This is a genomic window from Sphingobacterium cavernae (assembly GCF_008520265.1).
Lineage (GTDB): Bacteria > Bacteroidota > Bacteroidia > Sphingobacteriales > Sphingobacteriaceae > Sphingobacterium > Sphingobacterium cavernae.
Window position 1 is genome coordinate 1 of sequence record NZ_VIQM01000030.1, and the last position, 56,489, is coordinate 56,489.

The following is a 56,489-nucleotide window of genomic DNA, read 5'->3' on the forward strand; positions in this document are numbered from 1 at the left end:
GCTTTATACTCCCGACGGAACGTCTTCTCCACGATATAGTTCTGTGACGTGGTGGGAGTTTGAGCATAACTATAGACACAAAAACTCAAAAAATGTATTAAGGTTAGTAATTTTCTCATAATATTATAGTTTAATTACATGGACCAATCCAATTAACATTTACATTAATAAATGACTGATCATTACCATTATACCCATTTCTTAAACCAATATAATTATTAGTTCCTCCGACACATAAATAGAATGTAATTCTTCCCTGGGGATCAGGTGTATAATCATGCTCAAATGAATTTAATGGTTCAATTTTATTCTGCAAAGTATTACAATCAGTATACCTTACATATAGGGTATTTATAAGAGAAATAGGTACTATTAGTTCTACTTTTTTGCAGTTTTCTTGTACACAAGACCCATTAATATTAGCAAACGCTTGCCCATTAATTATTATATCCATATTAGCTTTTTCATCAGCATCGTATTGAGAAATGAAAGATTTGTATTTGCCTGCTGCTACAGTATAATTAACAATACTGCCACGATATCCTGAAGGACAAACTTGTTTTGTAAAACTACGACTTTTAGAAACATTGCTGTATGTAATTATTGGATGAGCAGATTCACAATCAATTATTTGATTTTTATAATTATAACAAAATGTTTTAAGTATATTTCCTTCATAATCCAATATTGCAAATAATCTCCCAAAGCTATCATATTTGTAGTATTCAGTAACACCTCTTGCATTCGTTTTACTAGACAATCCCAAAAGAGGTTTATACGTAAGACTAGTTATTTCTGCATGAGGCAAAGAAAATCTCAGTAGCTTAGCTAGTTTATCGATCTCGGCGTCAATTAAATAAGAACTTTTTGACAAATTATTTAATTCATCAATTGCAAATTCACCAACAATAGAAACTAATTCTTGATACGAGGAATTTTTAATAATAAGCACAGGATATTTACCACTATATCCCCAAATAGTTATTTGTTGTGGATTGTAATTATTTTTATACACTACATTATTTCCATAATGATCATACTTAATAAAGGATTCTTCTGATGCCAACTGGTTATTTTTAAAATGTTCAATCTTTGAAATATTATACCATCCAAATATATTATTCTTAAGAAATTCATTTTGAACTCTTTGAAACGAACTATTTTTTCTAGTAGTACTTATTATGGGATATTTAATAAATCGATTTAAAAACATATCACTATAAATTCCTGATGGATCAAGATTTTCGTTAATTAAATCCCAACTATATTTGAAAGAATTTATTGTAGTATCTCCTTTACTGTCAATAAATTCATTTTTGGAGACATACTTTCCAAAATGATTATTGTAATAGTACTTTTTATTAGTTACAATATTTGTAGAAGTATTTTTTATTAATAATTCCTCTTCTTGATACTTTAATCTAAACCATTTTGGACGTTGCGACTGCATCTTAATGAGTCCTGGATAAAAGTTAATACACGCTACCATATTACCATTAATGATCTCATTAGAATAATAAGGGCTTAAAAGTTCGTATTTAAAAATTGGAATAGAAGGTATATACATCGTTTCATAGACATACTTTTCTCTTTTTACAATATCATTTAAATCGAGACTACCATTATAATATTCTTTCTCTATTAACTGAGGCTTTAATATGTAACCATTAAGGGCGTCTGTTTCAGTATCTATATTTGGTTCACTATAACGTTCAATAGTAGTCTGGACCTTCTCTTGATATTGTTCTTTTATTATTATTTCTTTATAATAGAAGTTTGAAGGAAGAAATTGATTTTGCATTCTATTTTCAGAATTAAAATTAAAACAATTTACACTTTGCCATAGTAATGTATTTACAGGATTATTATTAATAATAACATCTGAATGACGATTAATATTACCAAATAAATTTTTATATATAAAACTAGTTGTTTTTTGTAAAGTATTGTCTGAATCTATTAATTCGACTTTATTAACGCGTATGCCTGGTGAGTACTTATTGTTTTCAACATTGAGTGAGTAATCAATACTCATACTTCCACCTGTTGGATAAGTTATTTTGTTCAAAGAATTAACTTTTGCCCCATTGATATTTGGCTCTCTATTTGCATTGTAATAGCTTACACTAACATGGCCAAGTGCTTCACCTAAGTTTCCCTGCTCTAATTTTAAAAGGGTAGTATTATTTGCAAAGTTATAATAATTGAATAAGTCTTTATTTAATGTGTTAGTAAACGGGGAACTATCCAACTCATTGTATTGTAATTGGTATTTGTACTCTAGATTTGAATCTATTGATTTAAAGTTTACTTCGTATAGTAAAAGCCTTTTATCTCCCTTGGCAATTTTGTATTTTAATTCTATTTTCTTGATCAACTCATTGTCTCTGTTGTATATTTCAATGTAGTCTAATTTCCTCCGCCAATCAACTGCATTTAGATTATCAGAATATTTAAATATTATAGTTTGATCATCCGATTGAATTTTATCAATTAAAAGATTTCCATTGTTAATTTGAGAATATACGTTTTGGAAATTATCTTTATCATTTAAACAAACGTCAGCTCCATTTGATTGTTCAGGTAAAACCTTTATTCTATATAGAAAACTATGCGTAGCGTTTAAAAAACTTGAGTTGTATTTAGAGTATTCAAACTTAATTCTATTATTTTTATTAGTTTTAATTTCATTCAATTTCCATGAAGTTTTATTAGTAGAGCTGAATGCACTGCTTGAATATTCATTTTCTTTAAAAAGATATGTTGAACCTATATCATCATAAACAGTGAAACTTTCTAATTTATTAGAGCTATATGAAAAATCTAAAGCTTCAGAATTATCATTCTTAAATACTTTATTATTATCAAAGTATAGACCCCCTGAAAAGTTTAAAAAACTATAAGAATAATTATCTGGGTTAAGATCAGAAGAACCTGAAGATATAGACTGTAGTTTAGCTTGATTATTAAAAGTATAAACACTTCCATTACCAGGAATAAGTTCTTCTAAATTATAAATGGAGGAAAGATATGTATGATGATTATCACTATATTTTTCATCAGCCATATTATTAATACTTCTATATATCCCTCCTCCAGCATTTAAAGACCATCCTAACCCTACTGAACCGGATAAATCGTTGACTTTGATTCCTCCTGTATGGTAATTAAGTTCGATAGGCAATTTTATGTCATCAATAATTATTTCGTGGATTGGAATTTTTATATTCATTGTACCTGTAGCTGATACTGCAGGAGTAATGTAATAGTTAATAAATTTTGAAGCCTCGGGTGTAGGAGCAATAGTAATAGGTTTTTGTATCATATCTTGCCCACACAAAACTTTAAAGAAGATGAAAGTTAGTAATAAGATATTTTTTTTCACATTAGGATATTTAAGTTATATGATATTTTTTTTGATTAATTTTACATTAACACTTAAAATTGACGTATGCCTCTGTGTAGCCTTACCCTTTTGTAGCCTTACCCTTTTTCAAACAGTGAATAAATGTAAAAATACGCATTAAGACACCAAAGCGTCATTCGCGTATAGCCACGGACTTAATCCATTTAGAGCTTTGTGTGGATGATTACTGTTATAATCAATTTGACACTCATAAGCCACGGCATTGACCTGATTAATGGATTCAAATAAATAAGCATCTAAAAAATCTTCTCTAAATGTTCGGTTGAAACGTTCAATATATGCATTTTGCGCAGGCTTTCTGGGTTGGATATACTGTATTTCTATCTGGTGATCATTACAAAAATCTTTAAAAACTTTAGCAATAAATTCTGGACCATTATCTGTTCTGATGCGCTTTGGTTTTGTTCTGTGTAACAATACTTCTTGTATTTTTTGCACCAACCTTGTGGCAGGAATAGAATAATAAGCTTCGTTTAGTAACGATTCTCGATTATAATCATCGATAATATTAATGACGCGAAATCTTCGTCCATTCGCCAGAGAATCACTCATGAAGTCAATTGACCATGTATCATTAATTGTCCCAGGAACAAATAGCTTCTCTTTAATCCTTGCCGGTAGACGTCGTTTACGCTTCACTCGAAGCTTTAAATTAATATTCCGATATACACGAAGTACTCTTTTTCGATTCCACACAAGACCTTCCATTCGGATCTTGCCAAAATAAGTTTCAAATCCTCGTGTAGGATATTTTGTGGAGAGATCCATAAGTTTATCAATAATGATTTGGTCATCTTTTTTATGGGCATAGTAATACATACTACGGCTCATACAAACAATTTTACAAGCTCTATGAATACTGATTCCTTCCGCTTCAATGGCCCCCTCTACCAGTTCTGTACGTTCACAGAGCCTTAAAGCTTTTTTTCAATCATGTCTTTCAAAATACGATGATCTAAACTCAAATCGGCAAACATCCGCTTCAACCGGCTATTTTCTTCTTGTAATGCCTTGAGTTCTTTCAGATGCTGAGCATCCATACCACCATACTTTTGCTTCCATTGATAGAAAGTGGAGGCTGTAATACCATGCTTGCGACAGATGCCGCGTGTCGACTTACCTGATTCATATTCCTTTAGAATATTGGCAATCTGATGTTCTGAAAATTTGCTCTTCTTCATAATGTTTAACAAACTAATTTAACATTTTTAATTGGTCTGAAAAACAGGGAAGTCTACCATAAAGGTAAAATAAAAAATCGATTTTCACAAACAATTAAGTCAGGGGCGAAAGAAACTCATTATAGAAAGTGGAGAGGCATCAAAGCTTCGGGAAAACTGGAGCATAAACCGGGTGAAAAACTTTTCGTAAACTTTAAGGAAAGAAGCTTTACAATAGGCTATTCAAATGGGCGCGAACAAGTTATTTTTCCAGAAGTGCATACATTTGTACTACCGGAAGCTTCTCAAATTGTGTTTGATCGAAAAGTCGTACATCCAAATACTAAATTTACAGTTATTGGATATGAATTTGAATATTTTAAATCGGAAAGTCACTTTTTAGGTTCGCATAAACTGCACAATTATTCTAAATACTTTAATACCTATACATTTGAAGTTAAAGATATTCCTGATGGTAATTATCCTTATAGATATCAATCGGAAGTAAATGAAATTCAAACACCTAGAACAATAGAAGTTAGGGAATTAAATGTTGACAAAGCCGATAAAACTGATTATTATATTGGAGAAAGAATAATATTAAATGGTAATTTCATCAAAGATGAAAAATATTTTGTGGGATTCAATGACAGTCACCTTTATCAATCATTTGTATGCACAATGAAAGGAGAGCTCTTCGCTGAGAATTTATCGTTGGGCAAAGTAAACAAAACATTGAGAATTGGCTATGAAGCAAATACTACTGTATATTTTCCGCTTAATTTTGATATTTTGAACTTAGGGTATACCATAGAAAATTTCTCTCCAAAGAAAGGTTATCGCGGACAACTGATAACCATAAAGGTAAAGGGATTCATCATGCAATAAACATAAAATTCGGTTCCTCGACCGTTGAATACATCATATAGCGCAATAAAAATGAAATTAAATTTATAGTACCTAATAGTGTCGAAAAAAACGGAAATGTCAAAATAGGTATTAACATAGGTCATGAATATTTAGAATTTACCGATAATTTTGAAGTGCTTTAAACTATTTTGCTTGACTTATTAACCTCGTCAATAATTAAAGTAAAGCTTTATTTCTTATTAGATTGAATTCTTCGGCAAGCTCTCTATTCTATCCAAATCCTCAATAAAGTAGTTCGAGAATTGTTTGGCGCTGGGTACTAATCCTTCTCAAATGAGAAGGATTTTTTTTTAACAAATAAATTGTTAAATAAAATCACTAAGATTAAGATGAATTCTTTACAGACCATCCTCATAAGTTGTGTTTATGCAAAAATATTGACTAATCAATATAAGAAAAATTTGGTATCTTCTGCACCTCTAAACTGAGCTCTGAACGATTTAATTTTCGCATTAAAAGACTCCTCAGAAGCATTTGTTGACTTATTGATAAAGTAATTTAAGAAAGATCTTTAAATAATTGATATTATATTGACAATAGTTTTGAAGGATTTAAATCCAGCCAATTAAACATTTTTATACCAATGCGCTAGCTTCGTGTGAGCAATATGGATTGATTTTAAAGTGCTGAATATATTCCTTAATCTTTGTACTAAGCGATAGGCTATTTTTATATCTGGATATTCATTAAAAAACATTCATCCTATTTCCTTTTGGCTTTCAATCTAATTATTAGGTGATTTTTAAAGTAAATATCTACTTTAAAAAAGTAATAGCTTTCGAGTATCACCATTTTTAAACTCTTCTAGTTTAAAGCGGTTACTCTTTAATTTAGATTAGTTGATTTGATTATTTTCTAAGTCTATAGTTTCCGATATATGTTTTTTATGGATTTCTTGAAAAGCTTCTATCGCTAATCTTTGCACATGAAAACGATTCGTAACTTGTATCACCCCTAGAAAACATTTACCTGCGATAGTTTTCATTGAATTAGCCATATCTAGAGTAATTTCCTTTAACCTTAAGTCATTCCCTACGAGGTAATAAACCCAGTAAGATCAGCTTTATTAATTCTAGATACTGGCTCAAAATAATCATTTTAATTTAACACACAACTTATGGGTGGGATTCTTCCATCTTCATCCATATAAATACAAATACTAATATGTCACTTAAACCAAGCATAAAAATATAAAATAACAAAATTTTAAGTGTAATATTTTTCTTTTAAAATAAATTAACCTATTTTAGCGAGTTAAATAAACTATAATTTTAATATAAATTAACCATTTGTAATTTAATGAGATTAAATCACCTAAAACCAGTATGCTTTTTGTTTGTGTCTTTTTTATTTATTCATAACGTAAATGCACAAGAACTATACAAAAATGCTAAAGCTCCTGTTCAAAAACGTGTAGATGATCTATTGAAACGTATGACGCTCAAAGAGAAAATCATGCAACTAAATCAGTATACCGAAGGAGACAACGACAACCCAAATAATATTGAAAAATCTGTGAACGAGCTCTCACCAGAAATAGGTTCTTTGATTTTTTCAAGTTCAGATCCTGTATTTAGAAATAAAATACAGAAAAAAGCAGTGCAAGAATCCAGATTAGGTATTCCAATTTTATTCGCTTTCGATGTTATCCATGGTTACAAAACCATTTATCCTATTCCACTTGGTCAAGCAGCCTCGTGGAATCTAGAATTAGCGAAAAAAGCTTCAGCGATTGCTGCGAAAGAATCAAGATTAGGTGGTATAGAATGGACATTCTCACCGATGATTGATGTTGCTTACGATCCTCGTTGGGGTCGTGTGTCAGAAGGGTATGGTGAAGACCCTTATACAAATGCGCAATTCGGCGTAGCAACAATTTTAGATTATCAAGGAACACAACCTTACGACAGTCTTCATGTAGCTGCTTGTTTAAAACATTATATAGGCTACAGTCGAAGTGAAGGTGGACGCGATTATGTATATACAGACATCTCAGACCAAGCAATCTGGGAAACATATATGCCACCCTACATTGCAACTGTCAATGCAGGAGCTGCTACAGTCATGAGTTCATTTAATGATATTAACGGTATACCTTTGACGGCCAACGTGCACTGGTTAAAAGATGTATTACGTACACAACTCGGTTTTAGTGGATTAATTGTTTCGGACTGGTACGGTATCGACCAATTGAAAAGTCAAGGAGTTGCAAAAGATGATAAAGAAGCCGCTTATAAAGCTTTTGCGGCAGGAACAGATGTCGATATGTAGACAATTTGTATGGCCGACATTTGGAAGACCTAATTAAAGAAAAGAAAATTACTATTGCACAAGTTGATGAGGCAGTACGTCGCATTGTGAAATTAAAATTTGAATTAGGATTATTTGAAAAACCATTTATTAATATTCTTCCTGACGAAAAAAGATTCTTATTGCCAGAAGATATCAAGACCGTTGAAAAATATGCCGAAGAAACTATGGTTCTATTAAAGAATAAGAATCAAATTTTACCGTTAGTGAATACAAAAAAAATTGCCTTAATAGGTCCATTTGCTAAAGATAATGATCATGTAATGGGTTCTTGGAGAGCATTTGGAAAGACCAAAGATGTTACGCCATTCTATGATGGTATTCTAAAAGAGTTTGGTGATAAAGTTAAGTTTGAATACGTTCGTGGTTGTGATTTTGAAGGTAATGACAAATCAGAATTTGATGCGGCATACCAAGCAGCAATCAGTTCAGATGTAGTTGTTTTGTATTTAGGTGAAAAATCAGGGTGGAGTGGAGAAAACGCCTCACGCTCTAACCTTGCATTACCTAGAATTCAAGAGGATTTAGTGAAACATTTGGCTACTGCTGGAAAAAAAATTGTGCTGGTATTATCAAGTGGAAGACCCGTCGAATTAGCCCGTATCGAACCATTTGTAGATGGTATTATTGCTGTATGGCAACCTGGTACTGCTGGTAGTGCTCCATTGGCGGGAATTATTTCAGGTAGAATAAATCCTTCTGGTAAATTACCAATTACTTTCCCCTATTCTACTGGACAAATCCCAATTTACTATAATCATAGACAATCTGCACGCGTATATCAGGGGCAGTATCAAGATGTTCAACAAGGTCCATTATACCCATTTGCACATGGCTTAAGTTATACGAAATATGAATACAGTGACATTAAATTATCTAAAGATGTCATAAACAAAACAGACAAGCTGATCGCATCTGTAACTGTAAAAAATTCAGGTTTACGCAATGGATTAGAAACAGTACATTGGTTTATCAGAGATCCACATGCATCTATTTCAAGACCAGTTAAAGAACTTAAATATTTTGAGAAAAAAGAAGTAAAATCAGGAGAAACAGATACGTTCACTTTTGAAATAGACCCTATGCGCGATTTATCTTTTCCCGACTCAAAAGGAAAACGTATTTTAGAGTCTGGTGAATTCCAATTAAAGGTGGCAGACAAAGAAGTAAAATTTGTTCTTAACTAGGAAAATAATCTAAATAGAAATCCCTTTCAAACGAGAATACGAAGGATTTCTATTTAAATCCTTCGTATTCTCCATAAAATTTATAACATTTTTATTTTTTTAAGCTTGAATTGTATCTTTATGCTCGTAAAACACATATTGAAAACGAAATAAATGCTAGATTCAATTATAACTTATTTAGAAAGCATTAATCCGATTACCGCAGCTTTGTATGCTACGCTATTCACTTGGCTTGTTACTGCCTTAGGATCTTCATTTGTTTTCTTCTTCAAAGGTTACAATAAAAATATAATGGACACTATGCTTGGATTTACAGGCGGTGTGATGGTTGCAGCGAGTGTTTGGAGTTTGCTAATTCCTGCCATAGATATGAGTGAAGGTACGGGGTTTACGCAAGTGATTCCATCAGTAATAGGTTTTCTTCTTGGTGCGGCGTTCTTATACAGTATTGATAAAGTTTTACCTCATTTGCACGTTAATTTCCAAAAAGTGGAAGGTGTGAAAACACCATGGCAAAAAACCACACTTATGATACTTGCAATAACCCTACATAATATTCCCGAAGGGTTGGCTGTAGGTGTACTTTTTGGAGGGGTTGCCGCGGGAATTCCTGAAGCGAGTATTGCTGGTGCTGTAGCCTTAGCTGTAGGAATAGGATTACAGAACTTCCCAGAAGGTATAGCTGTTGCGATGCCCTTGCGTAGAATGGGATTATCAAGACGTAAAAGTTTCTTTTATGGACAAGCTTCGGCAATTGTCGAACCAATTGCGGGTGTGGTAGGTGCTTTAGCCGTCACTTTCTTTTCTCCAATTCTACCATATGCATTATCCTTTGCTGCGGGTGCAATGATTTTTGTTGTTATTGAAGAAGTTATCCCTGAGTCGCAACAAAATAAAAGTTCTGATCTCGCAACAATAGGATTTATTGGAGGTTTTATTGTGATGATGACATTGGATGTTGCCTTAGGTTAGAATGTGATGTTTATTGAAAATAGTTTGTTTAAAATATCACCTCCTACAAAAGAAGATTTAATTTCAATAAGAGATTTATATACTAATTTATTAGTGATGAAATTTATTCCGAATTCTTCACAAATTTGGAATATTCAATCTGTTGAAGCTAAAATAAAAAAGTTTCAGAATGATACTATAGGTATACATGTTGTCAAAACACATGAAAATGAATTTATAGGAGAAGACTCAATTTTTAGTTCTACACAAGCAGATGTATATGAAATTGGATTTATACTTCATAATAGTTTTTGGGGAAAAGGTTTTGGAACAGCAATATGTTTGATGCTTATCAAATACTGTATTAATTTCCTAAATGCGCGAAAGGTAATTGCTAGAATGTATAAAGAAAATATAGCTTCGCAGAAAGTTTGTCTTAATGCAGGTATGCATCTTTGTCCGGCAAGCACAGAAGATATTAGATTAAGTAGACTAACTTATGTTTTCAGCAAATAAAAAGGGATGTTTCGCAACATCCCTTTTCTATTTTAAAAGAAAATAATCCTAAAACTCTTCTTCTTCTGAAAGAAGCTCTTTGTGATTACTTACTGCTGTACGTGTCTTCGTTTTATGTTTATTTATCTGTCTACGTAAGGATTCTACGGCAACATCGGTTGCCTCTTCGAAGCTTTTCGCTTGAGCTTTAGCGAATAATTGAGATCCTGGAATATTAAATTTTAATTCCACAACTTTGTTAGCTTCATCTTCTACATTTTCTAGTCGTAAGTAACATACCCCTTCGATAATATTATCCAAAAATTGTTCTAGTTTACTAGTTTTTCTTTTGATAAAATCGATCAATTTTTGATCCGCATCGAATTTAATTGATTGCACAGTTACGTTCATGTTTTCCTCCTTTTTTTAAGCTTTTGGATGTGCTTGTTTATAAATGTTTTTTAATCGCTCTACAGAATTGTGTGTATATATCTGCGTCGCAGACAATCCTGCATGTCCTAATAATTCTTTGATCGCGTTCAGATCAGCACCATTATCTAGCAGTGATGTAGCAAAACTGTGTCTAAGTATATGAGGACTTCTCTTTTTTTGCGATGTTATCATAGTTAGATATTTATTTACTACACGATATACTAGTTTAGGATACGCTTTCTTGCCTTCTTTAGTAACGATCAAATGCTCAGAATTATTTTGTAATTTACTTTCTCTTTTTTTGTCTAAATACAGTTTAAGTTCATGAATCAATGAAGAATACATAGGAACAAACCTTAATTTGTTCCTTTTACCTAATATAAGGATTTTTTTATTAAAAAAATCAATATCTCTTTCTTTTATTTCTAATAATTCTGCCAGACGAATACCTGTTCCGAACAGCAGTTCTACAATGATGAAATCTCGATTATTCTCAAATGAATCATCCATTTCTTCCATCTGCTCCAATAATAATGTCATTTTCTCCTTTTCAACTACTACAGGTAATTTCTTTCCAACTTTCAGAGCTTTAATTAAATGAACAGGGTTTGTTGGTGACAATGATTCACGTTGCAAGTATTTGTAATATGATTTAATAACAGAAATAGCACGATTAACTGAGGAGGCTGTTTTGCCATTCTCACGCATTGAAGCAAAATAGTAGCGACAAAATTTGTAATCAACATCAGCAAATGAGATGTTTTCAGCTTCCAAAAAATCTAAATACGATTGTACTTCGGTATCATAGGCCGTAATGGTATGTGCTGAATAACGCTTCTCGTACTTTAAAAAATTAATGAAACTGCTTTTATACATAGATATTGTCTTACTTCAATCAATATAAATAATATCTAGGAATATAACTAGCTTAACGATTAGAATGTTTCCGAAAACTCAAATAAAATTTTTCTATGAGAAAAAGTGCAATAAGATGAGCAAAATACAAGAATATCGATGTGATTTTTAATATCAAAAAGCTTTAACCTATATTTAGATAAATATTTGAGATATGAAATTCGGACAAGTACCTGATCCATCGATCATAGATTTTACAATTACGCCAACACCTCCAGAGACAATTCAATTATTAAACGAAAATAAGGATAATAATCCTATGGAAGTGTATGTAGGATGTGCCAAATGGAATAAAACCGATTTAAAGGGTTTCTATCCGAGAGGCACAAAAGATGAATTGGCTTATTATTCTACGCAATTTAATTCAATCGAATTAAATGCTACTTTCTATAATTCACCAAGCAAACAGCAAGTGGAAACTTGGCGAGATAAGACGCCTAAAGATTTCAAGTTTTTTCCAAAAATCCCACAATCTATTAGCCATTTTTCGAGATTGCTCAATACCAACGAAAAAGTCAAAGAATTTGTCGATTCTACAGCTTTATTTGAAGATAAATTCGGGATGGCTTTTCTTCAGCTGATTGATAACTTTAAGCCAAAGGATTTTGATAGACTTGAAAAGTTTTTAAAAGATTTTCCAAAAGGTTATCCGCTAGCAGTTGAAGTGCGCAATGAAGAATGGTTTAAACCAGAAGTAGCAGAAAAATTCTACAAATTATTAGAAGAGACCAATAAAACAAATGTTTTGGTGGATACAGCAGGTCGACGTGATATGATGCATATGCGATTGACTACCCCTACTGCATTTGTTCGTTATGTTGGCGCGAATCACCCTTCGGATTACACGCGATTAGATGAATGGATTGATACCATTGTGATATGGAAAGAAGCTGGTTTGAAACAATTATATTTCTTCATACACCAAAATGTGGAAGTAGAATCTCCTCTTTTAGCGGCTCATTTTATTGAAAAATTAAATAAAGCTATCGGTACAAATCTACCCATACCTAAAAAACCAGATGACCCCAAAAAAGGTGGAAATGGAACATTATTCTAAGATATATGAAGCTCAATAAAGTACACCATATCGCTCTTATAGTAAGTGATTACGAAAAATCTAAATATTTCTACACCGAAATATTGGGACTAGAAATCTTAAAAGAAACCTTTCGAGCGTCTCGTAATTCCTATAAATTAGATTTAGCACTAAATGGTCAATACATTATTGAGCTTTTTTCCTTTCCTGATTATGTGACACGTCCAAGCTATCCCGAAGCTTTAGGTTTGCGTCACCTCGCATTTGAAGTAAAGGATATCGAGCAAGCAGCCAATGAACTACAGCTAAACAATATCCCCACAGAAGCTATACGCACGGATGAAATCACCAGAAAAAGATTTCTTTTCTTCGCCGATCCTGATGGATTGCCGTTGGAGTTTTATGAATGTTAAAACAATTAAATACCTATCTCACGACAGCTAAAACTTCCGTAGCCATTTTAAGATTATATTCTTCAGTCATGGATTTATGGTTGATCAGATCCACTATAGTTCCAATAAGACAAAATCCTCCAGTAAAAAAGTAAAGTATTCCCATAGCAATCTGTCCCAATACAAAACGTTGTACCCCAGCAATAATGACTAATCCTAATAAAGTAAATAATAAGATATCTTGTGCTTTCTTTCTTCTGGTAGCATAGATTTGAACAAAAGTCCTGAGTTTTGATTCGTCGAGACCTGCTGTGATGTGATTTAAATTCATCAATTCCTCATTGGTAATCCCATCAAGGTGTATAAAAGGGTTAGTTGCCATTTTTATATTTAAGTTTATATCTAATCAATTGATTAATTCGGTAAAATAAGACTATACATACAGGAATCCCAAGCCAATGCATCTCAAAGGAATTCCGAAATTCGCCATGTAAAACTAAATGTATAGACTTCCCTAATCCACAACCAGGACACCATTTGAATCCAAGATTATGTACTGGACATATTGTAGAGTCATTCTCTTCTAAGTTCAGGTTATAAAGAATAATAAACGCAGTAACCCATATCAGGAGTTCTAATGGAATATTCTTTAATGCCTTAACCATATGTCTCAGAAAGTTAGATAAATTATGGAATTAAAGCAAATGATTAATATTGTATTCTAATCCTTCCAAATACCTAATTTATGATTACGAGCAAAGACTTGAGCTTCGTAAAATAATTTATCATGCTTAACGTTCGGACTAATGGTCATTACGGTAGCATAACCATTTTTAACTAGATCTTCATTGAGAAATGTACCATCATTTAAATATACATAAGCTAAAGTCCTGCCGTAACGATCGATTGAGTCCACATCAAATGATAACTTCAGGTAAGAATGTTTGGTTAAGATACTATCTGTATATGCTTTAGCGTGGACTCCAAAAGGATGTTTCTTCTTATTAAAAACATTTTTGTTCTCTGGAGCGTCAATACCAATAAGGCGAATTTTTACGCGCTGACTATCTGCATTTAACACCCAAAATGTATCGCCATCTACAAAACCATCAACTTTAAAAATAGTTGGATCTATAAACATTTTCTCTTCGAATTTTTCATCAAATGAAATCGTAGAATGAGTATTAATCTGGGATTGGCAATAGGTAAGCAAGGTCGTTATGAACAGTAAATTAAGTCTCAGCATATTTTTCATTTGGGTACAAATATACCTTAACTTACAATTTTTCCATATAACTTTTTACTAACTCAAACCCCTTTTCTTTCTACTTTACAACCAACAGCTTTCCTTACGGTTTCCCGTAAACAATACATTTATATAAAATAAAAAAAGTAGACCTTTCGATCTACTTTCTTATTGATATTTAAGTTAATAAGGGATTAGTAAAATTTTTAGTAGCTATATAAAACCTTTGTCTTTACAATAAGCTACTAGCTGTTCGTTGTTAGTAAATGAGAGTACTTCACGCATGGTGTTAAGGCGTTTTTCTATACTACTTAGCCCAGACGGTTTTACATTCATTTGTTTTAAATAATGAGGGATATCCATTTGTTTTACACCATCAGCAAGGTATTTTACAATTAGAATATCTACTGTACTAAATTCAAATGTATTTTTTTCTTTAAGAATTTGTTTAATATCTTGCGAGGCATACGTTTTATCGTTGCTTAATGCTTTTAACGCTTCATTCAAATATTGTGCGTCACGTCTCGCTTTACGTACATAAGCATCAATTCCATAATTATTAAATAATTTATTGATTATAACTGGACGGTTCTCTCCAGAAAAAACTAATATTTTGATTGTTGGTTGTATCACTTTTACCGCTTGAATTAAATCGATTCCGCTTGTAATACGTTGCTTATTGTTATCTTCTTCAAAAGATAAATCAGTTATAAGTACATCATACGGGGCTTGATCTTGCAATGCTTTGCTAATCCAAGCTAAGGCATCATCACAATAGTATACATATTTAGCTTCCTGCACGCCCAAATCATTCAATGTACGTTGTACTGAAATATTGGCGACCTCGTGATCTTCTGCAATTAAGACTTTTTTAAACATACAACCTTGTAAAGTTTAGTAGAAAGGAATTTCCACGTTAATTTGCGTTCCGTTTTTCCTTTCTAAATCAAAGTTAATCGTACCGCCTAACTTTTCAATACGGTTTCCCGTATTAACCAATCCATTTCCTTTATTAAAATTATTTAAAAGACCAACACCATTGTCAGAGTAGTGAATATGCAGTTTATCAGAAATCAATTCAAACCTAATAATCAACTCGTTAGCACCACTGTGTTTTCGCATATTTACAAGCAACTCTTGTAGGATTGATAATAACTCTTCTTTAATATTTTTTGAAATTTTATTCCAAAGTACGTCATCATTACCTATGATAAATAATTTTAATTTTTCATGTGTAAACGATTTTATCAGATTAGCTATCTCATTCTCAAAAGACCTATTTGATTCCATATCATCTGTATCGTAAGAAATATCTCTTGACTTTTCGTACATATATTCTAACCTATCCAATAGCTCATTACGATCGAGGTGTACCCCATATTCAATCTCAGACATGACACGATATATACCATTTGCGACTACATCATGCACTTTTTTCGAAGTTTTTAGTTGATTTTCTTTGATTTTGGCTTCAGTTTCTAATTTAAGCTGCTGCCTACGTTTATTATATCGATAAATAAAAAATCCAAAACTGATTAAGAAAATCGCAATTATACTAATTGCAATAGATCTATGCCTTATCATTTTGATATCTTTATCCAATATTTCTTTTTGCAATTGAAAGTTTTCTGTCTTATTCTTTTCGGCTTCATAGCGAATCATCGCATATTGATTGCTCGCTTTGAGACGTGAAATCCGCACACTGTCACTTAAATTCTTATAAATAGCAAAATAATACTTAGCCGAATCCGCTTTACTTAATTGTACTAACCTTTCTGCTGCATTAATCTTATCCTTTGCGCTTTTTAATTTTGTAGCAATTTGAAATGTTCTTTGCGCATAGAATAAAGCCGAGTCTAGATTTTTATTTGAATAATACTGATACAAATGTGCATAAGACGCATTCATACCGTATAAATCATCCTCTTTAATACGAATATTTAATGCTTTATGAAAATCTTGAGTAGGGTTATATGTAGCATCTATGTGCCATTTTGTATTTGCATAATTGGATAGTACACGTGCATATTCATTCTTCGAAGAAAAATTTGAGCTTACAATGGTATCAAAAATTGCATAAGCCTCTTTAAATTTTTTCGCATAGGATAAGGTGACTGCCTTATTATTAGAATATGTTGCGGTATTCAAACTATCAGTTGCAAATTCAATTGCCAAATCATAATATTTAATTGCCTCAATATGATCACCATAACCCGATATTGCATTCCCCAAATTATTATAATTATAAGCCAAGAGTGCATAATGGTCCTTATTTCTCTTATTTATAAGCCTATCTGCTTCAATAGATGTCTCTTGTGAACCGTAAAAATCACCCTCCAAAAAGAGTGTAATAGCCATCTGAATAAGACATGTAGCAGCAGTAAGACTATCCCCCTTTTCCAAAAATTCATCCGATGCCAAGTCGAAATAAAGAAATGAACTATCTAATTTATTTTCTTGAAGTAAGGTATTGGCTCTTGTGTAATTCGTATTTATCTCAGTTTTATGAGGAGAATTACGAATTGATTTAGTTGGATTCTCACCACAAGAAACTGTAATCAAAAGGATAAAGGCAAATAATATAATTACTGATTTTAACACTAGATTTCTTAGATGTTTGGATCAACAATATAGCTAAAAAAAATAAGGCAGGTAAAATTACCTGCCTTATTTTTTTAGCTAATTATAGGATTCCCTATCGGTAATATAGGTGGTACTGGTGGAATCGGAGGTCTGACAGCACCCTTGTCTCCTGTATTTTCATTGTTATCAGTCAGAATTACATTATTTTCATTTTGTAAATTGCATACTGGTCCCGTGCTCCATAGTAAGGCTATGAACAAAATCATTTTCATGGTATTAAAAATTAAAGGTCAAAAACTAGTCTCAGTCGTTTCCTCACGACTATGACTTTGTAATTCAGAAGGCCTTCTGATTTTGCGGGAAGTAGTAAGTGCAAAGGGAACCATTTATACTTCCCTTTTCGTAAATAATTACCTTTGCAATTACCGTTTGAAAACCATTTTATATCTTTATGTCTTACTGATCAATAGATGTATCTTGATTTCCTTGAAGCAAATATATTCAGCTACAAAACGCTGTAATGCACACATTTCTGAGATTTCTGCTATTTCCGATTTTTCCGATGCAATAAAATAGTTAGTTTGAATTTAAAATCGCCAAAACGGCTAGACCCAAATATCTAATATTTTTATAAAACGAGTTGTGCTATTTTTATTTTAATTTTAGGCAAATTTTACATGCGATGAATGAGGATAAAATACTTCCATTTTTACACCTATATAACAAGTATAAAAGACTTGAGAAACTTGAGCAAAACATCAAAGAAAAGGAAAGATTTCGGGATTTAGCTCAAGAAATATTGGACGCATACAATCAAGTATTGAGAAATATTAAAGCCCTTTAAAAACTAATTTAAAGGGCTTTAAAATAGTTCTATGTACGGCTTGAATACTTATAATACATCATGTCTGTATAAGTACTATTATAATTCATTTGAACATTGACAGTCTTTAAATAGGCACCATCAAAAGGATTTGCATCAGGCACTTTAGTAGCAATCCACTCGCATAATTCTACTATACTAGATTTATTAGAAGTGAAATAAACGTAAGGATGCTTCTCTAATACTTTCAAAACATCCAAATAATCATGAAGTTTCCAATATCCATTTGAATTATAAGAACTACTGTCAGTTGATAAGTATGGAGGATCAATTAGCCAAACTACATTTATATTATTTTTATATATATCATACAACTTTTTATAGTCCAGTTGAACTCTATCTACATTAAGAAGATAATCATCAGCATTATAATCGTTTTGTTTGACGACATTGTAAAATGTCGCTTTTGCAAAATCATTATAGTTAATTGCATAATTAGCCGAAAATAACAATGAAGATGACAAGGTGATATAGTCAACATAACCTTTATGATCCTCTTCTTGAATGAACTGCAATATTTTTGACTTAATGTCTTCTGGAATCTTTTTATTTTTTGGTAATGCATCAACTAGCTTTCTAATTTTACTAATTAAGGCATTAGTTTGATTTATGTGCAATAGTCTTTTGTAATAATTATCAAAATCATTATAAACTACTCTAGAATTTGGTTTTATCTGTCTAACTGTATGAGCTAGTAGACCGCTGCCTCCAAATAAATCTATATAAATCGCATCTTCAGGATAGTCTTTTAAAATGTCTTTTAAATCCCTTATAAAGCGTCTTTTCTGTCCCTGAAATGGCAATGGTGCTTGTGTGTAATTTTTCATATGTATAGTCTTTTTTTTATTATCTTTGCAACTCTCACCAACGTTAAAATGCACGAATTTCCAGTAAGAGCTTTACAGCCTCCAGCATGGTGCTTCGTGCATTTCTTTTTGACGTGGTGAGATACTAATAAAAGACTGGAGGCTTATCAACTAGTCGTTACACCAACCATTATTCCTTCCTTAAAATTTAAATATCGAGTTCCTGAGGGTGTAGATATTGCCTGTTTAATAGTACTACCATAGCTTCCATCAATTCGAATACTTCCTGAGACAATATCAATTGCAACATTGCCTGCACCTATTTCGATATGCAATCCAATATTTTTACTATGATTATTGAGATTATGAATTTTAATGAACTTATTAGAATTGAAAAGCTCTAATAAGGCATTTTTAAACGTCATCCCAGTTTGCTCTAAAGAATCAATTTTGATAAATTCTTTGTTTAATCGAAGTGCTCCAGTATAAGGCGTACCAACTTCACTAGAGATATACAAGCCATTTTCATCAATTTTAAATGGACCAACTTCCGAATTCCCTGTAACGATCAATTGCTCTGCTGTTATTTCTTCTGCGAATAATGCTTGTGCGAATGCAACTAGTGATACAATTTTATCAGCTGTAAGAGTACCTGTTCTAATCCAGTTACCATCAAATTCATTAGTTTCAGCAAATTTCCAATTGTTGAAAGTTACCTTCACCTCTTCAAACTCCGTTGGATCAGCTCCGTTAACTTTAGTAACAGTCATTTCACGTTCGATCGGATCAGCTAAAGATTCAACATAGATGAAAACCTTTATTTTAACGATACTAGCTGTTATTGTTGCTAATTTGAAAGTGTTATTTGTATCGCTGTTATAAGCATCTCTAACCCTTACAGCTGTACCTCCTGGAAAAGATTGGATATTATATCTAAACTGACCTATTCCAGGAGTAGCATTTGCAGCAACTGGTGTAAGTGGCATTGAGCCTTTTAGAACAGCTATAGAACATACTGCTGTATCGATAGAAGCTTGTGAAACTGATCCATCATGATTAGCAGGTAGAGCATGTACTTCATTTGATAATATAACTGATATACCGTCTTTTCCGTTTTGACCATCTTGACCATCTTGACCATTTTTAGTAATCGAAAAAGGAACATTTACATATGACTCATACGGGTCACCAGTCGCTTTGAAATGAATTTGTAGATTACCAGTCAATGCACTTACAGTAGTTATTGTAGCTTCATTGGTTGCATGACTTGCTGTACACCCTGTAGCAACAATTGATGTGATAGTAACAGGAATATTTACACCAGCTTTGCTTAATAAAACGCGAGTTTTTGCTCCTGTTAATATAGGATTAGATCCATCCGCATTAGCAGGTATAACAATATTGGAAGGTGTACAGTTAATCGTATATCCATCATCTACAATTGATATTGTAATCTGTGCTTTTCCAATAAACTTAACCAAGAAAAATGGTATAGTAAACATTCTAAAGTTAACTCCAGATTGCGCATATAAATCAACTGATCCATTATTGGCTGATACTCCTGTAATCGTTGCGACATTTGCTGATCTAGTAACTGTACAATTCGTACCAATTGCATTTGTAAAACCAGTCGCTAGTGGCGTTTCAACTCCTGAATCATCATCAACTTCAAAGCATTGCACAATGACTTTAGCGCTTGATAAATCGGGTACATCATTGTTTGTAAGAATGTAAATAGGATTAGCGGAAACCTTCCAAATAATTGCCATCTTAAACCTCCTCTTGACTTAGTTCACGACTTATTAAAGAGAATTGCTGAAGATGGATAGGTTCAGTATAGCTGATCTCAATGTTACCATTTTCATCAACTTTAATATAATCTTCTGGTGCAGGTTGCCAAGAGGATAGCGTTGCTCCTTTTTCAAGTTTTATTCGCCAGAAAGTAGCGTCGATATTATGTGAAACATCTGTAGCTCTAAATTGAACCTGAACTGATCCAACACCATTACCTTCAATACTTAGCCATTCAACTTTTAACTGTTGACCTGGCGTTAGTGTTACAGATCTACTCTCTAAATTACTACGAACTAATAAATTATTTGTTTGATGATTATTTTTAACCCAAAAACTTACCGATACTTTTTCACCAACAGCAGGAACAGCTAAAGAGTTAACAGCTTTAGTAACAACGGTACCTCCTGTAGTTGTTACTCTTTGAGCGTTATTAGCAGACCATTCACTAACTGATACAGAACCTAAAGGTGTGACAGTAGACCCACCCGAGCCTATAAACAAACTAGAAGAATTACTATTCTTCAATAAATTTCTACCTGCAATATTTCGATTATCAACACCATTTCCCATCCAAGTAGCTGGCCATTCAGCTGTTTTGACATTTAATGAATTTTTAGGAAAAACGACAGTAGGACGTTTGCTTAAAACTTTATCAGCTAAACGTGTAGCAATAGCAGTCGTTGTAGGAATGTATGATGTGGCAACAGGACCTTCTTCAAGTTGAAATCCAGTAGCAACAAAACTTTTGGTGCTATTTGTATTAAATTTAGCAATGCCAAAATATTGCAAACTACTTTCTATACCCACATGTGTAGCTTGAATTCTATATACATTATTCCCAATATTTAATATTTTAACGCCCGCTGTAATAGCAACTCCCTGAATAACAATCCTTAAATCATGTAATATAGGAGCTGATCCATCGTCCATTTTTATAAAAAATGAAAATGTGTATGATAAACCTAAGGAAAAAACGAAACCTTTATAAGCATATACAGCCTCATTACTATTATGTTCTAACCTTAACCCTTTTGAGATAAATGATCCCAAATTAAAATTTGTGTCTACTGCTGTCAATCCAACTGAAGATTTAGGGCTTGAGCTGCTAAGTCCATTAACAAATCCCGAATCGGTTGATAAGTTAGATGATGCTGGCTCAATCATTAATCCTTTGGAAACTCCATTTTCAAAGTTTATACGTGGCACATTTGCAGCTGCCAATTGCATTACACCACTGGCATCAAAATAAGTTCCCGATGATCCTCTTTGAAATTCAAACTCCTCTAAAGTTTTACTATCACCATTCATAGCGTAAACTACACCAGCTTTATTTGCACTTGGTGTAAGAGCTAGTGAAGCATTATTCTTCACCACTGTCGGATAAGCATTCAACTCCGCATTTACGCGGGCAGCAGTGAAAGCAGCACCTTGCGCTGTTAAATCAGCGTAATATAAAGCTGTATTCAAAGTTGTAGTTGGTACATCAATCTCCTTGAGACGATTACCAACTAACTTTCGTGTTTTATTTGATGTTACGATTCCAGCCATTATAATAATGTATAATTCGGTGAATTCGGTTCAGGTAATATCTGAACTGCTGATTTTACCGATTTCGTGAAAAAATCCATATTGCTTTGCCCTTTTAAATAGACGTTGAAGAATTCACCTTCTTGCCATTCAACGAGTACTTCTTCATCCTCCGTGCCTTCGTTGATCACTTCTGTTGACTGAGGGATTTTACCAATCCAATGAAGAATCCAATCATTACCACTATCGTAGAATGTCGGAGTATCTAATGGAAGCCCCAACTCATTGAGTAAGGCTTCCTTATTTGTTGTTTTGAAATACAATTGATCCATTATACTGACATTAGAGTACACACAAAAGTTGCTTTGTTGGTCACATCAGCTGGTAATATTGTGATTGATTTTCCAGTTCTGCTAAAAGCAACATCTGCATCACCGTTCTGATCATATTTAGCCCATGTGTAGGTATATTCAGTACCCGCAACATCAATTAATTCTCCACCACGTCGAACATCTACAGTTAATTGAATTGTCCCTGATCCATTTTTAATTATATCACCATCGGGTGACCATATTTTAAGGTCAATAGGATCAGACATGTCATTTAATGTCTCTACTGCCTGTGCTGTTTGTCCAGAAGTAGATGCTCCTGTAGAATTATCCTTTGCAAGACATTTGAATACTTCAAGGTTTAATACTGCAGCATTCGGAATAACAAGTGTCTTAGCGTTGAATCCTGTAATACCATTGAAATATGGATCAGATGATATCTTTGCCCAACCTGCTCCAAATGTTGTATCATAATGAGGTGAAGTCACAGCAGCTCCCGAAGCTACTGCAGCAGTTAAATTGCTAGTAAGAGTTACTACTTTAGAAGTAGAGTTTACGCTCAATGCTGTGTAAGTTACACCAGCTGCTCTAATTTGTGAGCCTGCCTGTACATTAGCGACGTTTGCAAGTGTAATCGTATTTTGTCCAATATTTGCAGCTGCTGTAGCTGTTGTTGGAGCAAATACTTTCATATCACGTTTACCCCAATTGTATTGCACATTGTTTACTAATACCTCGGATGCTCTATACAAATCACATGTAAGCGTTAAGGAAGCTATTTGATCGTTTTGAAAGATTGTACCTTGATCAGCTGTGATTACAGCAAGCAATCCCGATCCAGCATTCTGTACCGTATTGAAAGAAATAACTGCTGAAAATGGAGTTTCCATTCCGTTATTTGGATCAACAAAGATTGCAGAAAAAGTATACTTTACATTACCTGAACCCGTAACATCGTTTTTCTTTACTGTTAGCGTGTAAGGAGCTGTCGCGCTAATTACATAATCAGCCGTATTTGTAAGAAGAACATTGTCTCTACGCCATTGCGCTGAACCTGGTTTAATTCTACCTGCTACCGATGCACTATCTCCTGGAATACCTGAGATAAATAATTGAGGAGTCAACACCAAAAATGGTGATGTTGCCCAGCTTGGTAAATAACTGTTGTTATCCTGTGAATAAATTTGTGTCAACGGCTGATTAGAGCCGATGAATGCTTGAAACGATACTGCATCGTTTTGGTCGATAATGGTGATCTGACCTTTTGCTTTAATTACTGCCATTGTATAATTGTTTTTAAAGATTAATTGTTACTTCACATTCGAAAACTGCTTTTTTATACACATCAGTTTCGTCAATGTGTACTTCCTTTTTATCCTTACCTTCATGGAAATTCCATAGCTCATCAGCATTACGATCGTTAGAAATTCTATACCACTGGAAAGCATTCTCAGGTAATTGTTCGTTGATCATTTCACCACCCCAATAAGCATACGCTCTAAGAGTGGTATCAATATTTCCATTCATGAAGATGTCGCCATAGTCCGAGATTACTACAACCTTTAATTCACCAACTCCGCTATAAACTTTGATGATCGTCATCTGATCATATTTGTCACCTACGCTGTAGCGAATTAGGACAGAATCCAAGCCGTGCCAAATTGCTGATTGATGGTGAAGAGTGAATGTTAGTGTATTGAATGTTCCTGGAATATCAACCCAAGCATTGTTATAGAAATATTGCCATTTACGCTCCTCAGGCTTACCAACGAAATTGTATTCAGCTGCTGTAAGGGTAATGGATTCTTTATCTACTACTTTGGTGATATCATCAGAGTATGTGAATACTTGCTCTCCTGTTAAGGTGATAAACTGCGCATTTGTACGTTTTGCAATTAGCTTGTTTTGCTCATTTTGAGTGCGCTCAACGTTGCCTAAAGTGATTTTATTCACTGCTACATCACGAATGATCTTTTCAGCTAAAGTGTAGCTTACCACATCAGCAATCTTTGCTGTGACTTTACTTGGATTCGCAATAGGATAACTTAGCTCCGTAATTCTTAAGAAGCGATTAACATTAAGTTTAGTCGATACCACATGAATCCAGGTACCAACATTAAGCGCGCCAACTAAACCACGTCTTCTAAGCTCCAATTCATCAAGTTCCAGTTCGAATCCAACAGAAGGATGAGAATGTTTTTCAGCATATTCTATCGTCTTTTCAGCGACTTTATTTTCAGCTGCTGTGATATACGATTCAGGCATAATAATGCCTACAAGCTTATATTTATCGCCTGCTTTTGGAGAGAATGTTTCATTCGGTAAAAAGTAACCCTCTGTCTCTTCAAGGCGGTTGATTCGCATTGCTTTTGTAGCATGATTATAAGATGCTATTTCAAACTCTTGACCACCAAGTTCGCCCGACATAAATACAATCTTTGCCCCTTCAATTTGCTGATCGTTTAAATCGAAATCTAAGCTTGAATCAGTTAGCGTGAGGTAATCAGCAGATACCGATGTTAACGTTCCTATTCGTGTAGGAATGACATCCTCGAAATAGATATTCTGAACAATAAGACCGTATAGATTTACATTACGCTCCACGTAATTACCTGTCATCACAAGATTCTTTCTGCCACTCTTATAATCTAAAGGCAAATTTTCAGAACCTCCAAATCCATAGAAACGAGTTGCAAATGGACTATCTGGTACCGAAACCTCAGTTAAGGTATATAGTCCATTTCCTTTGCCTTGTGAGAAAGTAAAGCCTTCTAATCTATTGCCAACGGATTTACCAACATATAGTACATGACCATCGAAGTTATATTCTAACCCAAATAGCTCACACGTCTGAGTAACCGCTTGTCTACACGTCACATTATCAAAGTAAATATGGAGTGGTTCGATATCAACAGGCTCGTCTATCTCAAGTACAAAACCATCATCAATAACCGACATGCAATCAATAACTAATGCAAGAATTTCGCTAGGTGTACCGAAATAATCAAACTTGGATTCTCCTAAATGCGATAACGGCATATCATGCATACGGTACTCGGGAGACTTGAAAACGATATCATAATCGAATTGTCTTTTACCATACTCTTTACGCGACGGCATTTCATTCCCTTTGATGCTGTATTTTTTGCCGTTATGGATAATGTAGTCATATGGCAAAAAGTCGATTATCTCAGGATTGGAAAAGATAACTTTAACGCGATCATCACCCATGAAATATGACTCACGGATAGTATCATCACCGATGTTAACCTCCACCAATTCTGTATTATCTCTATATATTTTAAGTTTTGCCATTTAAGGTATTGCTAAAAATTCGTTAGGTCTATCATTTCCAAGCTCCCAATTAAAAGTTGAAAAGTGACTTTCCACATAATCATTGTAATTAGAAAATCCCAAGTGCTGTACAATAAATCTTCTATTTCTTGATGGTATATCTATGGTTAATACATTCAGATTTAATATAAATTGAAAGAATGCATGTAGACGTGACCAATATTCATTCTCACTATTAGCCATGATTAGCATAGGGAGTGAATACGTAAGTCTTTCATACACCACCGGTTCATCAGGATCTATCTCAAGACCGTGCTCATCGTTCCAATTTTTTGCATAACCAACTTTTCTAGTTGGGAGCTTCCATAGCTGATTAAATGCACCATCCTGAATAATCACACCGTATACGGTTTCAAGGTTTACTCCGTTAACAATCATAATCCCATCCCTTCTGCTGATCTCCCTGTTTTGGAAGTATTTTTATTAATTGCTTTTAATTCTACTACAGCATTTTTAAGCTCGGAAACTGTATTCGCTGTATTTTGCTCTATAGCGGCTTGGTGTCTCAACTGCGCATTCATTAAATCATGTGATTTGACATGAAAGTCTAAAGCCTTTTCAGAGATCGCAATATGCTTTTTGCTGAGGTCGTATCTTGATCGTTCAAAACTCAAAATTGCACTTCCAGTGTTTTCGGAAATATTTCTATTAATTCGACCTTGAGTTTTTTCTGTATTGGATGATGATTCATCAGGATCGAAACCCATCGCATCTTTGATCTGATCTACTCGTTTTTGACCATCTTGCTGAATTTTATTGTACGCATCTTGCAGGGCTTTTTTTTCAGCCTCATCAATACTACCTCCACTGATAGCATACGCATCTAACATCGCGTACCAATCCTGAAGAGCTTTTTCTAAGTAATCACGCGAGAATTTTTGCAGGATGTAATTCTCCATAATATTATCAAAACTCTTAGCCCATGCTTCAGCACTGTCTTCACCGTTCTCTTTAAATAGACTTTTAACATTATTTAAAATGGTTGCAAAAGCGTTACCAGTAGTTTCTTCACGAAGTTTATTAGCGACTTCGTTATAAAGGTCAATTTGATTACGTAATTGATTGATTAGATTTAGCGTATTCTCATCTGCTTTACCAGAATTAGCTATTTGTTCTAGTTTAATTAATTCTTGCTGAGCTGCTTTGATATCATCCGTTATCGGTGAAAACTTACCGCCATACTTTCCTTTTACAATATCATTTAATCGATTGTAAGTTTTAACTAGATCATCCATCTTCATCTTCTTGGTAATTTCTTCCCATGAAAGACCGTTATTCAACTTGGCAATTAGATCATCTATCTCCTTATTTCCGCTTAGTTTGTATTTTGTACCTAATTCATTATTCAGTTTTGACCAACCACCTTGAATATCCTTTAAAGTGGTATTATATTTTTCTAATCGTTCAGCACCATAAATCTCATTGATTAATTCTACTTGTTTTTGCAAAGCGTGAGTAATTGCCTCCGTAGCTTTTAACTGGAGCTGCGTGCTATGATTAGCTTGATCGTAAATCTTTTGCTGTTCTTCGGCTTGCTTTTGAGCAAAATATGAAGTGACACTCCCAACGACACCAGTAAAAGCACCGAAAATTCCTAAGCTTTGACCAACACCTTTGAGCAAATCACTGTTCTTAAATTGCCCTATTGCACTAGACAATTGACTAACCGTGTTAATCATGCTAGAAATAGTATTTAAAGAATTTCCTAGGCTTGAGTCAAATTGTGTAGCCATTACTGCAAGCTCACCAAAACCATCAACCAAGCTGTTGATATAATCACCTTTATCTAAATTAGCAGCACTAATTCCTTTGTCGAAAAATTCACCAAATAACTTCTTAAGCTTTGCTTTCTCAGAATCAGTAGCATCCTTCAATCCATCAACCAAACTATATACAGTCTCTTTACCAGTTTTGAATGCATTGACCATCATAGCCTTTGATGATTTGTCAATTGTATTAATAACTGTTTTATAAGCTTCTGAAGCTTCTATTTCAGACTTTCCTAATTCGATTAAAGAATCGTTTCGTTGCTTACGAGCATTGTCAGCTTCATTCAATCGTCCTTCTTTCGTTAGTTTAGTAATTTCCTTTTCTGCATCTTCAATGATTTTAGCTCGCTTTTGATGATAATCCGCATATTTACTCAAAGCTTCGACAAACAATTTATCCTCTTCAGCTTGAGTTTTCCTTTGCATATCCACAACGATTTTCATCAAATCTTCACGTCTTTTGATTTCAAGCACATTGGTTGTTTTAGGATCAATTTTAGAAAGTTCAGTATTCAAGCGTTGTTCGAAGCTTTTGATTGTATCCAATGAATCCGAAAAACGTTCGTTCGCATATTGTTCATTAGTTTCTTTTACGAGCCTTTGATATTCTTCGTAAAGTTTATATTCCTCTTCGAATTGCTTCTGAAGCTTGTTTGTATTTTGGGTGTAGGTAAGATTTGCTTCAGCTTTTGTTTGTACAGGAGCTAGTGCATTGACATCTATAGTTGCTAAGTCTTTTTTGTACTTTTTGTTATAAGCTAAAATCTTTTCGTTTTCCTCTTCGATAAGTTTTCTAAAATCCGAAAACTTCTCACGTAAAACCTGCATTTCTTCTTCATCAGAAGACAAAACTTTGCGCGAATATTCCGCATCCAGTTTGGAGATTTTATCAATTAAGTCTTTGCTTGAATTACTCAGTCTATCGAAAATATTTTCACCAGGACCTTTTGATTTTATTTTTTTACCCTCAGCTTCGACTTTCACGAATTTCATTAAAAACTCACTTGTCTTATCTAAGACCTTCATTTCAGAATCAATTTCTTTTAGTGCTTCTTTTGCCCGATTATCAGACCATCTCTGTTTCTCTGCTACAGTAGCACTAACCATTGTCATTGTTCCAAGTGATCCTTGGCTAACAGTTCTAATATCATCACCCTCTTTCGCTGCGCGTACTTTTTCATTAGAATTGGCATTTAGAATTTTTACTCTTTTAAATTCCATATCTAAACGCTTAGCTTCATTTTCCTCTATCTTACTTTGAGCTGCTTTAGAACGAGCAGCTTCCAATATTGACTTGGCTAGGAGCTGATATTGCGCAGCAGCTTCTCCAGCAAGAATAGCCTCAGTTTTAAGTTGGATGTTATGAGACTTTCCAAGCTCTTGTAATTGTTTAGTAGCTTCTTTTCGTTCTTTTGTTGATTTAGTGACATCAGCAGCGACAGTGCTTAATATTTTCAGCTGAGCAATTTCTTTACTTGCGGTTTTTGAAGCTTCAGACATCACAGCATTTAATGATTCAAAATCTCGTTTGGCTTGACTTATAGTAGTTTTACCTGCCAATAGCTGACTAAAGAAATTGCCGATCTCTTTTCCATAAACAGTTAACAATGTAATACCTACAGAAAGCAATGTACCCCAACTAAATAATGCGCCAGTTAATTGCTTCCATACAGGTACACCTTTTTGCCCTGAAGCTGCCAAGGCTGTATTTTCTTTCCTTATACGACCAATTTCATCAGCCAGTATGGGTAAATTATTAGATACACCCATAGCAAAAGTTTGAAAACCATATGTTATAGCTGGTAATTCACGACCAATTTGATTAACACTATTTTGCAAACCATTCCAATTTGATTTTCCAACATTTTGCGCGCCATTAGTAAGTTTCGACATTTCAGCATTCACCAACGCTAATTTTTGACTGTATTTCTCAAGGTTTTCAGGACGTGTAGCCTCATACATTCCTTTCTGATATAAAGCAGCCGCACGTTGAAGACGCTGTAAAATGCCTTCATTCGACACCAATGCAAGACCATGAGAATCGAAGCCTTCTCGACCAGCCCGATTAACGCGCACTAGTTCACTTTCGTATTTTTGAAGCTCTGAATTGTAACGAGCAATCCCCGAAACGGAGATAGCTTGATTTTGTGCATCACGAAGTTCACCGATACGCCTTTTCAAACGCTCGATGATACCTTCTCTTTCTTTGAGAGGTTTATTACCTTTTTCAGCCTCTTTGTTTACTTCAGCAACATCCGCACTAATCTCGCTTAACTCTCGCTTAGCATCAGGCGTATTAAAGTGAAAATCTATATTTAGTTGCTCGTTATCCATGTTATTTTAAGCCCATTTGTTTTGCTATTTCGCTAGGCGACATCATTTTTAAGCTTTTATTAGTGTCACCTGATTTTTTATTGGTCATCTGCACCCTTGGCGCATCTGCTAACAGCATCTTTATGTTTATCCAACTCCGCTTATACAATATTTCATCCCATGACATTCCAGTTTCTTTCATAACCATGAATATTGTTCCCCAAAGGCTATGTAGACCAGTGGTCTTTAACTCCTCTGAGCTTGATGGCTCGGATTGTTCGGCTTCATCAGCCGTATTGTCTTCATTAATCCGATAAATCCGATAAAATCCTCGAGACCACTACCAAGCGTGATCTCATGCATTTTTTGAAGCAGCTCATTGAATGGAAACTGTATCAGTAGTTTCTTTGATAACCAACTTTCAGATATTCCAAAGAAGCTATTGCCGTTCAATCGCTCACCTCGAAGGATCGCTACAGCTAAGATTTTGGCTATAGTGACACCATGTTTGTTTAATAGTTGTAAGCCTTGATCAATACTCATTGATTCAAATTGCTCATCAGTAATATTCATACTTAGTCTTAAGTCTATCATCTCAAGACAAGTAGCCGCTGTTGGCATATAAATATTTAACTGAATTTTCTTTTTACCAATCAACCGATAAAAAAGGGGAGCGGGAATTTCGAATCCGCTCCCTTTTTCTAATAGTACTCGAGCTGCTTGTATTTCAATAGCCGCCTCCATAACTTTTAACCTTCTACGGCTGGATTACCATACATCAAAGGAGCTATACCTGTTTTAGTAGGTTGCATTACGGTGAATTTCACACGCAATACGTTTAGCTCACCATTTCTCCAACGACCAATGATATCCGCATCAATAAGCACTCTTGGAAATAGCCAAGCGACATTTTGCTCATCGATAATTTTTAAAGTCTTGTAAATAGGCGCAGGATTTCCTGTAGGGGCATTATACACTTTATTTGCTCCTGAACCTGTAACTGTACCGCCTGCAAGATCAGCAATGACTTCAGGATCAAGAGTTCCCAAATCAAATTGACCTTCGCGAATACCTTTTTTAACAGAGAGGACAAATGGATCAGAATCGCCTTGTGCAGTGAATGCAGTTTTTGTACTGTCACTTGGGGTTAATTCGACTGTATCCTCCAATACTTTACCTGGGGATGTCAACACAGTTCCAGCCCCACCGTCAACAGCAACTGCACCGATTAGCAAACTGTTGGTTTTCATTCCGTATGAAACGTTACTCATGATATTTAAAGAGTTTTAAAATGGTTTTAAAATTTTGTTAATTACGCTTTTCCAGCTTCTTGTTTAGCTTTTTCAGCTTCTTTAGCTAACTCTGCCTTTTTAGCATCAATTTGTTCCTGAAGCTTTGTTGTTGCAATATTATTAGCTGGTTTTGTATCAAATAACTCAATATATTCTTTGATCAATGCTGCACGAATTACAGCTTTATCTTCAAGCTGAGATTTGGTATCACTACCTTTATTTACATCTTTATTAGAAGTTTTTGATTGTTCAGCTTGTGAACGTTCATAAACTTCTACTGTGCGATCAGGCAATTGAGTTTTCCAATTATCTGCATAATGTTCAGCACGAAACAAATTGCCGTCTGAAGTAACGTAAACCTTGTTTACATCACTATTTTTCTTATCAGCAAAAAACGCCTCGGCTTCTTGCTCAAATTTTTTCTTATTTTCTGCCATAGTATTTTGTTACTATTTTAAAAGCTCCATATCCGACAAATCCTAAAAGAATAATTCCGAATATTTTGCCCAAACTGATGTATAATTTTTGAAAAAATGTTAATTCCTTTTCTACCTCCACAGGTACATATTCCACAGTAGAAGTAGTGTTATTCAATTCGGTTACCAGCTCATTGATACGAGCTTTTAACTCAAGATTTTCAGTAGCACATTCCACAGCAAGTTGACCCTTATCATCAAGATTCACCTTTGGAGCTTGTAGATTAGTTTTACCCGATTGTGATGTCGGATTACGTAGTACAGGTTTATTGTTCACACATTCAATCCAAGCTTTGTAAAAGGAACTATCAGCTTCAACAATAAACGTTGTATCGCGTTCAGTTTTGGTTACTACCTTTTCTATGGTATTGGTGATTTCCTTTGTAGGCTGGATGATCTGTTTTGTCTTACAACTGAACAACATTAAAATGTTAGCCAAGCAAAACAATGCAATCAATATTATAGCTACTCTTTTCATACGATTGTAAGTTTAAAGCCCTTTGGAGCTAGTGAAAGTATTTTATCTAAGGTGATTTTACTAGATGTGACATCCAAATCACCATCACCATTCAAGTCCTTAAATTCTGCACCCACTAAAACACAACCTAGAATCTGTGTACGATAATTCCCTGTATGGATCAGTATATAATCACGGTTTGGAACATCCAAAATATGAAAGTGCTTACTGAACTTTTGCGAAGTACGAGGCACTACATTGTAATCACCTGCTGGGATGCATGACTTTTGCTTTTGATTGTCTTTCCAAGGCAATTCCAAAGTTTTACACTTAAAAATGATATTGCCTTTATCGTCAATCAAAACGAATTCACCAAGCGTTTGCCGTGCTGTTTTAATTTTTCTAGTGATTTGAGCCTTCATGACAGTAAGCCGTTAATTTTATCCTGAATTTTCTTGATCCAATGCGTCTTGTCTTTACCGCTAATCACAGCCACATTTTCCAAAATGCTGATCATATTTTCGATAATAACTTGAGCCAACATAAACAAGTGCAACCAGTCAAACATTACTGTAGCTAACTCTTTGCCTTTAGCCCGAAAACTCTCAGCCATTAGATATGGTACACATATAAGGACGATGTAGAAAAATGCTTTAAAAGTGAATCTTCCAAGCTTCACAGAACTTAAAGGCTCTTTCTTTATTTTGGAAGCAATAGCACCCGATGTCAACTCAGTAATGAAAACGATTATCAACCCAGCAACAGCCAATCCATCTAAACCAAACACTCTTTCAATTGGAGGTAATGAAACCGATACTAAAACTGTGACCATCGAAAGTTTATACTTATAAGATGGCACTAGTGAAGTTGCGAACTCATACCATGTGTGGTAATCAAAAGAGTTTAAAAGCTTGTCTATGTATCTCATTGCTTATAGGAATTAAGTGGGTCGCACGAAGCGTCCCCACTATTATTGGTTGATTGATAGATTATGAAGCTGCAACTTGTTTGATCACACAAACACCTTCCATTTTCTCGCGTTTAGCACGCGCGCCAGCTCTTACCAAGAAAGAATAAACATCACCATAGTATGTAGCATCATCCTGATTATCGAAGAATTTAATATCTCCTAATGCGAATTCTACTTGATTACCGTTGTACAACACAATACCTTCAACGTCTGTCGTAGCGGCAGTTGCAGTCAATGGCTTGAATGCTCCAGCAGCACTCAACAATAATACTGTTGAACGAGTGAAGATTTTAAAACCTTGCACTTTGTACATTACGCCATTTCTACGCTCTTCCTCAGTTACAGAAGCCATATAAGTAGCAGTAACTTGGCTGTCAGCTGGGAATAACTGAGCTTCAGCTTCAGCAGTAATGATGGCATACATCTTTCCTTCAGTCCACGTTTTTTGACGTATAAAAAATGCTCTAGCTTTTTGTAAATCTTTCAAAGTGTATGCTTTTACATTACCTGTAGCTGTTGGTGCTGTAGCTGGAACTGCTGCACCATCTGTCCCAAATATGCTTGTAGAAGGCAATACTGTTGTTGCACCAACAGAAGCCGTCACGATACTTAACAAAACATCTTCAGCAACATTCTGACTCAAGTTTGCTTGTTCGTCTTGCAATACAGACTGACGTTTGTCATAGGACAATTCAACTGTATCAGCATTAGGTATTAGAATAGGATCAGATGTATACTCATGGATTTGGTAAGATGTTGGTGTATCAGTTCGCTTTTTAACTGTTGCTGGCAATGAACTTCTGTTTTTCACAACATCGCCACCCGCTCCCGATTGTGGAATATGTACCGTTCGACCTGAAATATTCTCTTTGTCAGCTTTACTGAAGGAGTTTAAAAACGCATTGTCCTTGTACAAATTATTTTGAATATCCTTAGTCCAAATTTCTTTTTGGATAGCCATAAACAATGACCCTACAGGCGATTTAAAAAAGCCCAATGCTACACCTAATACAAGCCCAATTGGCACAGCCAAAACAACAGATTGTAATGGAGCAAATCCAATTAGGATAAATAACACCGCTAACACTATGATGTTAAACAACAGGTTAAACGGCTTGAATGATAGATTTTTCATTTTATTAAAATGGTTTTAAAAAAGTTTTAAAAGTTGGTTAATTACTCAGTTTTGAAAGTTTAGCCGTTATACTCTGTGCCAAACTCCGCTTTGTACAATTCTTTGAAAAGATTCAAATTCTCAGATTTTAAGCGAATCAAAAGATTTTCCTTATCTAAATCTGACCACGTTTTGTTTGCGTACAGGTTTACATTCGCAGATGCATTAGCATTTATTTGACTTTGAATTGTAGGCGCACCTTGCTTACCATTCAATAGCTTTTCAACCGATTCGTAGTTAGCCTGAGCTAATGTGATATATTCCGCTTTTTCATCTGCTGTAATTTTACGAGCGTCAACTGCACCCTGTACAAGCGTTTCGATTTTAGCTGTAAGTTGAATTGTTTTTTGCTCGTCAAGCTCAGTTTCTAATTCTGATTTCTCACGAGTTAGCGTTTCGATTTGTGTTTTTTGAGTGTGAGCCAATTGCACGATTTCTGCAACCTTAGTTTGAAATGCTTCAGCCGTTTTTATTTCAGGAACGCCAAGCAAGACAGCCGCTTGAGCTGCTGTTAGTTCGATTTTTTCCATTTCTATTTCTGTATTTGATTTTAGTAAAGGGATAATGGCATTTGAGCCTTGAGACGATAGTTCTATACGATTGTGATTGACATCATATAGCGCAATAGATAATGCATTATTATCTGCACCTATATCCACGATAGAGATTTCCTCCAATATAGATCGTATTAATGTAGCTCCACGTTGACCTTGAACTATTAACTTATCATCATCCGACCATTCAACTGGAATTAGTCCAGCTGAAGCCATTCGGAGTGTACCATTCTCATACTTGTTGTAGATCGACACCGCAAATTCATCTGTATCATCAAATACAGGCAAACCTGTTAGACAAATACCAATCTCAGGAAGGTCTTCGATTTTTAAGTCAATTACATTACCTAGTGGCAAGAAAGCGTTTTGCTTTGTGCCAAATGCTCGATTATGCAACCATAACATAATCGGATTACGCTCGTATTGCGTAATATCAACTCCTTTGACCAAGGCACGAAAGCCATATTTATTGACTTTCTCACTTATGATAACGATTCGTTTAGATGCCTTTAACATGTGTGTACGTTTAACTTTTCAATTCGGCTTCATGCCTTTGAATGACACAAACGTACAGCACCAAAAACACGTAAAAAAATCAGCTTTTTTATTGCTAACAGCCAGTGTAATAAAAGCATACAATTATTACCAGCTTTTAAATTCCTGATTTTTTACCCCTATATATAAGTGCCATTTTTGAATAGTTAATACGGATTTTATGGCAAAAGATAGGCTAACAAAAGCACAACTTCAGGAAAAACGCGATTACGCAAAACTGCTTTATACCAAAGAAAAGCTAACTCAAAAAGAGATTGCTACGCGCACTGATATATCACAAAACACCATTAGTAAATGGGCTACTGAAGACAATTGGGATGGAGCATTAAAAAGCCTAATGATTACGCGTGAGGATCAGTTAATTCAAATGATGGATGAACTCGAAGTGATTAATCTTGAAATCTACAATAGTAAGCTTCGTAGAGCAAACAAAGAACAAGCTTATATCCGTGACACCTTAATTCAAAACATCAAGAAGCTGGAGACAGACGTTTCAGCATCAGAGGTGTTTGATGTAGCACAAAAGATGATTAACCATTATAGAGTCATTGATTTGGATACAGCCAAAAGACTTACTGAATATTTTGACGGATTCATTAAAACTCTACTGCGATAATGGCTACACCTAAATTGACCAATAAACAAATAGCAATAAAATGGGATGACTTTGCTAAAGAAATGAGGCAAGCGACCCCTGTCAATTCCCATGAGACTCCCTCTGAGAAAGCAAAGCGTATTGCTTGGCTTGAAAAGGAAGGAAATGAAGTCGAGTGGATGAAATATTATGCACCAAACTTTTGCACATCTGATTTTGCGCCATTCCATTTAAAAACATTTAAAAGGCTTATCAAAAACAAAAGATGGTTTGAACTATTGTTGTGGTCTCGGGAATTAGCAAAGTCTACATCAGCGATGCTAATAGTGCTATATCTTGTATTAGTACGCAAAGAGCTTCGTAACATATTGATGGTATCAAACAGCGAAGACAATGCAATTAGACTTTTGATGCCTTACAAAATATTTCTTCAACACAATCAGCGTATTATTAATGATTATGGCACACAGGAAAAGCTGGGATCATGGACAGATGGTGAATTCACAACAAAAGCAGGTGTAGCGTTTCGAGCTTTAGGGGCTGGACAGTCTCCACGTGGTACGCGTAATGAAAACTTTCGGGTTGACTGTATTTTGATAGATGATATTGACACAGACGAAGAATGCCGTAATACTAAACGGATTAAAGACAAGTTCAAATGGATTCAAGAGGCTTTAATACCTACAGTTTCCGTGTCAGGAAATTATCGCATTCTAGTTTGTGGAAATAAGATTGCTAAAGTCTGTATAGTCTCACTTTGTGAAAAATTGGCTGATTATGTAAGTCAAGTTAATATCCGTGACAAAAATGGGAAAAGCTCTTGGCTGGCAAAAAATAGCGAAGAGGATATCGACAAAATATTGTCTTTAATATCTTATGCTTCAGCTCAAAAAGAATATTTCAACAATCCTATATCTGAAGGTACTGTATTTAAAGAATTGAATTACAAAAAGCTTCCTCCATTATCACACTACAAGTATTTGGTATGCTACACCGATCCGAGTTTTAAAGACACCAAAAAGAATGACTTTAAAGCCACGGTATTAGTTGGACGTTGGAAAGATGAGTTTCATATCATCAAAGCTTATTGCGATCAAACCAGTACAGCCAATATGATTGAATGGCATTACCAAATAGCTGAATTTGTCAACGAACGTGTACCTGTGTTTTACTTAATGGAAGCGAATTTTATTCAAGACACCTTGATAAATGAGTTTTATAAATATTCCATAGAGAAGGAAAAAAAGGTTATCCCACTAAAAGGAGACCAGCGTAAAAAGCCCGAAAAATTCTCACGTATTGAAAGCTTATTAGAGCCACTTAATCGTAATGAAAAGCTTTGGCTTAATGAGAATGAAAAGGACAGCTTACATATGCAACGTGTAGAAGAACAATTCTTGGCTTTAGAAGCTGGAAGCACAGCGCACGATGATGCTCCCGATGCAGTAGAAGGTGCTGTGTGGACGATTAACAACAAGACTATTCATAATACAGATAACATTCAAACTATATCAACCGCCAAACATGGCTCTAAACGAATTTAAAAGATGGAATTTATTACACGCGAAGACTTTTATACGCACATGCACGAAGGCGTAATTGAAAAAATAGAAGATGATAACGATGAAATGTTAACAGAAGCAATCGACACTGCAATTAGTGAAGCTTGTGGCTATTTATCACGATTTGATTTAAATGCTATACTTACAAGCGAAGACCGTAAAACTTATGCTAATCTCAGAACATGGTTAAAAGATATTGCTAAATGGCATTTTATAAATATCTGCAATGTAGCAACTGATTTGGAATTAGCTAAAGAAAGATATGATGACGCTATTGCAAGATTAAAAGATATTCAATCAGGAAAGGTTACACCGCGAAACTGGGCTTTGCCTGAAGAAACAAATAATACAGGAGCTTTTACAGTAGATAGCAGACCTAAACGTGAAAACTATTTTTAATCATGGCACGGAACAAAAATGTAGTTAAAAAAATTGAAGCTGGTAAGAACACCACCGCTCCAATTATTCAAAATATAACCGTACAGCCTTTTAATAGGCAAAGTCAAGACATTGGCAATTGGCGCAATGCCACACGTGCAGCCGAAAGCTTAATTCCCAGCCGCGTGTATTTGTATGATCTTTATCATGACATCAGCACCACAGATGGTCAAGTAATAGCTGTATGGACAAAAAGACAAGACGCTATCACGACAGCCAATTGGGAGTTTACGGACAAAGATGGCAATCCAGTTGATGAAATAAACGAGCTAATTGACTGTATAGGATTTGAAGATTTACTCAAAGAAATTATCGATTCTAAAGCGTGGGGATATGCCATGTGTGAACCTCGATTTTTTATAAATGACAATGGTCAAAATGAATTCTCATTATATTCTATTCCAAAAAAACACTTGCGTCCTAATATTGGACATGTTACCAAACATCAGCACGATCAAGAAGGCATCAACATCAATGAAGGAGTTTATGCAAAAACTATTATGCAGTTTGGAAAGGCAAAAGATTTAGGCTTGTATCTTTCAGCGGCTATGTATTCCATTTACAAGCGAGGCAGTACAGCAGATTGGGCTGAGTTTATTGAAATCTTTGGACGCGGAATTATTGATGCCGAGTGGGATGGATTTGACGATGGTCAACGTCAGCTATTAGCTAAGTCTATCAAAGAAATGGGATCAGGAGGAATACTTATAAGACCTTCAGGCACTAAGGTTGATATAAAGAATAGTACAGGCAATGCAAACGGTCAACTTCAAGATACTTTTGTTTCCAAAATGGACGCTTATATATCGAAGGTACTTATTGGATCTACTGAAACAACTGACTCCAGCAAATCTAGTGGATATGCACAAGCAGAAATACACAATAAGTCCGATGAAAAGAAAAACGAATCTGACTTGCAATTTGTAAGACGCTCCTTAAATTCTCAATTTATCAAAGTTTTGAAAGCAGCTGGATTCGATACCAAAGGAGGAACGTTCGTTATTAAGAAAGATAAGAACTTAGATAAGTCAGCTTTCGATATTCACCTGTCAATGCGCAAGAATGGCATCCCTGTTGATGATGATTTTTTCTATGAAGAATATGGAGTACGCAAGCCTGATAATTACGATGATTTAAAAAATGAGGCTAACAATAGCAAAAACGAAGATTTGGAAGAAGATAGCCCAACTTCCAAAATCAAAAGCAATGCACGTACCCCTGCTGTTTCAGCAAGTAAAAAAGACACTAACCCTGAAGAGTCTAAAGAAGAAAAAAGACAAAAGCTATCATTCTTCAGACGCTTTTTGAGACTTTTTCACTCAGCCCCGATAGCACAGAATCAACAGCTAGTCGGGGCATTTGGAAGTCACCACACGAATAATATTCAGCTTGTAAGATTTACAGCAGCGAAGGTATTTGATAAGGTAAAAGATGGATTAATTGAAAGAGCTTGGGCTGCAAAAGGCAACCTCGAATTTGATGCTGATTTATTCAATTACACAGCTTCAGCTTTAGCAATAGCTTTTATGGAAGGCTGGAATACCAAACCGACTCAGTTAGTTGATTTAGGTTTTCAATATGGAGTAGATGATCCTGCATCAAAGACAGCTTACGAAATAAACTTGTTTCGATTTGCTGGAGCTAAAACATTATTTGAAGCACAGCAACTAAATGAGCTTTTCAGAAAGTCAAAATCTTTCCGTGAGTTTTACGACACAGCATCATCGATGCTGGATGTACACAATAAGACGTGGCTCGAAACGGAATACAATACAGCTATTGCAGTTGGTGAAATGGCAGCGACTTACAATCGCCTAATGAAGCAAACTGACAATTTTCCGTATTGGCAGTATAAGACAGTAGGTGACGAAAAGGTAAGACACTCACATGCTCGCCTGCACGACATTGTACTTCCTTGGAATCATCCAGCATGGAAATATATAATGCCTCCTAACGAATGGAACTGTCGTTGCTGGATAGTACCTAGAACGAAAGATGAAGTGACTAAAGAGCAGATCAAAGCATCTGAAGAAAAAGTAAATATCTATTTGGATAGTGAAGCTTTCAAAAAGTCTGCAAAAGCTGGGTTTGGGGTAAATCGTATGGACAAGGGTCAAGTGTTTATAGAGAATCAACACTACACCAATGATTATTTGGATGTCGTTAAGAAGATGAATAATATCACTTCTAAAGATTGGGGATTAAAACCAATTGAAGAAAATTTCAACGATTTGGAATTCAAGCCAAAATATAAAGAAAATCAAATCACCGAAGCTATAGAAGATTTTGCAAATAGTCTTCAAAAGGTGACAACTAAAAAATTGGGGGTAAGAGATTACAATAATAGGCTAATTACCATCGACAAAGCTACATTACGTTCACATACAAATACGAGATACGATAAATATAAAACTCGTCACATGTATTTGAATGAAATTGATTCAATAATCAAAAATCCTGATGAAGTATGGCTAAATAACTATAACAATCAAAAATTAAATTCATTCATGTATTTGAAATATTATCAAGACCAAGCTGTAGTTGTGATTTGTACTTTGACTGATTCTTTAGAGCTAAAAATTGAAACATGGTTCAGGTTGGATGATGTCAAATTGAGAAAGGGACTATTGATAAAATATTAAAGCCATTTGATTAATCAAATGGCTTTAAGTAAGGTTATGTAAAGTACCACGTTGGAAATCCAGTCACGAGCCACTGCCTAACCTTTATTGACAGTCTCAAGTTTACACGAGGTAGTATTACAATACAAATATACAAATTATATTAATATGAAGTATTTATGAAAAAGTTTGATCAACAGTTGCAAGCTATATTCAACAAGATAGAAAGTAAAATCGACCTTGCTCCACAATTGGTTGCAGAGACGGCATTAGAACATTTTCAAAATGCATTGATAAAAAAGCAATGGGATGGTAAACCTTATCAACAATACAAGAACAAAAAGCATGAGCCGTCAAGGGGATCATTAATGATGCGAACTAATAATTTATTTAGAACGCTGAAAATTGTATCAGTTTCAAATACTATAGCATCACTTTCTGCTGGATCATCTAAAGTACCTTATGCAAAAATTCATAACGAGGGTGGAACAATACAGCACCAAGCAAGAACGACTATAGTAACTCACAAAAAATTCACAAGAGGAAAGTTCAAAGGAAAAACGCTTTTTGCAAAAAACAATGAGAAAGCTTCGTTCAGCCAACGCGCATCCATTGGTGCTTACACGACCACCATGCCACAGCGTCAATTTATGGGAAAATCACCAGCATTGATGAAAGAGATAAAAAACCGTTTTAAAACCCATTTTAAAAACCTTTAATACTATGAAACAAACATTCATAAACACACTAAACAAACTCGAAGAATCCAATTTAATTGAATTCATAGATCGTGACCGCGGTCAGCTTGAGAACTACGAAACTAGACCTGAAGTAAAATTCCCTTGTGCTTTGATTAAAGTTAATCAGCCAAGGCGCGAAAACTTAAACCCACTTATGCAAAGGGTTACACAAACTATTCAAATAAGAATAGCTTTCGAAAGATATATCGAACATAACAATTTAAACAGCGCACAACGTTTGGAAAAGTCTTTAGCGTATTACGATACCATCGAAAGTGTTTTAGGGTTATTTCAGGGCTTAAAACTAGGTAATACATACAAATGGGAATGTATAAGTATTATTGATGAAGATAATCGAAATTTTGATATTGTAAGACTAACTTTTACTACTGGAAAAGTGGAAGAGTTTTAATTTGGTTCATTTGTCACAAAATCAGAAGTCAACACTGATAATTCATTATAATATTTTGAATAGGTTTCCGATTTAGTATTAGCTGAATAATCGGCGTTCTTAATTATTGTTAGCGCAATAATACTTCTTATCTTATTAAAATAAACTTTATATTCATCAATTGTTTTTTTTATGGTAATTTCGTTGTTATCGATTTTTGATAATTTTAAATGATGCCCATTTAAATCTAATTGTTTTATTTTTTCATAAGCATCGTTAAATGATTCAGTGATTTTAGGGAGATATTTTTCGCTGTCATTTGTTAAAATCTCGGTTCTAATAAAGAATGACAAATGCATCAACACTTTTGTCATTTCAGGCAAGACTAACTCTGCATCTATAATATAAGAATCATACTTATCTTCTTTCCAAGTATTCAATGCTTCTTTTGCATAATTTTTCATTTTCCAAGTAAAAAAAACGATAATTAAAGCACTTATCGCTTGAATCCAATCGGTAAAGCTTGGAATAGACTCAGTAAGGTCAAAATAAAACTGAAACATAGATTAATAACTTTGGTTTACACAATAATACCAAATTATTCCCAAACGAAATGAGGGTATTTTTTACGAAGCTTTGCTTTAGTTGGATTATTGCCGACAATATCTTTTAGTAGATCAGCGTATTCTACAAGTCGAGCCATAATTGTAGTAGATGAAATAAAGAACTCTCTTTCGAGGTTTACAATAGCATCATCCATACGAATACGCTTTAGCTGATAGTAGTAATAATAGCGGTAGCAAAGACAAATGTCACGATCTTCTGTATACACACCTTTATTACCCTTGCGAGTTGTTTCAGTTTGTATAGCAGTTGGGAAAATAGATGTTACAGTTTGGCTTCCTCTTATCATTAATACAAAAATAGCCACATTTTCTATATGTGGCTATTCGAGTTTCTTAACATCTTCTTATCAAAATTCAGGGAGTTTTGAATCTTCTTCCTGTATTTCTTTTATAATAGGATGTGTAGACAGATCAATCTTTATATTATCAATTGTATTACTACCAAGTATAGGAAATAAGCTTTGACCAGCTTCGTTTAATACACTTATGTAAGCATACTTGTCTTTAAATTTATATTGTTTTGAAGCTATTTTAGCACCATAAAATTTAATTAAGGCATCTTTATATGCAATACTATCGGTTAGAGCTGATATAACCACTTTCTCATCATCAAATCCTCTATTACCATGCAGAATCACAGTATAATTTTTGGGCTTCTCAGCACAAGAAACTAACAAAACTACTGAGATCAATATCAAAACAATTCTTTTCATAATTCTAATTTACAATTTAATTCAATCCTTTTAAATGTTTCAAGTGCATATTTTCAAATGCAGAAACCAATTGCGGAAGCTCACTCTCAGTGTATCGATCAATTTCCTTGTGCAAATAACCATAATCAACACACCATCTATTAACGCGATCCATATCAACTTTACCAGTCTGAAGCTCCCAGTTCATTTCGTGCGCCATTGATAATATTTTACGCACCATCTTTTCTTTTGGGGTATGGTATTTCACTTCTCCTGAAGTAAGACTTCTAATAACCTTGTCGGCTTCTTCAAATTTCAAATCTCTTATACTGGTGCTACGTCCATCCGTATGCAGATAGATAAGCTCTTCTTTGGTGTCGGTATCAAGTGACAATCGGCTAATTAAATAACCGATTTTTTGTCGTTGTCCTGATGTACTTTCTAATATTTTCATTTCCTAACTAATTAATTTATTCCAATCACTATCATACATTTCTTGACGTAGGTACGTGTCAGGATCAGCTTGATTACGCCATTTAACACGTGACAAATAATCCAAATAGGGCTTTATTGATATAATACATTTTAAGCGTTTAGTGTCGTCCATTCGCTTGTATATATCTTCGCATCGCTTACGATTGATTTTGCGCCCATACGCACTCCAAAACGCCTCAAAAGAAATGTCAGGTGGTACTTCTGTTAATTTACCCTTAATAACAGATATCAACTTTTCAATTTTGCTTATATGTATCGGGAAAACATCTTTCTCAGCACTGAAAAGCCACGCGTGCTGTACTTATGTAAAATCAGATTCGTTAGAGAAGAAAATCAACCAGCCAGCTTCATTAAAACCAAAAGTCACACTACCACTAAACATGCTTGATGTTAAAACATACTTTTTCATAATAATTACCCCACTACTTTAAGCCCACATTTTGCATCTACCCCCTTACTTTCAGATATCGGATTCTTTATTACCCCTGTGCTTTCATCTTCTAAATTTCCAAATAGCTCAGGTTGTTTAGAAGATGATTTTGCAGATGCCTTATTCTTCGGATCAAAGAATAGTGGGTTTAGCTCTCGTGCTTTTTGCTCCCAAATCACATACGGCTCGAAGCCTCCAAAACGATTTTTTTGCGGTGTAGCTATGTACTTTTGGACAAGAATAAACATACCACCATCGAAAATAATGTCAGCAGCTATAGACTTCCTAGGGTTGCCTGATCTATCAGTGTGACAGATGAATATCAAAGTCTTTTTACCTTCGTACTTTTCTTTGAGGTAGATGTAATCCTCTTTCTTCCATCCAGTATAGTCTACAGAATCAATAAAAACATAATCAGGGCTATTGCGCTTTGAAAGATAATTATCTAAATCCTCCAAAAAAGTCACACCTTTTGGCAGGTTTGCAATTGGGTCAATAGGTATAAATCGCCCCGATACTTCTTCCATTTTATTACGCTTTGTTGCTGTCTGAAGGTCAAAACCATGTCTTTGCTCGTATGAAAACCAAGCTGCTTTGCTTGATAAATTGTATTTAACCAATTCTTTAGCAAGCTTAACACAAAATTCAGTCTTACCATTTCCACTATAACCACCAATAACACAAATAAAATGTAGCGGTATATTACCCAAAGTAGGTTGGAAATCCGAACCTTCTAAGTCCATTAATTTGAACTTCTTTTGATGAAATTGTACTATTCCTAATGCTTTCATTCTATTTCTTAATGTTAGGTTTTTGAATATTATCAAAAATGAAGTAATCTCTGAATTTTATAATTTGATCGTCTATATCCCTAGACTCCAAACCTAATGTTTCACTATTACCATATGTGTCCCCAGTTCCTACATTATAAAATCCAGCACTAATTGTTTCAACTCTTTTATTACTTATTCTTATTAAAGAGGTTATTACATCTGCTACATCTGAATGATTTAATTCATTTGGAAATATGATAGGATAAGTTACAGCTTGATCATCATAGCTTTCTTGATGAATAATAATATACTTCATACCCCAACCTCCTTACTTTTCAAAAACACTATTCTTGTGTCAGGTTGCATACCCTTACTATTATTCTTGCGCATTACGGAGTCTTTCACTCGGTCTGCATATGTACCCAATAGAGCAAAATGACTATAGGTACGATAGTGTGCAGTTTTCACAGCGAAATCTACCTTCTCCCAAACGACTTTGTTTTTGTCATTTAGGAAATAAAATCGGTCTCCAATTTGCAGTTTGTCTACCGTTGTTACTTCGTTTCTTTTCATATGATCGCTTATTTTTATTTATTATTCGTTCCACAATTAGGACAACAGAAACCGTCTGAGCGCATATCAAAATACTCCCCACAATGAGAGCATGTGCGCCATATCTCATGGTTTTGTACAGGTGATACTACTGAGATTTTAGCTCTACGTCGTACACGCAAGTCCATCCAGCCTCCAATTAAAAAGGCTATAATAAACAGGAAAATTGGTCTTAATAATTCCATTATTTATAATTAATATTTACACTTAATTTGCATCCAAAAACGGTAACGATCCGTTTAAAGCTCCATGCTTGGATTAATGAGCCGATTAAATACAGATAATCGGCTCAATATTATTATTATTATTTTTATTGATAATCGGGATTATCACGATTTATACTGATAATTTGGAAAAGTTTAACGGTATTTGAATCCATTCATCATCCTCGCTTCTGTAGTAGTATTCGGCATAGAACTTCGTGTTATCAGGCACGATTGATTCTTGTAATAGTTCAATACCTTTACGCCAATGTATGTCATCGTAGTTGTCTTTCATGCTAATCATATCCAAAACCCGATTTTTATCAAGCTTTCCGTTTTTTCGTTCTAACATTCTCTTTATAAATTTGGAGTCGGCGTCATCTTTATTTCCCCATCTATTAGCAATGAATTCCAAAATATGCGCTTCAGCTTGAGTAGCACGTTCATCAAAACGAGTATTATCCGAACGTCTAAACACCACACGAGACTTGCCATCACTTGTATCTAAGGTTACATTTCCTTTGCCCTGAGCATGGCGATCAGAATGCTCTTGAAGCATCTTATACAGAGTTTCAATTCCTTCAAATGACTCCTTTTTAAAGGCACTCATTATGCCGTGTACATCTTTAGCTTTAGACACAATCTCACTTACACTATCATCGCGCAATGCCTCATAGTTCTGACGTGCTTTCAATTTTTGAGCATCTTGTTCAGCTTCTTTTTGTTTTGCCAAAGCAAATAATTCTTCGACTGTAAGGTCTTTTACTGGTTTTTCTAATAATTCTGTCATGATATTTAGTTTTTATTATGTTTATGAAATGTGGTGTCTAAGTTAGATTTTGGCATACAGCCAGCACAAAACTTACTCTTGTCTATTCTGAATTGAGGTTTAATGCATTCGTTTTTTTTGCATGAAGCCATAAAGCCAAAGATTAAGCAGATTATGAATAGTATTACTGCTGTCATGCAGCCATTATTTGGCTTTGCTTTAATTTCGTATGTATTATTTGTTTTCATTGATTTGCTTTATAAGTGGGCTTTCACCCTTGTTTAATAATATTAGTCCTTCTTGTATTCGATTAAGTCTGTCGTTCAATTCCCTTAACCTTCGGATCATTTCAGATTTTTCCTCTTGACCAGCGTGCGGTTTGTCACGTAGCCAGTTTTCTATAACTGCTATCTGATGAAATAAGTCTTCCATACTCTTGATCTAAGTGTCCATAAATTGTGTTTAACTGAATTTCCTCGTATTGATAGCCAACAGGAATTGGAAAATTTGAAAGGAATACATTAACAGCTAAAGCTTCTTGTTCAGTGAATTTCAGAGACCAACCATCTTTTGTGATTATAGCCTTTTCTACACGCGTGCGAATCTTACTATACCACTTGTATACAATGTCATATACAAGCTTTTCAGCAGCATCAGAAGGCTTGTTTTCTTCCATCATTATACGAATGATTAACTCTACAGCTTCAAGCTGCTGGCGATTCATTTTCACTTTCATAATCTAAATCCTCTACGGCTTTCACAGCCTGTAAGTACATATCTTTAAAAACTCTATTGTATGCTATAAGCTCCTTGAAAACATCAGTACAATGATTTGCAATGCAGTTTCTAGTATAATTATTGAATAGAATTGCTATCTCATTTGTACTATAGCCTTCTTCTCTTAATATGGCAATGGTGATATATCTTGCATACAATTGATCAGTTTTGCGACCTTTATTTAAAATAGTGTCAACTGATATGTTAAGAGCTTCAGAAACGGTACTAATAATTAAATTTGTTTTCATATTGACTCTTCAATTAGTTTATCTACTACAGCCTCTGCTAACATCGCGTTCAAAAGCTTTTTATTTGGTGCATAGCCTTTGTCTGATGGGTCATGCAATTGATTATATACCTTTTGGACAATGCGAGGATTTTCACGTCTTGATTTGATCAAAAACTCTGCATCCCATTTTTGCCAATGATTCATCCACCATTTCCAAAATAGACTGGAGCTAACCAAATCTTGTACGAGTACCTCCTCCAACTCAAGAACTGAGCGCAAATAGTCAAAACCACCATCTAGCACCATGTCTACATATTGTGCCTCTGAAATATTGAGCTTGCGTAATACAAGCTCTTTATTTACAGTTTGAACAGTTTTCACTTTACTAATCCAGCTTTTTGATTTAGCTATTATTTTATCCATTATGCTGCTCCTTTCTTGCGCCTGTAGGCTAATACAAGGCGTTTAATTCGTCTTATGTCCATTTCGCTATCATTGACTATTCGTACAGCCTCTAACTCATCATCCACACCGTTTATAATAGCTATGCGTTTTAACTCATCTGTAGTGTTGGCAGGTAATTCAATAAACTTTCTACCTATACGGCTAAATATTTCCTTATAGCCTTTCTTATTTATCGAAACGCCTTTTTGAATACGCTTTTTTAAATGATCTGTAGCCTGAAGTACTAGACCACATTTACCTTCTGTCTCATTGTAAATTGTAATAAAGAAATAAAGCACTTGATCACTTATTTTGTCCGCTTCATCTAGTATGATTAAAGGTTTATCAGCTCTTAAAATAGTTTCTAAGACTACACCCATCATTTCGTATACGGTATAGCCTCCGCTATCTTTTCCCATTGCATGAAGTAAATCACCAAGGAATGTTTTGCGGTTCAAATGTTCCTTGCACTTTACGAGATACACGTTTTCACGCTCTGCAAATCGTTTTGATGGTTCAGTTTTACCACTACCTTCAGGTGCAACTACACAGAATACCTCGCTGTATTGTTGCGCATCGAGATACACCGTTTGAATCATATTCATTCGCTTTGTTTCAGTCAATACTTTCCATTCGCTTTCTACTGAAATCGATACTTGATTTTGGATTTTAGTCCACATATCGTCTGAGATATTATCCCATTTGTCAGCTAGAATATTGCTGATAGTTCCAATACTGACACCGACTAATTGTTGTGATGCCTTATTTTGGCTTTTGACTTTCTGTACAAATTGGTACAAGTCGTTTTTAATCTTTAGTTTTGTTTCTGTATTCATTTTTGATCGCTTATTAATGTTTACACTTTGCGGACTCCCAAGATTGCAGTCTTGGGAGTTATTTATTCTTGTCTCGTAGGATAGATAATAGAATCCCTATAAATAATCCTACAGCTATAGCGGTTTGTTTATGCGCTTCTATTGCTTCAAAAAACTCATTCATTACCTTTTATTTTAATATAAATCCCTCACATCGTCACGACTATCATCCTCATAGCCCGATGCAGTTACTTTTACTTTTTCGGTTGTTGGTAATGCTTTTTTACCTTCATATAGTTGTTGTAGGTATTCAGCTTCAGCATTATTTTTCAAATCTTTGATCATTACCCCAGCTTGTAATAATGATTCAGGATTAATATTTGAGCCATCCAATGCTTTTAGCTTTTCTTGCAGAATAGAAGTAAGCTTCATGGATATTTGCCTTTTATTTTCGAAAGCTGTATGTAGTCTTTTGCCGTCACCTTCCTCAAAATCTGCTAAAGCTGCTGGCATTGGATTGTATTCACTTGCGACAAAGCGTAAACCTTTACCATCAGTGATTAGAACTTCATCTAATCGTTCAGGATCATATAGTACCTCCACTTTTGCACCATTGTATTTCCATATCACTTCATCAGGTAGATCAAAGCGTAGTTTTTGACCTGCTATCATACCTTGAACTCCTTTTGTCGTGATTGTCAATAGATTTGGATGTTTTTTTCCAATAATGGACAACTTAGTAGCAGTGTCGATGTGATTTTTACGGCTCTTTTCGGACTGCATAAAGGCCTCTAACCATTCCACTTGACGGCTAATACCTGTTTTTGGATTTGGCTTATTTCGCATTATATTAATAAAGCCTTCGATAATTTGAGGCATTTGTTCAATGCTTGGATGATTTTTGGCATTTTGAGCAATGAATTCTTGACTTAATGCTTCTTTTGCCTTAATGTTATGTCCTGAATAATTTTTAGTAGGAAGCACCTTTAATACTTGATGCCATTCTGTACCAAATGAACGCTCGATATATTTACCTTGTGGCACTCTATGCGCTTGTGGCGTGAATTTACCGCCTACTTTAGTGTAGAAATCAGCTAATTCATTTTTCATCTTCACATCAAGACCCCATCGGTCAGTTTGCAATTGATGACCTAAATAATAAGCTCCAGTTAGCTCTTGAATATGATTCAAAGCGTTGCGGAAAGCATCATATATTACCTCATGTGTGATATTATCCCCATACGAATAACCAAGTATATAATCATTATATGTATCGATTATAACATATAGGTTAGGCCTATAATAAGCGTTTTTAACCAATTTGCCCGATGCATTTCTATAGGATGCCGTGAAAAATAAGTCTAGTGTGTTATCATCCGCATTCAATAAGAGCAATGGAGATGATGCACGATCACGTCCAATCTCTTTACTGAATTTATTATATGCTCTTTTATCACCATCACGTGTTGATGCAATAATGTGTTCATTTTGCTTACGGATATACGCAATAGCCCCTGCTGTCAACGTCTTTTTACCGTGTTCTTTTGCATACTTATTATATGCAGCTGCTATCACTGTATCATCATGTTTGCGAGGATCAGCTAAAAGTTTTAAGATTAAAGCATCACTTTCTTCATCACGAGCCTTAGCGTTGCTATTACCAAAACGGTGTTTTTCGATGAGCATTTCGAATCTATCCAAAGGATCAGCATACGAATTGAATTCTTTTAGTTTTTCTTTCAGCCTTTTTGGATTCGTTGGAAGTGCGATATGTTGTTTTAATATAAGCTCACTTACCACATCCCAAAACTCCATTACTGAAATATTCAAAGCTTGCTTTAAAGCTCGTTTATCAGTAGTGAACTTACTCAACATATTAAGCCAGTTCACACATTTAGTATACCTATCTACATAGTTAATTTGTTCTTTACCCATCGCATCACAGTCACTTGCAGGTAACTTTGAGCCATTCGGCAATATATAATCAGAATAGAAAGTAAATGCTTTGTAATCCCAATCTATCAAATCCAATATGGGCTGTTTTGCCATATAGTCGTAAGGATTGCCGAATAATTCTTTTACCTTATCCTTATACTTAGTAGGCAGAGACTCATATTCAATCAATACTTTACTGCCGTTACCCCCTCGACCATGAACAGTAATATTACCTCGAGACCTATTCTTATTGTAAGTATCTGCTACCATTATAGCAGGCACAAACTCATTATAAGTCAAGCACAGTATATTATTGTTAATATAGATCATGTTGCTATTTGTTGGATTCTAAAATTCCAGCTACTTCCTTCACCCCAATAAGGATAGCTTGCTTTAATAATTGGTCTGTTAATACGATATTCTGACAAACTTTGCCTTTCCCAGTCTTTCCGATAAATCCATTACGAACCTTTTTAACTGCACTTTCTGAACAGCCTGCTAGTTTTGCAGTTACATCTGCTGGAACTAATATTCTTTCAGAAAGTGCAGAAAATTGGCACATCTCGTTTTCGTTTTTCATATATTCGTTTATTAATTGTTCCTTTGCGTTCACAAATATACTAAAAAGGTATAATGAACCAAACTTTTATACAAAAAATGTATAATATTTAATGAATTGGGGTAAACTAAAAGTTATCAGGGAGTTACTAGGGTATTCTCAGGCTGAAATTGCTTTAAAAACAGGTATTAATCAAAAAGATATTAGCCTTCTCGAGGGAGGGAAGAAGAAGTTTATACCTATGGAGTATATACATTTTTTGTATAACGAAAACATAGATATTAATTCTATATATGACGATAGTACACAAATTTCATATAGAAATAGTTCACATACCCCAATCGTTGCGCAAGACAATAGTGTTGATTTCAACACAAAAAACACACCTAGTGTCCACCCATCAAACAAAGAAATTGTCCATCCAACTGTCCACCCAACTACAATTCTAGGGCTACCAAAAGTTATAACGATAGGTGAAAATGATGCAGAATTAATTAGCTTAGTACCTGTCAAAGCAGCTGCTGGTTATTTGAATGGTTATGGTGATCCTGAGTATGTGGAAACACTACCAACCATTCGAATGCCTAATCTTGGTAACGGCACACACAGAGCCTTTGAGATCAAAGGACACTCTATGTCACCTACGATGCATAATAGCTCTATATCTATTGGTAGATGGACAGAAAGCTTAAATGATATTAGAGATGGACGTATTTATATAATTGTAACCAAATCAGAGGGAATTGTTGTTAAACGCGTTTTAAACCGTTCTAATGATAGCGGAAAGCTTATTTTAATATCTGATAACCACAATAAGCGAGAATATCCAAACATCATACTTGATGCGTCAGATGTTATAGAATTATGGTATCAAAGAGCAAACTTAGCATTTGAATTTCCCGAGCCTGACACTATGAATACACGTGTTAATGACCTTGAGGCTAGACTATCATTATTCGAATATAAGATTAAACATCTTTTAAAATAACAACGGTTTTAAACATCTTTCAAACTCATTTGAATAAACATTTAAAACCGCTTTAAAATTATCCAAGCAAAATCCAACATTATACAATTAATCAGTACAACTGGAATTTTACACCATTTCTATAAAAACATCATTTAATCGCAACTAATGCACATTTTTTGCACTTTTTATGTTTATTGTTTCTATTTAATTGGTACAATTGGTTTTTACCCCCTTAAATTGGAGACTTGATATGTCAACTAAAAATAAATGTGTATAATAGCTAACATCATTAATAACCTAATATGTTTAATTTTGACAGTTTTAAATCCGAAGTAATTGTTGATTACGTTTCAAAAAAAGAGAATGGAAAGCTATCCTCCTGGATGGAAAACCCCACTCCTGCTAATCTCCGAGATCATGCTATTCTTTGTTTAAAAAATGAATTGGTAACGGACGATAAGAATATTTTTCAAGAGTTTTTCGACCCAAAAAGAGGTTATGAAAGTCTCGAATTAGCAATTAAAAGAACAGATCTAGGCAAATTGAAATCAGTTCAAAATTATCTAATTGGTAGTACCAAAGAACCAAGTGAAATAATCGTTAAATTAAGTGCTATTTTAATTGATTTTCAGCCTCGACCTTATCACAAATGGAAAATAGAAAAGTTAGATAAAGGAGATACAGAAATTTCGGAAAGCAATAACCAAACGTATATTTCCGATGAAAAAAAAGTTGAGCAACCAGATATACAGAAAGAAGATGATAAGTTAGAAAATCGTTTAAACACAAATAGGATTAGTAATTTTTCATGGTTAAATAAAAAATCAATCGCTTCAATAGTAGGAATTATGACCATGCTTCCTATTGGCTTGATAACATATAATAAATTTAAAGACAATGTCTGCGCCTATTGGGATGGAGAAAAATATATAGCAGTCGATTGTGGGGAACGCAATATTGAACAAGAAATTATCCATGTAAAGGACAAATCTTTATTATCCTTAAGGAAAATCACACGACCAGATACTTTAACGGCCAAAGACTTAAAAAAAATTTGGTATTCAAAGGTTAATAATAAAGTAGAATTTTTCACAGGACCAGGCTATCATCCAGTAAATAGAGATAGGGCTCTTAAAGCAGCGACCATTTATATTATTGAGAAATATGGAACATTAGACTCCATTAACTCCAATAAATAATCCTGAAATAACAATTTAACCAATAATTAATATCGGCATCATAATTGAAAGATATTTATAGAACACTATAAACTTTCGATTATGAAAAAGCTAAAATTACTTCTATTATGTCCTATTTTTACATTGCTACAAATAAGCTGTAGTAAAGACAAAAATGAAATAACTTACCCAACAAATGAAGATATTATTTTAGAGAATATAAGCTATGGTCCTCATGATAGAAATAAAATGGATATCATGCTTCCGTCAGGAAGACACGCAACTAAAACTAAGATTCTCGTTTTAATTCATGGTGGAGGTTGGATTGGTGGTGATAAATCAGATTTTGATGTAATTCTTAATAGAGATAACCTCGAAAACTTAAAAAAAGAATTTCCCGACATAGCTGTATTTTCGTTTAACTACCGATTAGCCACCAGTGAAGTAAATCAATATCCAGCAGCAGAACAAGATGTGAAAGTGGCGATGGACTTTATCTTTAAAAACGCAAACACCTATCAAGTCAACAGTAATGCTACATACATCTTAGGTGGTAGTGCTGGCGCACATTTGGCAGCATTGTATACTGTTAAGAACCCTTCCCCTCGTATCAAAGGTACAATCTGGCATATCAGGAGCCTATGAGCTGAAATCTTTGTATACCGATGGAAATGAGGAAGCAAAACAAGTCCTGGTAGCTTTTTTGGGTGGTACACCACAAAATAAGGAACAAAACTATTTTCAAGCTTCACCATTAAATTTTATAAATAATACGACAACAAAATACTTGTTATTGCATGGACAGGATGATAGATTGGTTTCTATATTACAAGCTCAAAAATTTGAAACAGCATTAAAAAGTAAAAATATTGACGTACAAAAATTCTACTACTCAGGAGGACATGGAATACCACCAGAACATGTAGTACAAGGCTTGCAAACAATAAGAGATTTTTTGAAGTAAAAATTTATTTATACGAAGTGTAATTGGATAATACACAGGTTTAATCCTTTTTGAATAAAGAATATTTACCCACCCTGAATTAGGGCATTTAAGAAAAAAGCCCTTGCTCAAATAATAAGCAAGGGCTTTATAATTTTATAATCCACAAATCTTCTCTAAATAGTGATATTCTATACCAAAATAGGCTTTTGTGGTTTTTAACTTCTCTAATAGTTGTGTTTGTTTAGATGCATCTATAGATTTCTTCACTGCAACGATCATTACATTCTTAGGCGTATGCGCATCCGAAATAAACTGCATAACTTTAGTTTGGTAACCAAAATATTCCAAGATTAACGAACGGGTACCATCTGTCAACATTTCGGCGTGACGTTCCAAAAAAATGCCGTGCTTGGTCATAAATGACAAATCATTTTTGGCTTTCACTTGTTCGAGTTGACGACGAACTTGCTTGTGGCAACATGGTGCTACGACAATAAGATTTGCATTGTGCTGAATTCCTTTGTAAATCGCATCATCCGTCGCAGTATCACAAGCATGCAAAGCGATTAGTATGTCCAAATCCGAATGAGGTTTGTAGTCCTCAATCGTTCCCTGCACAAAATTCAACTGATTAAAATCACTTCTTTGCGCAATCGCATTACACAATTCCACCAAATCTTGTCGGTATTCTACCCCTTCAACTTCGGTTTTACGGTTCAATTCGTTATTCAGATAATCGTATAACGCAAAGGTCAAGTATCCTTTTCCGGCGCCCATATCCACCACACGCAATACATCCTTTGCTGGCAAAGCGTACAACTCTGTACTCAACAGTTCGATATAATGGTTGATTTGTTTCCACTTATCTTGCGCATTTTTGTATACTTTCCCCTGCTCATCAGTCAAACGTAATTCTTTCAAATAAGCTTTGTTCGAATCTCCAACTTTACGTTCCTTTTGTTTGTCGTGAGAAAGATCTGTAGGTTTTACCGCTGTTGCTTTCTCCGACTTCACAAACCAAACCTGTTTTGAATTCAGTTCACAAATACGGTTTTCTGTAGTTGTAAACAACGTACATATGCGAAATCCAGTTGCATCCAACAGATTTTCAATCTCCACCTGCCCTGCTTCTACCTCAAAATTCTTCGTAATGTCACGCGTTTGATAGCGATAGGTAAACGAAAGTTTGAGCTCACGTTTTATCAATACAGCTTTGACATAGATATTCTTAAGGTGCGCAATTTCGCCTTTGTAGTTTCCCAAAGACAGTTTGATAAAGCTCTCATTTGCTATACTTTCTTTGATTTGATTCAAGAATGCGGGTAAAACGCTCATGTTTGTACTGTTGATTAATCGCCAAAGATACGAAAAGCGCCTTCGAAGTTGAATTTTGAAGAATATCTTTTTACTTTTGAACCACATTATATTCATATGCAAAACCCAAACATTCAAGCCGTTTTTTTCGATATTGATGGTACCTTATTAAGTTTCAAGACTCACGAAGTATCCCCTTCTACCGAAGAAGCAATCGAACAATTGCAAGCCAAAGGAATCAAAACTATTCTTTCTACTGGTCGTTCTATAAATAGCATTGACCATGTTCGTTACCTTAATTTTGATGGATACATCACCTTTAATGGGGGCTACTGCCTGAGTAAAGAAGGAGAAATATTATTCAAAAAAGCAATAGATTCTAGCGATATCCAATCGATCTTGAACTATGCGAAAGAAAACCCATTGAGTTTTTCATTTATGTCCGAAAAAGAAGTGAGCATACACGATGTGACACCCGAAATAGCGGGGATGTATGCGCATCTCAATCTTCCTGTACCTCCTTTGGTGGATATGGAAAAAGTAGATACTTCGTCCATCTTGCAAACAAACATTTTCTTAGGTCCAGAGGAAGAAAAGGAATTTATGCAGAAAGTAATGCCTAATTCATTGGCTTCACGCTGGTCTCCCCTTTTTGCAGATGTAAATCCCCAAGGACAAAGCAAGCAAGTAGGTATTGATGTATTTTGTGAATACTTTGGAATCGATAGAGCTAATACAATGGCTTTTGGGGATGGCGGTAATGATATCACCATGCTGAAACATGTAGGTATTGGGGTAGCGATGGGTAATGCCAATCCAGAAGTCAAAGAAATTGCTGATTATACGACCGACGATGTAGACTCCGATGGCATCTGGAATGCACTAAAACATTTTGGTGTTTTATAGATTTTATCGTAATTTAATAGAAAAAATCACAGCTGTCCTAAATAAATTTAGGGTGTAAAAAAATCTGCCCTCTTCTATTAATTAGGAAAGCTTTTTGTGAAAAATCAAATTATATCCTCACTATTTTCTTTAGAAGAGTTTATACTGTCCAA

General features: G+C 34.5%; 62 protein-coding genes and 1 pseudogene. 18 read left to right on the forward strand and 45 right to left on the reverse strand.

The features are described 5' to 3' along the window. Nucleotides 1-130: 130 nt before the first annotated feature. The 3 genes from FLS47_RS05965 to FLS47_RS05975 form a co-directional block, all read right to left on the reverse strand. Nucleotides 131-3,385 carry a DUF5977 domain-containing protein gene (locus FLS47_RS05965; RefSeq protein WP_149913471.1) on the reverse strand — a complete coding sequence of 1,085 codons (3,255 nt, stop codon included), beginning with the start codon at nucleotides 3,383-3,385 and terminating at the stop codon, nucleotides 131-133. Nucleotides 3,386-3,523: 138 nt separating this feature from the next. Continuing rightward, on the reverse strand, nucleotides 3,524-4,321 hold the full coding sequence (locus FLS47_RS05970; RefSeq protein WP_317131681.1) for an IS3 family transposase: 798 nt from the start codon (nucleotides 4,319-4,321) through the stop codon (nucleotides 3,524-3,526). 20 nt (nucleotides 4,322-4,341) lie between these two features. Beyond that, nucleotides 4,342-4,608 (reverse strand): transposase, encoded by a 267-nt coding sequence (locus tag FLS47_RS05975; protein WP_149913473.1) that lies wholly within the window; start codon nucleotides 4,606-4,608, stop codon nucleotides 4,342-4,344. Between the two features lie 255 nt (nucleotides 4,609-4,863). Here FLS47_RS05975 and FLS47_RS05980 point away from each other — a divergent pair, with 255 nt between their 5' ends. Continuing rightward, a complete protein-coding gene (locus FLS47_RS05980; protein ID WP_149913474.1) occupies nucleotides 4,864-5,475 on the forward strand; it encodes a hypothetical protein in 612 nt (203 codons plus the stop codon). A gap of 427 nt (nucleotides 5,476-5,902) precedes the next feature. On the opposite strand, the pseudogene FLS47_RS18965 reads toward FLS47_RS05980, so the two are convergent. Together FLS47_RS18965 and FLS47_RS05990 are read right to left on the reverse strand one after the other, a co-directional pair. Further along, nucleotides 5,903-6,010 (reverse strand): annotated as a pseudogene (locus FLS47_RS18965) (ISAon1 family transposase); the annotation flags it as partial. Between the two features lie 342 nt (nucleotides 6,011-6,352). After that, nucleotides 6,353-6,526, reverse strand: a complete 174-nt coding sequence (locus FLS47_RS05990) for a transposase (protein ID WP_223225158.1) — start codon at nucleotides 6,524-6,526, stop codon at nucleotides 6,353-6,355. A gap of 329 nt (nucleotides 6,527-6,855) precedes the next feature. On the opposite strand from FLS47_RS05990, the gene FLS47_RS18435 reads away from it, so the two are divergent. The 4 genes from FLS47_RS18435 (at nucleotide 6,856) to FLS47_RS06005 (ending at nucleotide 10,481) form a co-directional block, all read left to right on the forward strand. Continuing rightward, the gene (locus FLS47_RS18435) at nucleotides 6,856-7,788 is read left to right on the forward strand and encodes a glycoside hydrolase family 3 protein (protein WP_223225151.1); all 933 of its coding nucleotides are present in this window, start codon (nucleotides 6,856-6,858) and stop codon (nucleotides 7,786-7,788) included. A 20-nt stretch (nucleotides 7,789-7,808) separates the two neighbouring features. After that, nucleotides 7,809-9,014 carry a glycoside hydrolase family 3 C-terminal domain-containing protein gene (locus FLS47_RS18440; protein ID WP_223225152.1) on the forward strand — a complete coding sequence of 402 codons (1,206 nt, stop codon included), beginning with the start codon at nucleotides 7,809-7,811 and terminating at the stop codon, nucleotides 9,012-9,014. A gap of 153 nt (nucleotides 9,015-9,167) precedes the next feature. Further along, a complete protein-coding gene (locus FLS47_RS06000; RefSeq protein ID WP_149913476.1) occupies nucleotides 9,168-9,986 on the forward strand; it encodes a ZIP family metal transporter in 819 nt (272 codons plus the stop codon). A 6-nt stretch (nucleotides 9,987-9,992) separates the two neighbouring features. Then, nucleotides 9,993-10,481, forward strand: coding sequence for a GNAT family N-acetyltransferase (locus tag FLS47_RS06005; protein WP_149913477.1), 489 nt, complete (start codon nucleotides 9,993-9,995; stop codon nucleotides 10,479-10,481). Nucleotides 10,482-10,529: 48 nt separating this feature from the next. Here the strand turns inward: FLS47_RS06005 and hpf are convergent, their stop codons facing one another. Together hpf and FLS47_RS06015 are read right to left on the reverse strand one after the other, a co-directional pair. Further along, a complete protein-coding gene (gene hpf, locus FLS47_RS06010) occupies nucleotides 10,530-10,871 on the reverse strand; it encodes a ribosome hibernation-promoting factor, HPF/YfiA family (RefSeq protein WP_149913478.1) in 342 nt (113 codons plus the stop codon). Nucleotides 10,872-10,886: 15 nt separating this feature from the next. Continuing rightward, entirely contained in the window at nucleotides 10,887-11,768 is an 882-nt protein-coding gene (locus FLS47_RS06015; protein WP_149913479.1) for a tyrosine-type recombinase/integrase, read from the reverse strand. Nucleotides 11,769-11,961: 193 nt separating this feature from the next. Here FLS47_RS06015 and FLS47_RS06020 point away from each other — a divergent pair, with 193 nt between their 5' ends. Together FLS47_RS06020 and gloA2 are read left to right on the forward strand one after the other, a co-directional pair. After that, nucleotides 11,962-12,864, forward strand: coding sequence for a DUF72 domain-containing protein (locus tag FLS47_RS06020; RefSeq protein ID WP_149913480.1), 903 nt, complete (start codon nucleotides 11,962-11,964; stop codon nucleotides 12,862-12,864). Between the two features lie 5 nt (nucleotides 12,865-12,869). Beyond that, nucleotides 12,870-13,256 carry an SMU1112c/YaeR family gloxylase I-like metalloprotein gene (gloA2, locus tag FLS47_RS06025; RefSeq protein WP_149913481.1) on the forward strand — a complete coding sequence of 129 codons (387 nt, stop codon included), beginning with the start codon at nucleotides 12,870-12,872 and terminating at the stop codon, nucleotides 13,254-13,256. Between the two features lie 13 nt (nucleotides 13,257-13,269). On the opposite strand, the gene FLS47_RS06030 is transcribed toward gloA2, so the two are convergent. From FLS47_RS06030 to FLS47_RS06135, 22 genes are all read right to left on the reverse strand, one after another. Beyond that, entirely contained in the window at nucleotides 13,270-13,617 is a 348-nt protein-coding gene (locus tag FLS47_RS06030; protein WP_149913482.1) for a TM2 domain-containing protein, read from the reverse strand. After that, nucleotides 13,607-13,900 (reverse strand): DUF2752 domain-containing protein, encoded by a 294-nt coding sequence (locus FLS47_RS06035; RefSeq protein ID WP_149913483.1) that lies wholly within the window; start codon nucleotides 13,898-13,900, stop codon nucleotides 13,607-13,609. The genes FLS47_RS06030 and FLS47_RS06035 overlap by 11 nt, the downstream gene beginning before the upstream one ends. A gap of 56 nt (nucleotides 13,901-13,956) precedes the next feature. Further along, a complete protein-coding gene (locus FLS47_RS06040; RefSeq protein WP_223225153.1) occupies nucleotides 13,957-14,481 on the reverse strand; it encodes a thermonuclease family protein in 525 nt (174 codons plus the stop codon). A 213-nt stretch (nucleotides 14,482-14,694) separates the two neighbouring features. Next, a complete protein-coding gene (locus tag FLS47_RS06045) occupies nucleotides 14,695-15,360 on the reverse strand; it encodes a response regulator (RefSeq protein ID WP_149913484.1) in 666 nt (221 codons plus the stop codon). Nucleotides 15,361-15,375: 15 nt separating this feature from the next. Continuing rightward, entirely contained in the window at nucleotides 15,376-17,082 is a 1,707-nt protein-coding gene (locus FLS47_RS06050) for an ATP-binding protein (RefSeq protein ID WP_149913485.1), read from the reverse strand. Nucleotides 17,083-17,937: 855 nt separating this feature from the next. Next, the gene (locus FLS47_RS06055) at nucleotides 17,938-18,774 is read right to left on the reverse strand and encodes a DNA adenine methylase (protein WP_149913486.1); all 837 of its coding nucleotides are present in this window, start codon (nucleotides 18,772-18,774) and stop codon (nucleotides 17,938-17,940) included. Nucleotides 18,775-18,920: 146 nt separating this feature from the next. Beyond that, a complete protein-coding gene (locus FLS47_RS06060; RefSeq protein ID WP_149913487.1) occupies nucleotides 18,921-20,522 on the reverse strand; it encodes a hypothetical protein in 1,602 nt (533 codons plus the stop codon). A 1-nt stretch (nucleotide 20,523) separates the two neighbouring features. Continuing rightward, nucleotides 20,524-22,095, reverse strand: coding sequence for a phage head spike fiber domain-containing protein (locus FLS47_RS06065; protein ID WP_149913488.1), 1,572 nt, complete (start codon nucleotides 22,093-22,095; stop codon nucleotides 20,524-20,526). Further along, nucleotides 22,095-22,406 (reverse strand): hypothetical protein, encoded by a 312-nt coding sequence (locus FLS47_RS06070; protein WP_149913489.1) that lies wholly within the window; start codon nucleotides 22,404-22,406, stop codon nucleotides 22,095-22,097. Before FLS47_RS06070 ends, FLS47_RS06065 begins: the two co-directional genes overlap by 1 nt. Then, nucleotides 22,406-23,686, reverse strand: coding sequence for a hypothetical protein (locus tag FLS47_RS06075; protein WP_149913490.1), 1,281 nt, complete (start codon nucleotides 23,684-23,686; stop codon nucleotides 22,406-22,408). The genes FLS47_RS06070 and FLS47_RS06075 overlap by 1 nt, the downstream gene beginning before the upstream one ends. A gap of 13 nt (nucleotides 23,687-23,699) precedes the next feature. After that, nucleotides 23,700-25,718, reverse strand: coding sequence for a hypothetical protein (locus tag FLS47_RS06080; RefSeq protein WP_149913491.1), 2,019 nt, complete (start codon nucleotides 25,716-25,718; stop codon nucleotides 23,700-23,702). After that, complete coding sequence (locus tag FLS47_RS06085; RefSeq protein WP_149913492.1) at nucleotides 25,719-26,135, reverse strand: hypothetical protein; 417 nt, start codon at nucleotides 26,133-26,135, stop codon at nucleotides 25,719-25,721. Then, entirely contained in the window at nucleotides 26,132-29,860 is a 3,729-nt protein-coding gene (locus tag FLS47_RS06090; RefSeq protein WP_149913493.1) for a hypothetical protein, read from the reverse strand. Before FLS47_RS06090 ends, FLS47_RS06085 begins: the two co-directional genes overlap by 4 nt. A 1-nt stretch (nucleotide 29,861) precedes the next feature. Then, complete coding sequence (locus FLS47_RS06095) at nucleotides 29,862-30,041, reverse strand: hypothetical protein (protein ID WP_149913494.1); 180 nt, start codon at nucleotides 30,039-30,041, stop codon at nucleotides 29,862-29,864. A 44-nt stretch (nucleotides 30,042-30,085) separates the two neighbouring features. Next, nucleotides 30,086-30,583 carry a hypothetical protein gene (locus tag FLS47_RS06100; RefSeq protein ID WP_149913495.1) on the reverse strand — a complete coding sequence of 166 codons (498 nt, stop codon included), beginning with the start codon at nucleotides 30,581-30,583 and terminating at the stop codon, nucleotides 30,086-30,088. 5 nt (nucleotides 30,584-30,588) lie between these two features. Further along, the gene (locus tag FLS47_RS06105; protein ID WP_149913496.1) at nucleotides 30,589-31,110 is read right to left on the reverse strand and encodes a hypothetical protein; all 522 of its coding nucleotides are present in this window, start codon (nucleotides 31,108-31,110) and stop codon (nucleotides 30,589-30,591) included. A 41-nt stretch (nucleotides 31,111-31,151) separates the two neighbouring features. Next, complete coding sequence (locus FLS47_RS06110) at nucleotides 31,152-31,568, reverse strand: hypothetical protein (protein ID WP_149913497.1); 417 nt, start codon at nucleotides 31,566-31,568, stop codon at nucleotides 31,152-31,154. Further along, complete coding sequence (locus FLS47_RS06115) at nucleotides 31,555-32,085, reverse strand: hypothetical protein (protein WP_149913498.1); 531 nt, start codon at nucleotides 32,083-32,085, stop codon at nucleotides 31,555-31,557. Before FLS47_RS06115 ends, FLS47_RS06110 begins: the two co-directional genes overlap by 14 nt. Then, nucleotides 32,082-32,486, reverse strand: a complete 405-nt coding sequence (locus tag FLS47_RS06120; protein ID WP_149913499.1) for a DUF5675 family protein — start codon at nucleotides 32,484-32,486, stop codon at nucleotides 32,082-32,084. The genes FLS47_RS06115 and FLS47_RS06120 overlap by 4 nt, the downstream gene beginning before the upstream one ends. Next, complete coding sequence (locus tag FLS47_RS06125) at nucleotides 32,483-32,992, reverse strand: phage holin family protein (protein WP_149913500.1); 510 nt, start codon at nucleotides 32,990-32,992, stop codon at nucleotides 32,483-32,485. Before FLS47_RS06125 ends, FLS47_RS06120 begins: the two co-directional genes overlap by 4 nt. Before the next feature lie 61 nt (nucleotides 32,993-33,053). Next, a complete protein-coding gene (locus FLS47_RS06130) occupies nucleotides 33,054-34,169 on the reverse strand; it encodes a hypothetical protein (protein WP_223225154.1) in 1,116 nt (371 codons plus the stop codon). Nucleotides 34,170-34,228: 59 nt separating this feature from the next. Continuing rightward, nucleotides 34,229-35,278 (reverse strand): hypothetical protein, encoded by a 1,050-nt coding sequence (locus FLS47_RS06135; protein ID WP_149913501.1) that lies wholly within the window; start codon nucleotides 35,276-35,278, stop codon nucleotides 34,229-34,231. A 199-nt stretch (nucleotides 35,279-35,477) separates the two neighbouring features. On the opposite strand from FLS47_RS06135, the gene FLS47_RS06140 reads away from it, so the two are divergent. The 6 genes from FLS47_RS06140 (at nucleotide 35,478) to FLS47_RS06165 (ending at nucleotide 41,685) form a co-directional block, all read left to right on the forward strand. Beyond that, the gene (locus FLS47_RS06140) at nucleotides 35,478-35,933 is read left to right on the forward strand and encodes a terminase gpP N-terminus-related DNA-binding protein (protein ID WP_149913502.1); all 456 of its coding nucleotides are present in this window, start codon (nucleotides 35,478-35,480) and stop codon (nucleotides 35,931-35,933) included. Beyond that, nucleotides 35,933-37,456 (forward strand): hypothetical protein, encoded by a 1,524-nt coding sequence (locus FLS47_RS06145; RefSeq protein ID WP_149913503.1) that lies wholly within the window; start codon nucleotides 35,933-35,935, stop codon nucleotides 37,454-37,456. The genes FLS47_RS06140 and FLS47_RS06145 overlap by 1 nt, the downstream gene beginning before the upstream one ends. Before the next feature lie 3 nt (nucleotides 37,457-37,459). Further along, nucleotides 37,460-37,873, forward strand: coding sequence for a phage protein Gp36 family protein (locus FLS47_RS06150; protein WP_149913504.1), 414 nt, complete (start codon nucleotides 37,460-37,462; stop codon nucleotides 37,871-37,873). Nucleotides 37,874-37,875: 2 nt separating this feature from the next. Beyond that, nucleotides 37,876-40,554, forward strand: a complete 2,679-nt coding sequence (locus FLS47_RS06155; RefSeq protein ID WP_149913505.1) for a phage portal protein family protein — start codon at nucleotides 37,876-37,878, stop codon at nucleotides 40,552-40,554. A 158-nt stretch (nucleotides 40,555-40,712) separates the two neighbouring features. Next, nucleotides 40,713-41,252: a phage virion morphogenesis protein gene (locus tag FLS47_RS06160; protein WP_149913506.1), complete on the forward strand. Its 540-nt coding sequence runs from the start codon at nucleotides 40,713-40,715 to the stop codon at nucleotides 41,250-41,252. Between the two features lie 4 nt (nucleotides 41,253-41,256). Next, complete coding sequence (locus tag FLS47_RS06165; protein WP_149913507.1) at nucleotides 41,257-41,685, forward strand: hypothetical protein; 429 nt, start codon at nucleotides 41,257-41,259, stop codon at nucleotides 41,683-41,685. Here the strand turns inward: FLS47_RS06165 and FLS47_RS06170 are convergent. The 15 genes from FLS47_RS06170 to FLS47_RS06245 all read right to left on the reverse strand — a co-directional run bounded on the left by FLS47_RS06170 (nucleotide 41,682) and on the right by FLS47_RS06245 (nucleotide 51,044). Further along, nucleotides 41,682-42,227, reverse strand: coding sequence for a hypothetical protein (locus FLS47_RS06170; protein ID WP_149913508.1), 546 nt, complete (start codon nucleotides 42,225-42,227; stop codon nucleotides 41,682-41,684). The two genes, FLS47_RS06165 and FLS47_RS06170, sit on opposite strands and share 4 nt — an antisense overlap. 35 nt (nucleotides 42,228-42,262) lie before the next feature. Next, a complete protein-coding gene (locus FLS47_RS06175) occupies nucleotides 42,263-42,577 on the reverse strand; it encodes a hypothetical protein (protein ID WP_149913509.1) in 315 nt (104 codons plus the stop codon). A 60-nt stretch (nucleotides 42,578-42,637) separates the two neighbouring features. Beyond that, entirely contained in the window at nucleotides 42,638-43,003 is a 366-nt protein-coding gene (locus tag FLS47_RS06180) for a hypothetical protein (protein WP_149913510.1), read from the reverse strand. A 16-nt stretch (nucleotides 43,004-43,019) separates the two neighbouring features. Continuing rightward, nucleotides 43,020-43,436, reverse strand: coding sequence for a hypothetical protein (locus tag FLS47_RS06185; RefSeq protein ID WP_149913511.1), 417 nt, complete (start codon nucleotides 43,434-43,436; stop codon nucleotides 43,020-43,022). A gap of 3 nt (nucleotides 43,437-43,439) precedes the next feature. Further along, nucleotides 43,440-43,709 (reverse strand): hypothetical protein, encoded by a 270-nt coding sequence (locus FLS47_RS06190; RefSeq protein WP_149913512.1) that lies wholly within the window; start codon nucleotides 43,707-43,709, stop codon nucleotides 43,440-43,442. 182 nt (nucleotides 43,710-43,891) lie between these two features. Next, nucleotides 43,892-44,698, reverse strand: a complete 807-nt coding sequence (locus FLS47_RS06195) for a P-loop NTPase family protein (protein ID WP_149913513.1) — start codon at nucleotides 44,696-44,698, stop codon at nucleotides 43,892-43,894. 1 nt (nucleotide 44,699) lies between these two features. Further along, nucleotides 44,700-44,996: a hypothetical protein gene (locus tag FLS47_RS06200; protein ID WP_149913514.1), complete on the reverse strand. Its 297-nt coding sequence runs from the start codon at nucleotides 44,994-44,996 to the stop codon at nucleotides 44,700-44,702. Continuing rightward, complete coding sequence (locus FLS47_RS06205; protein ID WP_149913515.1) at nucleotides 44,993-45,253, reverse strand: hypothetical protein; 261 nt, start codon at nucleotides 45,251-45,253, stop codon at nucleotides 44,993-44,995. The genes FLS47_RS06200 and FLS47_RS06205 overlap by 4 nt, the downstream gene beginning before the upstream one ends. A gap of 375 nt (nucleotides 45,254-45,628) precedes the next feature. After that, a complete protein-coding gene (locus FLS47_RS06210) occupies nucleotides 45,629-46,285 on the reverse strand; it encodes a DUF3164 family protein (RefSeq protein WP_149913516.1) in 657 nt (218 codons plus the stop codon). Nucleotides 46,286-46,646: 361 nt separating this feature from the next. Beyond that, nucleotides 46,647-47,000, reverse strand: coding sequence for a hypothetical protein (locus FLS47_RS06220; protein WP_149913518.1), 354 nt, complete (start codon nucleotides 46,998-47,000; stop codon nucleotides 46,647-46,649). Further along, nucleotides 46,969-47,289: a helix-turn-helix domain-containing protein gene (locus FLS47_RS06225; protein WP_149913519.1), complete on the reverse strand. Its 321-nt coding sequence runs from the start codon at nucleotides 47,287-47,289 to the stop codon at nucleotides 46,969-46,971. The genes FLS47_RS06220 and FLS47_RS06225 overlap by 32 nt, the downstream gene beginning before the upstream one ends. Then, complete coding sequence (locus FLS47_RS06230) at nucleotides 47,286-47,693, reverse strand: hypothetical protein (protein WP_149913520.1); 408 nt, start codon at nucleotides 47,691-47,693, stop codon at nucleotides 47,286-47,288. The genes FLS47_RS06225 and FLS47_RS06230 overlap by 4 nt, the downstream gene beginning before the upstream one ends. Further along, complete coding sequence (locus FLS47_RS06235; RefSeq protein ID WP_149913521.1) at nucleotides 47,693-48,550, reverse strand: ATP-binding protein; 858 nt, start codon at nucleotides 48,548-48,550, stop codon at nucleotides 47,693-47,695. Before FLS47_RS06235 ends, FLS47_RS06230 begins: the two co-directional genes overlap by 1 nt. Before the next feature lie 174 nt (nucleotides 48,551-48,724). Further along, nucleotides 48,725-50,794 (reverse strand): transposase family protein, encoded by a 2,070-nt coding sequence (locus FLS47_RS06240; protein ID WP_149913522.1) that lies wholly within the window; start codon nucleotides 50,792-50,794, stop codon nucleotides 48,725-48,727. Between the two features lie 4 nt (nucleotides 50,795-50,798). Then, the gene (locus tag FLS47_RS06245; RefSeq protein ID WP_149913523.1) at nucleotides 50,799-51,044 is read right to left on the reverse strand and encodes a hypothetical protein; all 246 of its coding nucleotides are present in this window, start codon (nucleotides 51,042-51,044) and stop codon (nucleotides 50,799-50,801) included. A gap of 220 nt (nucleotides 51,045-51,264) precedes the next feature. Between FLS47_RS06245 and FLS47_RS06250 the strand changes: the two genes are divergently transcribed. From FLS47_RS06250 to FLS47_RS06265, 4 genes are all read left to right on the forward strand, one after another. Beyond that, nucleotides 51,265-52,011 carry a S24 family peptidase gene (locus FLS47_RS06250; protein WP_223225155.1) on the forward strand — a complete coding sequence of 249 codons (747 nt, stop codon included), beginning with the start codon at nucleotides 51,265-51,267 and terminating at the stop codon, nucleotides 52,009-52,011. A 284-nt stretch (nucleotides 52,012-52,295) separates the two neighbouring features. Continuing rightward, entirely contained in the window at nucleotides 52,296-53,192 is an 897-nt protein-coding gene (locus FLS47_RS06255) for a hypothetical protein (protein ID WP_149913525.1), read from the forward strand. 81 nt (nucleotides 53,193-53,273) lie between these two features. Beyond that, nucleotides 53,274-53,816 (forward strand): alpha/beta hydrolase, encoded by a 543-nt coding sequence (locus FLS47_RS06260; RefSeq protein ID WP_149913526.1) that lies wholly within the window; start codon nucleotides 53,274-53,276, stop codon nucleotides 53,814-53,816. A 10-nt stretch (nucleotides 53,817-53,826) separates the two neighbouring features. Next, nucleotides 53,827-54,135, forward strand: coding sequence for an alpha/beta hydrolase family protein (locus tag FLS47_RS06265; RefSeq protein WP_188347373.1), 309 nt, complete (start codon nucleotides 53,827-53,829; stop codon nucleotides 54,133-54,135). A gap of 135 nt (nucleotides 54,136-54,270) precedes the next feature. Here the strand turns inward: FLS47_RS06265 and FLS47_RS06270 are convergent, their stop codons facing one another. After that, on the reverse strand, nucleotides 54,271-55,452 hold the full coding sequence (locus tag FLS47_RS06270; protein WP_149913528.1) for a class I SAM-dependent methyltransferase: 1,182 nt from the start codon (nucleotides 55,450-55,452) through the stop codon (nucleotides 54,271-54,273). Nucleotides 55,453-55,548: 96 nt separating this feature from the next. Between FLS47_RS06270 and FLS47_RS06275 the strand changes: the two genes are divergently transcribed. Next, entirely contained in the window at nucleotides 55,549-56,337 is a 789-nt protein-coding gene (locus tag FLS47_RS06275; protein WP_149913529.1) for a Cof-type HAD-IIB family hydrolase, read from the forward strand. Nucleotides 56,338-56,489 lie beyond the last annotated feature (152 nt).

Bases quoted from the DNA above. Each gene is read 5' to 3' on its own strand.
- FLS47_RS05975 (WP_149913473.1), bottom strand. From the start codon at position 4,608: ATGAAGAAGAGCAAATTTTCAGAACATCAGATTGCCAATATTCTAAAG.
- FLS47_RS06000 (WP_149913476.1), top strand. From the start codon at position 9,168: ATGCTAGATTCAATTATAACTTATTTAGAAAGCATTAATCCGATTACC.
- FLS47_RS06005 (WP_149913477.1), top strand. From the start codon at position 9,993: ATGTTTATTGAAAATAGTTTGTTTAAAATATCACCTCCTACAAAAGAA.
- hpf (WP_149913478.1), bottom strand. From the start codon at position 10,871: ATGAACGTAACTGTGCAATCAATTAAATTCGATGCGGATCAAAAATTG.
- FLS47_RS06015 (WP_149913479.1), bottom strand. From the start codon at position 11,768: ATGTATAAAAGCAGTTTCATTAATTTTTTAAAGTACGAGAAGCGTTAT.
- FLS47_RS06020 (WP_149913480.1), top strand. From the start codon at position 11,962: ATGAAATTCGGACAAGTACCTGATCCATCGATCATAGATTTTACAATT.
- gloA2 (WP_149913481.1), top strand. From the start codon at position 12,870: ATGAAGCTCAATAAAGTACACCATATCGCTCTTATAGTAAGTGATTAC.
- FLS47_RS06030 (WP_149913482.1), bottom strand. From the start codon at position 13,617: ATGGCAACTAACCCTTTTATACACCTTGATGGGATTACCAATGAGGAA.
- FLS47_RS06035 (WP_149913483.1), bottom strand. From the start codon at position 13,900: ATGGTTAAGGCATTAAAGAATATTCCATTAGAACTCCTGATATGGGTT.
- FLS47_RS06040 (WP_223225153.1), bottom strand. From the start codon at position 14,481: ATGCTGAGACTTAATTTACTGTTCATAACGACCTTGCTTACCTATTGC.
- FLS47_RS06045 (WP_149913484.1), bottom strand. From the start codon at position 15,360: ATGTTTAAAAAAGTCTTAATTGCAGAAGATCACGAGGTCGCCAATATT.
- FLS47_RS06055 (WP_149913486.1), bottom strand. From the start codon at position 18,774: ATGAAAAATTACACACAAGCACCATTGCCATTTCAGGGACAGAAAAGA.
- FLS47_RS06060 (WP_149913487.1), bottom strand. From the start codon at position 20,522: ATGGCAATTATTTGGAAGGTTTCCGCTAATCCTATTTACATTCTTACA.
- FLS47_RS06065 (WP_149913488.1), bottom strand. From the start codon at position 22,095: ATGGCTGGAATCGTAACATCAAATAAAACACGAAAGTTAGTTGGTAAT.
- FLS47_RS06070 (WP_149913489.1), bottom strand. From the start codon at position 22,406: ATGGATCAATTGTATTTCAAAACAACAAATAAGGAAGCCTTACTCAAT.
- FLS47_RS06075 (WP_149913490.1), bottom strand. From the start codon at position 23,686: ATGGCAGTAATTAAAGCAAAAGGTCAGATCACCATTATCGACCAAAAC.
- FLS47_RS06080 (WP_149913491.1), bottom strand. From the start codon at position 25,718: ATGGCAAAACTTAAAATATATAGAGATAATACAGAATTGGTGGAGGTT.
- FLS47_RS06085 (WP_149913492.1), bottom strand. From the start codon at position 26,135: ATGATTGTTAACGGAGTAAACCTTGAAACCGTATACGGTGTGATTATT.
- FLS47_RS06090 (WP_149913493.1), bottom strand. From the start codon at position 29,860: ATGGATAACGAGCAACTAAATATAGATTTTCACTTTAATACGCCTGAT.
- FLS47_RS06095 (WP_149913494.1), bottom strand. From the start codon at position 30,041: ATGAAAGAAACTGGAATGTCATGGGATGAAATATTGTATAAGCGGAGT.
- FLS47_RS06100 (WP_149913495.1), bottom strand. From the start codon at position 30,583: ATGGAGGCGGCTATTGAAATACAAGCAGCTCGAGTACTATTAGAAAAA.
- FLS47_RS06105 (WP_149913496.1), bottom strand. From the start codon at position 31,110: ATGAGTAACGTTTCATACGGAATGAAAACCAACAGTTTGCTAATCGGT.
- FLS47_RS06110 (WP_149913497.1), bottom strand. From the start codon at position 31,568: ATGGCAGAAAATAAGAAAAAATTTGAGCAAGAAGCCGAGGCGTTTTTT.
- FLS47_RS06115 (WP_149913498.1), bottom strand. From the start codon at position 32,085: ATGAAAAGAGTAGCTATAATATTGATTGCATTGTTTTGCTTGGCTAAC.
- FLS47_RS06120 (WP_149913499.1), bottom strand. From the start codon at position 32,486: ATGAAGGCTCAAATCACTAGAAAAATTAAAACAGCACGGCAAACGCTT.
- FLS47_RS06125 (WP_149913500.1), bottom strand. From the start codon at position 32,992: ATGAGATACATAGACAAGCTTTTAAACTCTTTTGATTACCACACATGG.
- FLS47_RS06130 (WP_223225154.1), bottom strand. From the start codon at position 34,169: ATGAAAAATCTATCATTCAAGCCGTTTAACCTGTTGTTTAACATCATA.
- FLS47_RS06135 (WP_149913501.1), bottom strand. From the start codon at position 35,278: ATGTTAAAGGCATCTAAACGAATCGTTATCATAAGTGAGAAAGTCAAT.
- FLS47_RS06140 (WP_149913502.1), top strand. From the start codon at position 35,478: ATGGCAAAAGATAGGCTAACAAAAGCACAACTTCAGGAAAAACGCGAT.
- FLS47_RS06145 (WP_149913503.1), top strand. From the start codon at position 35,933: ATGGCTACACCTAAATTGACCAATAAACAAATAGCAATAAAATGGGAT.
- FLS47_RS06150 (WP_149913504.1), top strand. From the start codon at position 37,460: ATGGAATTTATTACACGCGAAGACTTTTATACGCACATGCACGAAGGC.
- FLS47_RS06155 (WP_149913505.1), top strand. From the start codon at position 37,876: ATGGCACGGAACAAAAATGTAGTTAAAAAAATTGAAGCTGGTAAGAAC.
- FLS47_RS06160 (WP_149913506.1), top strand. From the start codon at position 40,713: ATGAAAAAGTTTGATCAACAGTTGCAAGCTATATTCAACAAGATAGAA.
- FLS47_RS06165 (WP_149913507.1), top strand. From the start codon at position 41,257: ATGAAACAAACATTCATAAACACACTAAACAAACTCGAAGAATCCAAT.
- FLS47_RS06170 (WP_149913508.1), bottom strand. From the start codon at position 42,227: ATGTTTCAGTTTTATTTTGACCTTACTGAGTCTATTCCAAGCTTTACC.
- FLS47_RS06175 (WP_149913509.1), bottom strand. From the start codon at position 42,577: ATGATAAGAGGAAGCCAAACTGTAACATCTATTTTCCCAACTGCTATA.
- FLS47_RS06180 (WP_149913510.1), bottom strand. From the start codon at position 43,003: ATGAAAAGAATTGTTTTGATATTGATCTCAGTAGTTTTGTTAGTTTCT.
- FLS47_RS06185 (WP_149913511.1), bottom strand. From the start codon at position 43,436: ATGAAAATATTAGAAAGTACATCAGGACAACGACAAAAAATCGGTTAT.
- FLS47_RS06195 (WP_149913513.1), bottom strand. From the start codon at position 44,698: ATGAAAGCATTAGGAATAGTACAATTTCATCAAAAGAAGTTCAAATTA.
- FLS47_RS06200 (WP_149913514.1), bottom strand. From the start codon at position 44,996: ATGAAGTATATTATTATTCATCAAGAAAGCTATGATGATCAAGCTGTA.
- FLS47_RS06205 (WP_149913515.1), bottom strand. From the start codon at position 45,253: ATGAAAAGAAACGAAGTAACAACGGTAGACAAACTGCAAATTGGAGAC.
- FLS47_RS06210 (WP_149913516.1), bottom strand. From the start codon at position 46,285: ATGACAGAATTATTAGAAAAACCAGTAAAAGACCTTACAGTCGAAGAA.
- FLS47_RS06220 (WP_149913518.1), bottom strand. From the start codon at position 47,000: ATGAAAGTGAAAATGAATCGCCAGCAGCTTGAAGCTGTAGAGTTAATC.
- FLS47_RS06225 (WP_149913519.1), bottom strand. From the start codon at position 47,289: ATGAAAACAAATTTAATTATTAGTACCGTTTCTGAAGCTCTTAACATA.
- FLS47_RS06230 (WP_149913520.1), bottom strand. From the start codon at position 47,693: ATGGATAAAATAATAGCTAAATCAAAAAGCTGGATTAGTAAAGTGAAA.
- FLS47_RS06235 (WP_149913521.1), bottom strand. From the start codon at position 48,550: ATGAATACAGAAACAAAACTAAAGATTAAAAACGACTTGTACCAATTT.
- FLS47_RS06240 (WP_149913522.1), bottom strand. From the start codon at position 50,794: ATGATCTATATTAACAATAATATACTGTGCTTGACTTATAATGAGTTT.
- FLS47_RS06245 (WP_149913523.1), bottom strand. From the start codon at position 51,044: ATGAAAAACGAAAACGAGATGTGCCAATTTTCTGCACTTTCTGAAAGA.
- FLS47_RS06250 (WP_223225155.1), top strand. From the start codon at position 51,265: ATGGAGTATATACATTTTTTGTATAACGAAAACATAGATATTAATTCT.
- FLS47_RS06255 (WP_149913525.1), top strand. From the start codon at position 52,296: ATGTTTAATTTTGACAGTTTTAAATCCGAAGTAATTGTTGATTACGTT.
- FLS47_RS06260 (WP_149913526.1), top strand. From the start codon at position 53,274: ATGAAAAAGCTAAAATTACTTCTATTATGTCCTATTTTTACATTGCTA.
- FLS47_RS06270 (WP_149913528.1), bottom strand. From the start codon at position 55,452: ATGAGCGTTTTACCCGCATTCTTGAATCAAATCAAAGAAAGTATAGCA.
- FLS47_RS06275 (WP_149913529.1), top strand. From the start codon at position 55,549: ATGCAAAACCCAAACATTCAAGCCGTTTTTTTCGATATTGATGGTACC.